The following is a 57,671-nucleotide window of genomic DNA, read 5'->3' as shown; positions in this document are numbered from 1 at the left end:
ACACCATCACTCCCGCTCTCGACGACGCGCGCAACGTCCTCGAGCGGCTCTCAGCCCTCGGGATCTCGCTCGGCGACGTCACCGAGGCGCTCGAGACCGAAGGCCTCGAGAAGTTCGTCACCAGCTGGGAAGAGCTGCTCGCGACCGTGACCACCGGCCTCGACCGTGTGCACGGCACCGGAACGACCGACCAGTCCTGAGACAGGTGGTCGCTGCACGCCGGGTCTGCTGTAGAACGTCACTCAGACGTCCGGCACCCGGGTGCAGCGAGCCACGCTGAGACCCACGACAGCTCCCCGCAAGCGCCGCACAGCCTCCCCGCGCAACCGAGATTGGTGACCCACGTGAGACCCGCAAAGATCAGCGCAGAGTCGAACCCCCTCCGTGACCCGCGTGACCTCCGTCTCCCCCGCATCGCCGGCCCGTGCGGCCTCGTGATCTTCGGCGTCACGGGAGACCTCGCGCGCAAGAAGCTCATGCCCGCCGTCTACGACCTCGCCAACCGTGGGCTCCTGCCCCCAGGCTTCGCGCTCACGGGCTTCGCCCGTCGCGACTGGGAGGACCAGGACTTCGCGAAGGTCGTCCACGACGCCGTCAAGCAGTACGCACGCACGCCCTTCCGCGAGTCCGTCTGGAACCAGCTCGCCGAGGGCATCCGCTTCGTCCAGGGCAGCTTCGACGACGACGAGGCGTTCGAGCGCCTCAGCGAGACGGTCGCCGAGCTCGACGAGATCCGCGGCACCAAGGGCAACCACGCCTTCTACCTCTCCGTGCCGCCGAGCGCCTTCCCCGTCGTCTGCCGCCAGCTCGCCCGCTCCGGCCTGTCGGAGTCGACGGACGACGCCTGGCGCCGCGTCGTCATCGAGAAGCCCTTCGGCCACGACCTCGAGAGCGCACGCGAGCTCAACGACGTCGTCTCCGAGGTCTTCTCCCCCGAGGACGTCTTCCGCATCGACCACTACCTCGGCAAGGAGACGGTGCAGAACCTCCTGGCGCTGCGCTTCGCCAACCAGATGTACGAGCCCATCTGGAACGCCAACTACGTCGACCACGTGCAGATCACCATGGCCGAGGACATCGGTATCGGCGGTCGCGCCGGCTACTACGACGGCATCGGCGCGGCGCGCGACGTCATCCAGAACCACCTCCTCCAGCTCCTCGCCCTGACCGCCATGGAAGAGCCCGTCTCCTTCAGTGCGAACGACCTCATCGCCGAGAAGATCAAGGTCCTCTCGGCCATGCGCCTGCCGAAGGACCTCGGCAAGCACACCGCCCGCGGCCAGTACGAGGCCGGATGGCAGGGCGGCGAGGAGGTCGTCGGCTACCTCGAGGAAGACGGTACGGACCCCGCGTCCGCGACGGAGACCTACGCCGCGATCCGCGTGGACATCGACACCCGCCGATGGGCTGGCGTCCCGTTCTACCTGCGTGCCGGCAAGCGCCTCGGCCGCCGCGTCACCGAGATCGCCGTCGTCTTCAAGAAGGCGCCGCACCTGCCCTTCGAGTCGACCGCCACGTCCGAGCTCGGCAAGAACGCCATCGTCATCCGCGTCCAGCCGGACGAGGGCGTCACGCTGCGCCTCGGCGCCAAGGTGCCAGGGACCGCCATGGAGGTCCGCGACGTCACGATGGACTTCGGCTACGGCCACGCGTTCACCGAGTCGTCCCCCGAGGCCTACGAGCGACTCATCCTCGACGTCCTCCTCGGCGACCCGCCTCTCTTCCCCCGCCACGAGGAGGTCGAGCTCTCCTGGAAGATCCTCGACCCCATCACGGAGTTCTGGGCCAGCAAGGGCACCCCTGACCCGTACCGCTCGGGCACCTGGGGCCCCGAGTCCGCGAACTCGATGCTCGCCCGTGACGGCCGAGCCTGGCGACGTCCCTGAGCGCTCGACCGGCACCTGACTCATCCCTGACGGAGGACCGCACGTGATCATCGACATGCCAGGCACGACCGCCGGAGCCGTCGCCAAACGCCTCATCAAGATCCGCGAGGAGGGTGGCGCGATCGCCCTCGGTCGCGTCCTCACGCTCATCATCGTGGCGGAGGAGGACAACATCACCGAGGCGGTCGACGCCGCCAACGACGCGAGCCGCGAGCACCCGTGCCGCATCCTCGTCGTCGCCAACGCGAACGACCGCACGACCGACGCCCTCGACGCCGAGATCCGCGTCGGTGGCGACGCGGGTGCGAGCGAGGTCATCATCCTGCGTCCCTCGGGCGGCCTCGTCGGCCACCCGGACACGCTCGTCATGCCGCTGCTCCTCCCCGACGCACCGATCGTCGCGTGGTGGCCGCAGAACATGCCCGAGAGCCCGTCGACGGACCTCATCGGCGCGATGGCCAAGATCCGGATCACCGACTCGATGAACTGCACGTCACCGATCGACAACCTCCAGGTGCTGCGCACGAACCACGAGCCGGGCGACATCGACCTCGCGTGGACGCGCGTCACCGTGTGGCGCGGCCTCCTCGCCGCCGCCCTCGACCAGGCCCCCTTCGAGCCGGTCGTCTCCGCGGTCGTCGAGGGAGACGAGTCCCACCCGTCGGTGGACCTTCTCGCCGCCTGGCTGGCCCGCGGCCTCAAGTGCCCGGTCACCGTGCGCCGCAAGGGCCATGCGTACGCGATCACCCGCGTCGTCCTCACTCGCAAGTCGGGCGACATCGTCCTCGACCGGCCCGACGGACGCATCGCCACCCTCAGCCAACCCGGACAGCCGGACCACCGGATCGCCCTGCCGGTCCGCCAGCTGCGCGAGTGCCTGTCCGAAGAGCTCCGCCGGCTCGACCCCGACGAGGTCTACGGCGAGGTCCTCACCAAGGGGCTCACCCGCGTCGAGGCCGACGCATGACCGCCCCGCGGCTCGTCGTCGTCCACCCGACCCAGGGCGTCCTCGCCGAGGCCGTCGCCGCGCGACTGCTCACGCGGATCCTCGACATCCAGTCCGTGCGGTCCCCCGTCCACGTCGTCGTCACCGGCGGCACCATCGGTATCCGCACGCTCGCCGCCGTCGCAACCAACCCCGTGCGCGCGGCCGTCGACTGGACCCAGGTCCACGTGTGGTGGGGCGACGAGCGCTTCCTGCCCGACGGCGACCCCGACCGGAACGAGACCCAGGCACGCGACGCGCTCCTCGACTCCCTCGAGTCCTTGCCGCCCGCGAACATCCACGCGATGGCTCCCGCGGACGGCACGCGCACAGCGGAAGAGTCGGCGGAGCTCTACGCCGCCGAGCTCGCACGCTTCGCACCCGAGGGTGCCGCGTCGCCGACCTTCGACGTCACGCTCGTGGGCATGGGCCCCGACGCGCACGTCGCGTCGCTCTTCCCCGGCCACCCGGCCCTGGACGTCACCGGACGCGCGACGACCGCGGTCCACGACTCCCCCAAGCCGCCGTCCGACCGCGTGTCGCTGACCTTCGAGGCGCTGCAGGGCTCGGCCGAGGTGTGGGTCGTGGCGTCGGGAGAGGACAAGGCGCCCGCGGTCGCAGCGGCGCTCGGTGGCGCTCCACTCTCCGAGGCGCCCATCGGTGGCGCCACCGGGCGCCTGCTCACGGCGTGGCTGGTCGACGTCGACGCAGCCTCCGGGATCGCCTGACAGGCTGAGAGGCACCGCTCTCACCCTGCTGGGTTGGAGCGTGGTGGGTGGAGCCTGGTGTGGGTGGAGAGAGCGCTCTCAGCGCAGCGGACGACCGCCGCGCCGCGCACGGAGCGAGGCGAGAGCCTCGTCGAGGAGCGCCTCGCCGTCGGCCTCGCTGCGACGCTCCTTCACGTACGCGAGGTGCGTCTTGTACGGTGCGTTGCGCACCGCCGCGGGAGGATTCTCGGGGTCCTGCCCCGCCGGGAGACCGCAACGCGTGCACTCCCAGAGCTCGGGGGCCTCGACGCGCGCCTCGATCGAGAAGCTGGGGCGCGTCTCGTGCTGGTTGGCGCAGAAGTACGCGACGAAGAACCGAGGAGCGGTGTCACCTCGCTCGGCCTCGCCCATGGGTCCGGCACCGACACGCGATCCACGGATCGCACTACCACCAGCCACTGCAGCTCCTCCGAGAGAAGTTCGAGATCACCCGAGTGCTACAGGGCGACCTTCTGGATGAGGCCGAGGAGGACGACCGACGTGAACCACACGAGCGCGAACCCGACTGTGATGCGGTTGAGGTTGCGCTCAGCGACGCCCGAGCTCCCGACGCTGCTGGAGACCCCGCCTCCGAACATGTCGGAGAGGCCTCCGCCCTTGCCCTTGTGCATGAGGATCAAGAGGATCATGAAGGCGCTCGTCAGGACAAGGATGACCTCGAGGGCCACACGGAGAATCTCCACAGTCGCGTTCATTCCTCTGACTCGAGAGGGACACCGCGCTTGCTGCGGATCCCGGGATGTGCGGCGCCGACGGCACCGAGGTCAAGAATAGGCCAGATCACAGCTGCCGAGCCACCAGGCCCGCCGGTCGCTCTCGCGACGGACGGGCCTGCTGACTCGAACCTGACCCGGGAGAGCTCAGGCCGAGGCGTGCGCCTGGTACCGAGCGATCTTCGCGAACTCCTCGGCGTCGAGGCTCGCTCCGCCGACGAGAGCGCCGTCGACGTCCGTCTCCTTCATGAGCTCGGCGATCGAGCCAGACTTCACCGAGCCGCCGTAGAGCACGCGGACCGCGTCGGCAACCTCGGTCGAGTAGCGCTCGGCCAGGCGGGCACGGATCGCGCCGGCGACCTCCTGGGCGTCCTGCGGCGTCGCGACCTCACCCGTACCGATGGCCCAGACGGGCTCGTACGCGATGACGACCTTCGCAGCGTCCTCGGCCGAGAGGCCCTCGAGCGCGCCGTCGACCTGTGCGAGGGTGTGGGACACCTGGTTGCCCGCCTTGCGGACCTCGAGTGCCTCACCGACGCAGATGATCGGGACGAGCCCGTGCGCGAGAGCAGCCTTGGACTTCGCGTTGACGAGAGCGTCGTCCTCCGCGTGGTACTGGCGGCGCTCGGAGTGACCGATCGCCACATACTTCACGCCGAGCTTCGCGAGGAACACGGGCGAGATCTCGCCCGTGTACGCGCCCGAGACGTGCTGCGAGACGTCCTGCGCGCCGTAGCTCAGCTCGAGCTTGTCGGCGTCGACGAGGGTCTGGACGCTGCGCAGGTCGGTGAACGGTGCGAGCACGGTGACCTCGACGGCCGAGAAGTCGTGCTTGCCGTCCTTGAGTGCCCAGGCGAGCTTCTGCACCAGGTGGATGGCTTCCTGGTGGTCCTGGTTCATCTTCCAGTTGCCGGCGATGAGCGGTGTGCGGGTGGTGGCCACGGTTGATCTACCTTCTTCAGAGAGGACGGGGTCGGTCACGCGTCGAGGACGGCGATGCCGGGGAGGGACTTGCCCTCGAGGTACTCGAGGCTCGCGCCGCCACCGGTCGAGATGTGGCTGAAGCCCGCCTCGTCGAAGCCGAGGATGCGCACGGCCGCGGCCGAGTCGCCGCCACCGACGATGGTGAAGGCTCCGTTGGACGCGGTCGCGTCGACGAGGGCCTGCGCGACGGCACGGGTGCCTGCGGAGAACGCCTCGAACTCGAACACTCCGGCAGGGCCGTTCCAGACCGCGGTCTTGGCGTCGACGATCTTCGAGGCGAAGAGTGCCTGCGAGGCGGGACCGATGTCGAGCCCGATCTTGCCGTCGGGGATCGCGTCGGCCGGGACGACCGTCGCGGGCGAGTCCGCCTTGAACTCGTCGGCGACGACGATGTCCGTCGGGAGGACGATCTCGACGCCGGCCGCCTCGGCCTGCGCGAGGTAGCCCTTGACCACGTCGATCTGGTCGGCCTCGAGGAGCGAGTTGCCGACCGAGTAGCCCTTGGCAGCGAGGAACGTGAAGACCATGCCGCCACCGATGAGGAGGCGGTCGGCCTTCGTGATGAGGTTGGCGATGACGCCGAGCTTGTCGGAGACCTTCGACCCACCGAGCACGACGACGTACGGGCGGGCGGGGTCCTCCGTCGCCTTCTTGAGGGACTCGACCTCCTTGAGCACGAGCGCGCCGACGGCCGAGGGGAGCTTGAGGGCCACGTCGTAGACGGAGGCCTGCTTGCGGTGCACGACGCCGAAGCCGTCCGACACGAACGCGTCGGCGAGCGAGGCGAGGTCGTCGGCGAGCGAGGCACGCTCGGCGTCGTCCTTCGAGGTCTCACGCGGGTCGAAGCGGATGTTCTCGAGGAGGGCGACCTCGCCGTCGCCGAGCGCGGCGACCGTGGCCTTCGCGGACTCTCCGACGGTGTCCTGCGCGAGGGTGACCGGGGCGCCGAGGAGCTCACCGAGGCGTGCCGCGACCGGAGCGAGGGAGTACTTGGCCTCAGGAGCACCCTTGGGGCGACCGAGGTGGGCGGCCACGACGACGCGCGCGCCGGCAGCGACGAGCGACGTCAGCGTCGGCAGGGCCGCGCGGATGCGGCCGTCGTCGGTGATGGTCGTGCCGTCGAGCGGCACGTTGAAGTCTGAACGGACGAGTACGCGCTTTCCGCGCAGGTCGCCGAGGTCCTCGATCGTCTTCATGGGTTCTCCAAGCTCAGGGGGCGGACATGCAGACGTCCGCGTGAGTGACGTGTGCCGGACGGCTCATCACTCACGCGGACGTCATCTACTTCGGGGTGACCCGGGTACTTCGCAGCGCGAAGGTCAGAGCTTCTCGCCGACGAGGACCGTGAGGTCCACGAGACGGTTGGAGTAGCCCCACTCGTTGTCGTACCAGGAGACGACCTTGACCTGGTCGCCGATCACCTTGGTGAGGCCGGCGTCGAAGATGCTCGACGCAGGGTCCGTCACGATGTCGGACGACACCAGCGGGTCCTCGGTGTAGACGAGGATGCCCTTGAGGGGGCCCTCGGCTGCAGCCTTGATCGCGGCGTTGACGGACTCGACCGTGACCGGCTTGGCAGCCGTGAAGGTGAGGTCCGTGGCCGAGCCTGTGGGCACGGGCACGCGGAGCGCGTAGCCGTCGAGCTTGCCCTTGAGCTGCGGGAGGACGAGCGCCACGGCCTTGGCCGCACCGGTCGAGGTCGGGACGATGTTGACCGCGGCGGCGCGGGCACGACGGAGGTCCTTGTGGGGACCGTCCTGGAGGTTCTGGTCGCCCGTGTACGCGTGGATCGTCGTCATGAGGCCACGCTCGATGCCGAACGCCTCGTCGAGGACCTTGGCCATCGGCGCGAGGCAGTTCGTGGTGCACGACGCGTTGGAGATGATGTGCATCGTCGCGGGGTCGTAGTCGCCCTCGTTGACACCGATGACGAACGTGCCGTCCTCGTTGCTCGCGGGAGCGGAGATGATGACCTTCTTGGCACCGGCGTCGATGTGCGCCTTCGCCTTGGTCGCGTCCGTGAAGAAGCCGGTCGACTCGATGACGATGTCGGCACCCAGGGCACCCCAGGGGAGGTCCGCCGGGTTGCGCTCTGCGAGAGCCTTGATCTTCTTGCCGTTGACGGTGATCGACTCTTCGTCGAAGCTCACGTCAGCTGCGAGACGACCCAGAACGGAGTCGTACTTCAGCAGGTGCGCGAGGGTCTTGTTGTCCGTGAGGTCGTTGACACCGACGATCTCGATGTCTGCACCGGACGCAAGAATTGCGCGGAAGAAGTTACGTCCAATACGACCGAAGCCGTTGATTCCGACGCGGATGGTCACTATGCCCTCCTCAGGGCGCGCCGGACAGTACCGACGCACACGGTTGTTGACGAACGTTCACGTACGTCGACGTACGTTGGTGTGATGGTGCCCGATCGAACCTGCCGGTCGCTGCAAGAATTCTGCGACGGACCGTCGGTCGATCTGACGTCTTGAGCCTATACCCCGACGGGAGTTCGTGCGGGGACCATCGTCCCCGTGAGACAAGTTCTCGTCTCCACGTGGTCACGAGTACGTGTGCTGTTCACCCAGAACACCCCACCGTCGTGGCACAGTCACCCCTCAGGATGCTAGAGATCGAGCAGATCCGGGCTGAGTCCGGCCTCGGTGTCCGGGATCCCGAGCTCCTCCGCGCGCTTGTCGGCGGTCGCGAGCAGACGGCGGATGCGTCCGGCCACGGCGTCCTTCGTCAACGGCGGGTCGGCCAGCTGCCCGAGCTCCTCGAGCGAGGACTGCTTGTGCGCGAGCCGCAGCTCGCCGGCCTGGCGCAGGTGGTCCGGGAGATCGGGCCCGAGGATCTCGAACGCCCGCTCCACGCGTGCACCCGCCGCCACCGCGGCCCGGGCCGAGCGGCGCAGGTTCGCGTCGTCGAAGTTCGCGAGGCGGTTGGCGGTGCCCCGGACCTCACGACGCAGCCTGCGCTCTTCCCAGACGACGACGGCGTCGTGGGCGCCCAGGCGCGTGAGGAGAGCGCCGATCGCCTCGCCGTCACGGATGACGACGCGGTCGATGCCGCGGACCTCACGGGTCTTCGCCGCGATGCCGAGCCGGCGCGCAGCACCGACGAGCGCGAGCGCCGCCTCGGGCCCGGGGCACGTGACCTCCAGCGCGGACGAGCGACCCGGCTCCGTGAGCGAGCCGTGCGCGAGGAAGGCCCCGCGCCACGCGGCCTCGGCCTCGCCCGTGCCCGCGGAGACCACCTGCGGAGGGAGCCCACGGACCGGACGGCCCCGGTTGTCGAGCAGACCCGTCTGGCGTGCGAGCGACTCGCCGTCCTTGACCACGCGAATGACGTACCGGCTCCCCCGCCGGATGCCGCTCGCGGAGACGACGATGATCTCGGACGTGTGCCCGTAGACCTCAGCGATCGCCTGCCGCAGCCTCCGCGCCGCGATCGCCGTGTCCAGCTCTGCCTCGATGACGATCCGACCCGAGATGATGTGCAGACCTCCCGCGAACCGGAGCATCGCGGACACCTCGGCCTTGCGATAGGACGTCTTGTCGATCTTCAAGCGAGCAAGCTCGTCTTTCACCTGTGCCGTCAGCGCCATGGGGCAATCCTGCCATCCCTGACGGGTGGCTCTCACCCATCAGCGGGAAATCGTGCCGACGTCCCCGAGGAACTTGTCGAACACGTCCCGGTACGCCGCGGCCAGACGCAGGGCGTCGTGCCGCGGCGTCCCGTCCCCTCGGCCGACCTGGCGCATGAGCAGCGTGGCCCCCATGTGCTCGGCCTCCTTGATGAGGAGATCCGGGTCCTCGACCGCGGACGGGTCCGCGACGACGGCGTCGATCCTCAGGTCCGGTGCATGCCGGTAGAGCGCCCGGAGGTGCTCGATCGTCGTCATCCCGAGAGTCTCGTCGGTGTCGCGCGAGAGATTGAGCGTCAGGCAGCGCCGACCACGCGTCTCGTGGAGCGCCCTCGCGAGGTCGGGGACGAGGAGGTGCGGCATCACCGAGGAGAACCACGAGCCGGGACCGAGCACGATCCAGTCGGCCGCCATGATCGCGTCGACCGCCTCGGGGCACGCCGGCGGGTCGGACGGGGTCAGGCGGATGTTCTCGACCCGCCCGGCCGTCGACGCGACCTGAGACTGGCCGACCACCGTGACGACATCTCCCCCGATCGCCACCTCCGCCTCGAGCGAGAGCGGCACCGACGCCATCGGCAGGACCCGCCCCCGGGCGCCGAGCAGCTTGCCCACCCAGTCGAGCCCGCCGACGGGGTCGTCGAGAAGCTCCCACAGGGCGACGATGAGGAGGTTCCCCACCGCGTGCTGGTTGAGGTCGCCTGTCGACGTGAAGCGGTGCTGCAGGAGGTCACGCCACGTCCGACCCCACTCGGAGTCGTCGCAGAGGGCCGCGAGCGCCATCCGCAGATCACCGGGCGGCAGGACGCCCAGCTCCTCGCGCAGCCGGCCTGACGACCCCCCGTCGTCGGCGACGGTGACGATCGCGGTGAGGCGGTCGGTCATGAGCCGCAGCGCCGAGAGACTCGCCGAGAGACCGTGCCCTCCACCGAGCGCGACGACCGTCGGGCTTCCGATCGGATACACCGACATCCCCCTACTCTTTGCCGAGGTCGCGTGCCGTGACGGCGACCCTGTGCCCGATCTCGCGAAGCTTGCGGGCGATCTCCTCGCTCACCGCGACGGAGCGGTGCTTCCCACCGGTGCACCCGATGGCGATCGTCACGTAGCGCTTCTCCTCGTTGAGGTACCCGGCCAGGACCGGCTCGAGGGCGTGGACGTAGCGATCGATGAACTCCTGCGCACCGGGGCGGGCGAGGACGAAGTCACGCACGGGCTCGTCCCGACCGGTGAGGTGCCGGAGCTCGGTGATCCAGTAGGGGTTGGACAGGAACCGCATGTCGACGACGTGGTCGGCGTCGAGCGGGATGCCGTACTTGAACCCGAAGGAGACGACGTTGATCCGGAGCGTCTCGTGGTTGCCCTCGGCCACACCCTCGCGGACCTCGCGGGCGAGGTCGTGGACGTTGAGCTCGGACGTGTCGACGAAGATGTCGGACCGCTCGCGGATCGCTCGCAGGAGCTGGCGCTCGACACCGATGCCGTCGAGGATGCGGCCGTCACCCTGGAGGGGGTGGGGACGCCGGACCTGCTCGAAGCGCCGGACGAGAGCCTCGTCGGAGGCGTCGAGGAAGAGGATGCGGTACTCGATGCCGCGCTTGCGGAACCGGGCGAGCACGTCGTTGAGGTCGTTGAAGAACTCTCGTCCACGGACGTCGACGACCGCGCCGACCCGGGTGATCGCGGAGCCGGCACGCGTCATCATGTCGACGAGCGGGACGAGCATCTTGGGCGGCAGGTTGTCGACGACATACCAGTCGAGGTCCTCGAGGACCATGGCCGCCCGTGACCTGCCGGCGCCGGACATGCCGGTGATGATGAGGACCTCGCTCGAGCCGGGCTCCGGTGCGGGTGTCGCCGCTTCGACCTCGGGGATCCCCTGGGGGACTGTCATGGGTGCTGGTTCCTGGCTCATGCGACCAGCATGCCAGGTGGCTCAGCGGTCGGCGGGTTCCGCCACGGGCGCCGCGGTGACAACCTCGCCGGCAGGCGGCCGGAGAGCCGCGACGACGGCCTCGGCGGTCCGCTGCCCCATGCCCGGCACGGTGGCGATCTCTTCCGCGGTCGCCGCCCGCAACCGCTTGAGCGACCCGAAGTGCCGCAGCAGCGCGGTGGTGCGCGCAGGACCGAGCCCGGGGACGTCGTCGAGGACCGAGACGGTCATGCCCTTGCTGCGCTTCTTGCGGTGCGCGCTGATCGCGAACCGGTGTGCCTCGTCACGCACCCGCTGGAGCAGGTAGAGACCTTCGGACGAACGGTTGAGGATGACGGGGTACGGGTCGTTCGGCACCCAGACCTCCTCGAGCCTCTTCGCCAGCCCGCACAGCGCGACGTCGTCGATCCCGAGGTCGGCCAGAGCACGTGCGGCCGCGGCGACCTGCGGTGGCCCTCCGTCGACGACCACGAGGTTGGGCGGGTACGCGAACCGTTTCCCACGCGTGTCCTTCTCGCTCTCGTCGATGTCCGGACCGACCTCTCCGCCGACCGACTCCAGCTCGAGGTCGCTCGTGGCGGAGCGGTCGCTGAGGTAGCGCTTGAAGCGACGCGTGATGACCTCGTACATGGCGGCCGTGTCGTCGCGTGCGCCGTCGCCGTCCGGGCCCCGGACGAGGAAGGTGCGGTACTCGCTCTTGCGCGCGAGCCCGTCCTCGAAGACGACCATCGACGCGGCCTGGTACGTCCCCTGCGTCGTGGAGATGTCGTAGCACTCGATGCGCAGAGGCGCCGTCTCGAGCGCGAGGGCCTCTTGGAGCTCACGCAGCGCCTGGCTGCGCGTCGTGAGGTCGCCCGCCCGGCGCGTGCGGTGCAGCGCGAGCGCGTGCTCCGCGTTCTTGCGCACGGTCTCCGCCAGCTCACGCTTGTCTCCGCGCTGCGGGATCCGGACGTCCACCTTCGCGCCGCGCAGCCCCGTGAGCCATGTCGCGACCTGCTCGGGCTGCGCCGGGAGGACGGGGACGAGCACCTCGCGCGGGACGAGCCCGCTGTCCCGGGCAGCCCCGGGATCACCGCCGGCCGTCTCGTCCGCGGTGCCGTAGACCTGCTGGAGGAGGTGCTCGACGAGGTCGGCGTCCGTGACGTCCTCGACCTTCTCGACGATCCAGCCGCGCTGGCCCCTGATCCTGCCGCCACGGACGTGGAACACCTGCACGGCTGCCTCGAGCTCGTCACCGACCATCGCGAAGATGTCGGCATCGGTGCCGTCCTGAAGGACCACCGCGTTCTTCTCCATCGCGCGCTCGAGGGCGTGGATGTCGTCGCGGAGCCGGGCCGCGAGCTCGTACTCCATGTTCTGGGCGGCCATCGACATGCGGTCGTTGAGCCGGCGCATGAACTTGCCGGTATCCCCCGCCATGAAGGCGCAGAAATCCTCCGCGAGGGCGCGGTGGGCGTCCTTGGTGATCCGCTCGACGCACGGCGCCGAGCACTTGTCGATGTACCCGAGCAGGCACGGCCGACCGGACTGCTGCGCGCGCTTGTAGACGCCCGCGGAGCACGTGCGGATCGGGAAGACGCGCAGGAGCAGGTCGAGCGTCTCGCGGATCGCCCACGCGTGCGCGAACGGACCGTAGTAGCGCGTCCCTGGCCGCTTCGCACCACGCATGACCTGGGCACGCGGCACGCTCTCCCCCATCGTCACGGCGAGGAACGGGTACGACTTGTCGTCCCGGTACTTGACGTTGAACCGCGGGTCGAACTCCTTGATCCACGAGTACTCGAGCGCGAGCGCCTCGACCTCCGTGCCGACGACCGTCCACTCGACCGACGCGGCCGTCGTCACCATCGTCTGGGTCCGCTGGTGCAGACCCGCGATGTCCTGGAAGTAGCTGGAGAGCCTCGCCCGGAGGTTCTTCGCCTTGCCCACGTAGATGACCCGGCCGTGCTCGTCCCGGAACCGGTACACGCCCGGGGTCGTCGGGATCTCTCCCGGAGCGGGGCGGTAGGTAGCAGGATCGGCCATGCTCACGAGCCTAGTTCAGACACCTGACACCCTTGCTCCGGACCGGCACGAGCACCGCACGCGGCTGTGACGGGTGTCACTGTGTGCGAGTTCCGACTACGGTGACGGCATGGGAGCCTTTCACGCGTACTCAGCCGCCATCACCTGGACCGGAGCCGGCGAGACGGGTACGTCGAGCTACACGGCCTACTCGCGAGACCACACCGTCGCTGTCGACGGCAAGCCCGACATCCTCGGCAGCGCCGACCCGGCCTTCCGGGGCGACCCGTCACGGCACAACCCGGAAGAGCTGTTCGTGGCGTCCCTCGCGCAGTGCCACCTGCTGTGGTTCCTCCACATGGCGGCGCAGGCCGACGTGGTCGTGGTCGAGTACACCGACCACGCGATCGGGACCATGCGCGTGGAAGCCGCCGGCGCGGGACAGTTCACCGAGGTCGAGCTCCGACCGCGGGCCGTCCTCGCGCCAGGAACTCCGGGCGACCACGCAGAGATCGTCGCCGAGCTGCACGCACGGGCGCACGACCACTGCTTCATCGCACGCTCCGTGAACTTCCCGGTCCGCGTCAGCCCGATCGTCGTCGCGCACGCACCGGCGTCCTAGGTCGCGAGCTTCGCCCGTGACCGCGGCGTCTTCTTCTTCGCGACGGCCTTGACCGGACTCGAGGCCGGGGCCTTCGCGAGGGCCGCGACCCGCGCGGTCGGGTGCGCCTGGAGAGCCTCCGCGAGGAAGCGGCCGGTGTGGCTGGCCGGAACGCTCGCGACGTGCTCGGGCGTGCCCTCGGCGACGACGAGCCCACCTCCGGAGCCACCCTCCGGACCCATGTCGATGACCCAGTCGGCGTTCTTGATGACGTCGAGGTTGTGCTCGATGACGAGCACGGAGTTGCCCTTGTCGACGAGGGACTGGAGCACAGCGAGAAGCTTGCGGATGTCCTCGAAGTGCAGACCCGTGGTCGGCTCGTCGAGCACGTAGATCGTCCGGCCGGTCGAGCGCTTCTGGAGCTCGCTGGCCAGCTTGACGCGCTGCGCCTCGCCCCCGGACAGGGTCGGCGCGGACTGGCCGAGACGGACATACCCGAGCCCGACGTCCACGAGCGTCTTGAGGTGCCGCGAGATTCCTGGGACCGCCGCGAAGAACTCCGCGGCCTCCTCGATCGGCATGTCGAGCACGTCCGCGACCGTCTTGCCCTTGAAGTGGACCTCGAGCGTCTCGCGGTTGTACCGGGCACCGTGGCAGACCTCGCAGGGCACGTAGACGTCCGGGAGGAAGTTCATCTCGATCTTGATGGTGCCGTCGCCGGAGCACGCCTCGCAGCGCCCGCCCTTGACGTTGAAGGAGAACCGGCCCGGGAGGTACCCGCGAACCTTCGCCTCGGTGGTCTCCGCGAAGAGCTTGCGTACGTGGTCCCAGACGCCGGTGTACGTCGCGGGGTTCGAGCGGGGCGTCCGACCGATCGGTCCCTGGTCGACGTGCACGACCTTGTCGAGGTGCTCGAGGCCCACGACCCGCTTGTGCCGACCGGCGACCTGACGGGCGCCGTTGAGCTCGTTCGCCAGGACCGTGTAGAGGATGGAGTTGACGAGCGTCGACTTCCCCGAGCCCGACACTCCTGTGACGGCGGTGAGGACACCGAGCGGGAAGGACACGTCGATCCCGGTGAGGTTGTGCTCCCGCGCGCCGACGACCTTCACTGCTCGGCTCGGGTCGGTCGCGCGTCGTTCGAGCGGCATGGGGATCGACCGCCGCCCGGAGAGGTATGCGCCGGTCACCGACTCGGGAGCCGTGAGCAGTCCCGCGTAGTCACCGGAGTGCACCACCCGTCCGCCGTGCTCGCCGGCGCCGGGTCCGATGTCGACCACCCAGTCCGCGGCGCGGATCGTGTCCTCGTCGTGCTCGACGACGATGAGCGTGTTCCCGAGGTCGCGCAGACGGGTCAGCGTGTCGATGAGCCGACGGTTGTCCCGCTGGTGCAGACCGATGCTCGGCTCGTCGAGGACGTAGAGCACGCCCACGAGACCGGAACCGATCTGCGTCGCGAGGCGGATGCGCTGGGCCTCACCACCCGAGAGGGTACCGGCAGGGCGCATGAGAGACAGGTAGTCGAGACCCACGTCGAGGAGAAACCCGAGACGGTCCTGGATCTCCTTGAGCACCTGGGTCGCGATCGCTCGCTCCCGCACGCCGAGCTCGAGCTGGTCGAGGAAGTCACGGCACTCGCGCAGCGGCAGGGCACACACGTCGGCGATCGACCGTCCACCGACGCGGACGGCGAGGACCTCGGGCTTGAGGCGCGTGCCGTCGCAGACGGGGCACGGGACCTCGCGCATGTACGCCTCGTACTTCTCCTTCGACCAGTCCGACTCCGTCTCGGCGTGCCGGCGGTGCAGGAACGTGATCGCACCCTCGAAGCCGGTGGAGTACTGACGCTCGCGACCCCAGCGGTTCTTGTACTTGACCTGGACCTCGTGGTCCTGGCCGTGCAGCACGGCGTTGCGGGCGCGCTCGGGCAAAGCACGCCACGGCGTGTCCATCGAGAAGCCGAGATCCTTCGCGAGCGCACCGAGCACGCGAGCGAAGTACTCGGACGATCCCTGGTTCCACGGAGCGATAGCACCCTCGGCCAGGGTCTTGTCCTCGTCCGGGACGATGAGCTCGGGGTCGACCTCGAGGCGCACGCCGATCCCGGTGCACTCGGGGCAGGCGCCGTAGGGGGCGTTGAACGAGAACGTGCGGGGCTCGATCTCGTCGAGGCTGAGCACGTGGTCGTTCGGGCAGGCACGGTGCTCGGAGAACTTGCGCTCCCGGTCCGGGTCGTCCGCCTCCGCGTCGACCATCTCGACGACGACGAGGCCGCTGGCCAGCCCGAGGGCTGTCTCGACCGAGTCGGTGAGCCGGCGCTGCACCCCGTCGCGCGCGACGAGGCGGTCGATGACGACCTCGATCGTGTGCTTGAGCTTCTTCTCGAGCGTCGGAGGCTCGGTGAGCTGCACGACCTCGCCGTCGACCCGGGCGCGGGCGAAGCCCTTGGCCTGGAGCTCCTTGAAGAGGTCGGTGTACTCGCCCTTGCGACCGCGCACCACCGGTGCGAGCACCTGGTAGCGGGTCCCCTCGGGGAGCTCGAGCAGCCGGTCGACGATCTGCTGCGGTGTCTGGGCCGTCACGCGCTCGCCGCACTGCGGGCAGTGCTGTGTTCCGGCGCGAGCGAAGAGCAGGCGGAGGTAGTCGTACACCTCGGTGATCGTGCCGACCGTCGACCGCGGGTTGCGGTTGGTCGACTTCTGATCGATCGACACCGCGGGCGACAGACCCTCGATGAAGTCGACGTCCGGTTTGTCCATCTGGCCGAGGAACTGCCGCGCGTACGCGGACAGGGACTCGACGTAGCGCCGCTGGCCCTCGGCGAAGATGGTGTCGAAGGCCAACGAGGACTTGCCGGAACCGGAGAGACCGGTGAAGACGATCAGCTTGTCCCTCGGAAGATCGAGGTCGACGTTGCGGAGGTTGTGCTCACGGGCACCTTGGACGACGAGGCGGTCACTCACCTGACCATCGTACGGGGAACCGGCCGGATGCGCACACCTGTTCGAACGCGACTCTCCCGCCGTGCCACCCGGGCGCGCAGACAGCACAATCGTCAGATGAACATGGCCATGCCCGACGCCCCCGCGCGGACGACCACCGCTCCGCTCCCCGTCACCTCGACCACCCAGCCCACAGACGGACCGACACCGATCGCCGAGTACGCCGTGCTCGGCGACGGCCAGTCGTGCGCCCTCGTCAGCCGCCGTGGATCGGTCGACTGGCTCTGCCTCCCCCACTTCGACTCCCCTGCCTGCTTCGCGGCCCTGCTCGGCACGCCGGAGAACGGCCGATGGCTGCTCACCGTTCCCGACGCCGAGACGGTCGAGCGCCGGTACCTCGGTGACTCGTTCGTCCTCGAGACGACCTACACGAGCCCCACGGGTGTCGCACGGATCACCGACGCGATGCCGGTCGGGGACGGGCGGGCTGACCTCGTCCGCCGCGTCGAGGTGCTCTCCGGCACCGTGACGGTCGAGCACGAGTGGATCGTCCGCTTCGGGTACGGCGCGATCGTGCCCTGGGTGCACCGTGTCGACGGACCGGACGGGACGGACGGGGAGACCACCTCGATCCGCGCCACCGCCGGACCCGACTCGCTCCTCCTGCGCGGCGACCGCCTCCCGGTCGCGAGCGACCACCGCCACCGTGACATGATCACCGCGGCCGCTGGCGAGGTCATCACTCTCTCCTGCACCTGGAGCCCGTCCTGGTGCCCGGCGCCGTCACGGCTCTCGGTGTCGGAACGGATCGCGGACACCCTCGCCCTCTGGGAGGAGTGGTCTGGTCGCTGTGCCTACAGCGGCCGCTACCGCGACGCGCTCGTGCGCTCCCTCCTCGTCCTGCGCCTGCTCACCAGCTCGACGACCGGCGGGATCGTCGCAGCCGCGACGACGTCCCTCCCCGAGGACTTCGGCGGCGAGCGCAACTGGGACTACCGCTTCTGCTGGCTGCGTGACGCAGCGATGGCGCTCGAGGCGCTCGTCGAGTCGGGCTACGCGGAGGAGAGCGCCGCGTGGCGGGCCTGGCTCCTGCGGGCGGTCGCCGGCAGCCCGGAGGACCTGCAGATCATGTACAGCGTGGACGGCAGCCGCGACCTTCCCGAGCGAGAGCTCGACCACCTTCCCGGCTACGCGGGCTCCCGACCGGTGCGGGTCGGCAACGGCGCGGTCGACCAGATGCAGAACGACGTGCTCGGCGAGGTCATGTGTGCGCTCGACATGGCCCGGGAAGCCGGGCTTCCACAGGACGACGACAGCTGGGCGCTCCAGCGAGCGCTCGTCGAGGAGCTCGTCACGCACTGGGACCAGCCCGACCGCGGGATCTGGGAGGTACGGGGCCCCCAACGGGACTTCGTCCACTCGCGCGTCATGAGCTGGGCAGCGCTCGACCGGGCCGTCCGCGCGATCGAGGTGCACGGACGCACCGGCCCGGTCGACCACTGGCGCACTGTCAGGGACACCATCCGCGACGAGGTGCTCGCGAAAGGGTGGAGCTCGGAGCTCGGCTCGTTCGTGCAGTACTACGGCGCCGAGCACACCGACGCCTCCTTGCTGCAGATGGCGCAGGTCGGCTTCATCGACCCGCAGGACGAGCGCTTCGTCAGCACCGTCCGCACCATCCAGCGCACCCTCGGCGGAGAAGGTGGGTTCATCCACCGGTACTCGACGGAGGAGTCGGACGACGGACTCTCCGGTCACGAGGCCCCCTTCCTCGTCTGCACCTTCTGGATGGTCGACGCGCTCGCACGGATGGGCGAGATCGAGGAGGCGACCGCCCTCATGGACACGACGGTCGCCTCCGCCAACGACGTGGGCCTCATGGCGGAGCAGTACGACCCCCGCTTCGAGCGCATGGCCGGCAACTTCCCGCAGGCGTTCTCGCACCTGGGGCTCGTCCGCGCGGTCCACAGCATCGACCGCGCGGTCCTGGCCCGTGCTGCGGCCCAGGACGGGCGATGAGCGCGACCTACACCGGAGACGTCGTCCCCGGAGGACCGAGCGAGGTGCGCACCCTCGACCGTGTCGAGATCCGCAAGGTGTGCGTCGGGCCCATGGGCAACAACGCCTACCTCCTCACGTGCCGCGACACCGGTCACCAGCTGCTCGTCGACGCAGCCGCCGACTCCGACCGGCTCGTCGAGCTCGTCCGAGAGGGGTCTGGCTCCGCACGGCTCGACATCGTCGTGACGACCCACAGCCACGCGGACCACCACGGTGCCCTCGAGGACATGGTCGGGGTGACCGGGGCACTCACCGCCGCCGGGGTGGACGACGTCCCACAGATCCCCGTCCCGACGCGGCGACCGCTGCGCGACGGGGACACGATCGCCGTCGGCCACGTCACCCTCGACGTCGTCGCGCTCCGCGGCCATACCCCGGGCTCGGTCGCCCTCGTCCACACGGAACCGGCCGACGCACGCGCCGACGGCGCGGTCCCGGGCAGGGCGCACGTCTTCACCGGAGACTCGCTCTTCCCCGGCGGGGTCGGGAACACCCGCGGTGACCGCGACCGGTTCGTCCAGCTCGTCACCGACGTCTCCGTGCGACTCTTCGACCGCTACCGCGACGACACGTGGGTGTACCCCGGCCACGGTGCGGACACGACCCTCGGCGCCGAGCGTCCGCACCTCGAGGAGTGGCGAGAGCGAGGATGGTGACCTTCGCTTGCGGCCTAGCCCGCTAGCGCGCGCCGGGAAGGACGCTCGGCTCGATCCTCTGCTCGACCGCGCTCGTCCCGTCCGGTGCACGCGTGACGAGGTACGCCCCCTTGCCGCGCTGCTCGGTCACCGCCTCGACCATCGTCGTGCCGCGGTAGACAAGACCCACGCCGTCGTCCGTGCAGTACGCGGCCGGGAGGGACCCGTCACCGACGAGGGCGTGCATGAGCGGGCGGCGGCCCGGCTCCGAGTCGTAGTGCACGCCGTTCGCGTACGGCAGGAGGGCGAGACCGTCGTGCACCGCCCGGAGCTCCGGTCCGAACGAGTCGGTGGTCCCTCCTGCGTGCCAGCAGATGGACCCGGCGCTGACACCTGCGAGGACGACCCCCGACTCCCAGACGGTCCGCATGATGCTGTCGAGGCCGTGGACCCGCCACACGGCGAGCAGGTTGGCGACGGATCCCCCACCGACCCAGACGACGTCCTGCGCCAGCAGGTGCGCCTCGATGTCCGCGACGTTGGGCATCGAGAAGAGGTTGAGGTGTGTGGCGCTGAACCCTGCCTCCCGTGCGGCCTCGTCGATCTCGGCCCGGAACCACGACTGGTCACCGCCCGCGGTGCCGACGTGGCAGACCCTCGGCGTGCCGTCGGTGCCCGCGAGGTCGGCCGCGTGGTGGACGAGGGGCGCGAAGGAGATCCGTGAGCGCACGCCCGCGGCGTAGCCGCCCGAGGTCGCGAGGATGGTCGGTTCAGACATGCGGTCGACCGTAGTGCTTCAATGGCGCCATGACGACTTTTGCCGTGACCTACGTGTACGACGACCGCGCCGACGTCCGCGACGTGCATCGCCCGGCGCACCGCGCATTCCTCACCGGACTGCACGCTGCGGGCGTCCTGCGCGCGTCCGGTCCGGTGTCCGACGACGGCATGCAGGGCGCTCTGCTCGTCCTCGACGCCCCGTCGGCGGAGGCTGCCGGCGCAATCCTCGACTCGGACCCGTTCGCGACCGAAGGGCTCGTCGCCGCGCGGGCTGTGGCGGAGTGGACCGTCGTCATCGGCGCTGTCGGCTGACGACGCTCTGTCGGCTGCCGACCGGGAGCGACCGGAGCCAGTCCCGGGGCCCGACGACGGAGCAGCGGAACGCTGCGACGTCGGCCGCGGCGGCGAGGTGCTCCGGCAGCAGCGCGTCGTGTGCCAGGGCGTCTGACCCGGTCGGGCCGGTCGTGCGGCTCGACGCCCAGGAGCGAGCCGCGTAGTACGCGAACGCCCCGTGGAACGCGTCGCCTGCGCCGAGGGTGTCGACGACCTGCACGGTGGGCACAGGGACGTGGCCTGACTCCCCGCCGGTCCACCACTCGAACGGAGCGGCACCGTGGGTCACCACCTGCTGCACGTGGGCCAGTGCGGACCAGGGGGCCCTGACGCCGGGGCGGTCCGGCTCGGTGCCGTCGTGCCAGCGGAAGTCGTCCGACGCGATGATCGTGCGCGCTGCGGGAAGGAGCTGCGCCATGACGGGTCGCCACCGTCCGGCGTCGACGACGATCGGCGCTCCGATGCGCTGTGCTGCGTGCGCGAGCGCTTCCGCCAGTGCGGGGTGGTGGCCGTCGAGGAGCACGAGGTCCGCGTCCGCGACGAGGTCGCTCGTCTCAGCGTCCAGCTCGGGGCCCGCCGGGACGCTGCGACCCGCTCCGTCCATCGAGAGGACCGACCGGTCCCCCGTCGTCGGGTCGACCCGGATGGCCGAGACACCGAGCTCGACCGCCGACCCCGGTGTGACGTCGACGACCTCCACACCGTGACTCTCGAGGTCGTCGCGGGCGATCCGTGCGACAGCGCCGGTGCCGAGGGCCGTCACGAGGCGTGCATGGCCACCCAGCGCGGCGAAGACGACTGCGGCGTTCGCGGCAGGTCCGCCGGCCGAGACGTCCTGGCGTGAGGCGGTCGCCTTCTCGTTGCGGCGCGGGGCGCGCTCCGACCGGTGCACCACGTCGAGGGTGGTCAGTCCGCCGAAAATGCCGACCGGGACGGTTCTGGGCCCACGTGCCGGGACGTCCTCCGCAGAGCCCCTCATTGGACGCAGAACTCGTTCCCCTCGGGATCGTTCATGACGATGCAGAACTCCTCGGTCGTCTCGTCCCCGAGCTCGTCGAAGACGGTGGCTCCCAGCTCGGTGAGGGACCGTGCTCGTGTGCGGCACGTCTCGACGATCTTGTCCTTGGGGCCGAGCTTGCCCGCGTTGATGTCGAGGTGCACGCGGTTCTTCGCAGTCTTCCCCTCGGGGACCTTCTGGAAGTACAGGCGTGGCCCTCGCCCGGCCGGGTCGACGGCCGCGAACCACTCCACCTGCTCCGACAGCGGCGTGCCGTGCGCCTCCTCGTAGGCGCTCCACGTCGGGTAGTCGTCCGGTGGCGCCTGTGGGACGTAGTCGAGCGCGGCACACCAGAACCGCCCGAGCCTCTCGGGGGCGTTCGCGTCGAAGGTGACCTGCACCTGGATGCTCATCGTCCGTTCCTCGTCATGCTGTCGCCGCCTGCATCTGTCGGAGCTCCTTCTTCAGTCCGGAGATCTCGTCACGGAGCCGGGCCGCGAGCTCGAACTGGAGCTCTGCGGCAGCACCGTGCATCTGGTCGCTCAGCTCCTGGATGAGTGTGAGGAGCTCGTCTCCGGCGAGGCCCGCAAGCTTGTTCGGCCCGGACGCACCGGCCTTCGGGCCACCCGGGACGGGTGCCTTCGCCTTGCCCGCGTTGCGGTACCCGCCCTTGAGAAGCTCCTGGGTGTCGATGTCCTCGCGGGCGAGCATGTCCGTGACGTCGCTGATCTTCTTGCGCAGCGGCGTCGGGTCGATCCCGTGCTCGAGGTTGTACGCGACCTGCTTCTCGCGCCGCCGGTCGGTCTCCTCGAGGGCCAGTGCCATCGCCGCCGTGATCTTGTCGGCGTACATGTGCACCTCGCCCGAGACGTTGCGGGCCGCACGGCCGATCGTCTGGATGAGCGAGGTGGCCGAGCGCAGGAAGCCCTCCTTGTCGGCGTCGAGGATCGCGACGAGCGAGACCTCCGGGAGGTCGAGCCCCTCGCGCAGGAGGTTGATGCCGACGAGGACGTCGTACTCGCCGAGCCGCAGCTCACGCAAGAGCTCGACACGACGCAACGTGTCCACCTCGGAGTGGAGATAGCGCACCCGGACGTCCTTGTCGAGGAAGTAGTCGGTGAGGTCCTCGGCCATCTTCTTCGTCAGCGTGGTGACGAGCACGCGCTCGTCACGGTCGGCGCGCAGCCGGATCTCCTCGAGGAGATCGTCGATCTGCCCCGTGGTCGGCTTGATGATGACCTGCGGGTCGACGAGGCCGGTAGGACGGATGATCTGCTCGACGAACCCGTCGGACATCGACATCTCGTACTTGCCGGGCGTCGCAGACAGATAGACGGTCTGTCCGATGCGCTCGACGAACTCCTCCCACCGCAGCGGACGGTTGTCCATCGCGCTCGGCAGGCGGAACCCGTGGTCGACGAGGTTGCGCTTGCGCGACATGTCGCCCTCGAACATCGCGCCGATCTGCGGCACGGTGACGTGGGACTCGTCGATGACGAGGAGGAAGTCGTCCGGGAAGTAGTCGAGCAACGTGTGCGGGGCGGTACCGGGCGCTCGCCCGTCGATGTGGCGCGAATAGTTCTCGATGCCCGAGCACGACCCGATCTGCCGCATCATCTCGATGTCGTACGTGGTGCGCATGCGCAACCGCTGAGCCTCGAGCAGCTTTCCCTGGCGCTCGAACTCGGCGAGGCGCGCCTCGAGCTCGGTCTCGATGGAGCCGATCGCGCGCTCCATGCGCTCCGGACCTGCGACGTAGTGGGTCGCCGGGAAGAGGTTAATGGACTGCTCGGCACGCACGACGTCACCGGTGAGCGGGTGCAGTGTCTGGATCGCCTCGATCTCGTCGCCGAAGAACTCGATCCGGATCGCCAGCTCCTCGTACACGGGGATGATCTCGACGGTGTCCCCACGCACGCGGAACGTCCCGCGCGTGAACGCCATGTCGTTGCGGGTGTATTGCATCGCGACGAACTGCCGGAGGAGGTCGTCGCGCTCGACGACGTCGCCGACGTCGAGCCGGACCATCCGGTCCACGTACTCCTGCGGCGTGCCGAGACCGTAGATGCACGACACCGAGGCGACGACGACGACGTCCCGCCGGGTGAGGAGGTTGCTCGTCGCGGAGTGCCTCAAGCGCTCGACCTCGTCGTTGATCGACGAGTCCTTCTCGATGAAGGTGTCGGTCTGCGCGATGTACGCCTCGGGCTGGTAGTAGTCGTAGTACGACACGAAGTACTCGACGGCGTTGTTCGGCAGGAGCTCGCGGAACTCCGTGGCGAGCTGCGCCGCGAGCGTCTTGTTCGGCGCCATGACGAGGGTCGGCCGCTGGAGCTTCTCGATGAGCCAGGCCGTCGTGGCCGACTTCCCGGTACCGGTGGCACCGAGGAGGACGACGTCCTTCTCCCCGCCCTGGATCCGTCCCGTGAGCTCTGCGATCGCGGTCGGCTGGTCACCCGAGGGCGTGTAGTCCGAGATCACCTCGAACGGTGCAACGGAACGCTGGAGGTCGGTGACAGGTCGCATGGATCAACCGTACGTCGAGGGGCTGACATTGCTCGCGCGATCGGAGGCGACCGCGCGCTCAGACGACCTCTTCGGCGACCTCGTCCTGAAGACGCGCCCAGAGTGCGTCGACAGCCGCCCGGAGCTCGTCCTCGGACCTCGCACCCGACACCACCACGTCAGCCGCCGCGCGACGCACGTCGTCGCTCGCCTGGGCGGCGACCCGCTGACGTGCCTCCGGCAGGGACAGCCCCCGACCTTCGACGAGCCGCCGGATCCGGAGGTCGGCCGGAGCGTCGACGACCACGAGGATGTGGAACGCGTCCTCCTGCCCCGTCTCGACGAGGAGAGGGATGTCGTGGACGACCACGGCGCCAGGGTCGGCGGCGCCGGCTGCAGCCTCGCGCTCGACCGACAGGCGGTGGATCTCCGGGTGGACGAGCTCGTTGAGCCGAGCCCGGGCCTCGTGGTTGCCGAAGACGATGTGACCGAGAGCGGCCCGGTCCAGCTCGCCGTCCGGGTCGAGCACACCGTCGCCGAACTCCTCGACGACCCGTTCGAGCCCGATCGTGCCCGGCGCGACGGCCTCTCGTGCGAGCAGGTCGTGATCGATGACGACAGCACCGAGCTCGGCGAGGCGTCGGGCGGCGACCGACTTGCCGGCCGCGATGCCTCCTGTCAGTCCGATGCGTAACATCACCCCATCCTGCCGTCCGCCCCGGGAGGCGGCAAGGTGGACGACGACGAGAGGCGCACGGAGACCGTCAGGGACCCGTGTCCTCGGCAGGGTCGTCCGCGACGATACGCAGGAGCCGGAGCAGCTCCGACCGGTCTGCGCTGGACAGCCCTCGCAGCAGGAGGTCGGCCCGTTCACCGCGGTGCTGACCGATCTGCTCGAGGAGCGCGTGCCCTGCGTCGGTCAGCTCTACGCGCGTCGAACGGCGGTCGGCAGGATCCGGGAGGCGTCGGACGAACCCCGCGGCCTGGGCGTGATCGACCTTCGACGTCACCGAGCGTGGCACGACGTCGAGGGCGCTCGCGACGTCGCACAGGCGTTGCGGTCCGTCGGCTCGCGCCAGGACGCGCAGCAGCCGGAACTGGCCCGGTGTCGTACCCGTGGGCTCCAGCTCGAGCTGCGCGTCTCGCCGCACCCGGCGGAGCGCAGCGTGCACGAGCGCGAGGAACTCGCTGCCCGCAGTCTCCTGCTGCACGGTCGCGTCCGCGCCTGTCGTCCCGCTCGTCATGAAGCAGAGCCTAACTCACTAAGTAGGTCGCGAGCCGTCCACGGACTGCCGCGACACTCGGGACGTCCAGCGCACCTGGTCGCTCCCCCGGGTCACCCCGGTCGCCCGACGTCGATAGTGAGTTAGACTCAGCAAGTTATCGGTGGACCACCACGCCACCACGCGAACGCCCTGGAGGTCGCCTGTGTCCATGTCCCAGAGTCCCGGAGGCGGCGGACCAGGCGGGGGGCTGCGCTCGTTCCGGCAGGACGCCAGCGTCAAGGACCACGTCCTCGCGGACGGCACCGTCAAGCGCATCCTCCGCTTCGCGCGGCCCTACCGCCGCCAGCTCGGCTGGTTCCTCGTGCTCATCGGCATCGACGCGGCCATCGGCGCCGCGACCCCCCTCGTCCTCAAGGCGATCATCGACGACGGCATCGCCCGTGACCGACGCGACGTCGTCATGTGGCTCTCGCTCCTCGTCGCAGTCCTCGCCCTCGCGTCCGGCGGCCTCGCGCTCGGTCAGCGCTGGTTCTCCTCACGCATCGGCGAAGGACTCATCCTCGACCTGCGGACCGCCGTCTTCGACCACGTCCAGGCCATGCCGCTCGCCTTCTTCAGCCGCACCAAGACCGGCGCCCTCGTCCAACGTCTCAACGGCGACGTCCTCGGCGCACAACAAGCCTTCACGTCCACGCTGTCGAACGTGTTCAGCAACAGCCTCACGGTGGTCTTCGTCCTGGCGGCCATGCTCACGATGTCCTGGCAGCTCACGCTGCTCTCGCTCGTGCTCCTCCCCGCGTTCGTCTTCCCGGCCCGGTGGATCGGCCCCCGGCTGGCGAAGATCACGCGCGAGAGCTACGCGATCAACGCCGACACCGCCCAGATCATGAACGAGCGCTTCAACGTCGCCGGAGCTCACCTCGCGAAGACCTACGGCCGACCCGCCGACGAGTCCCGCATCTACGCTGCCGCCGCGACACGCGTCCGAGACATCGGCATGAAGCAAGCCATGTACTCGACCGTCTTCCGCGTCGGGCTGACGACGGTCGCCGCGGTCGCGGTCGCGGTCGTCTACGGCGCCGGCGGGCTCATGGCGATCTCGGGATCCCTGACCGTCGGCGTCGTCGTCGCCCTGGCCGCCTATCTCGGACGGCTCTACGGACCACTCACGGCGCTCTCGAACGTCCAGGTCGACGTCATGACTGCCCTCGTGAGCTTCGAGCGCGTCCTCGAGGTGCTCGACCTCCCACCCACCGTCACCGACCGGCCCGACGCCGAGGACCTCCGCGACGCGGTCGCCACGAACGGCGCGAGCGTCGAGCTCGAGCACGTGACGTTCCGCTACCCGACGGCCGCCGAGATCTCCCTCGCGTCCCTCGAGTCGGTCGCCACGCTCACCAACGATCCTGCGACGGACACGCTGCGCGACGTGAGCCTCACCCTCGCTGCGGGCGAGATGCTCGCCGTCGTCGGCCCCTCCGGCGCGGGGAAGACCACCCTCTCCCAGCTGGTGACACGCATGTACGACGCCACGGGCGGGACCGTCCGGATCGCCGGGCAGGACGTGCGGGACGTCTCGCTGGAGTCGCTGCGGGCAACGATCGGAACGGTCCCCCAGGACTCGCACATGTACCACGACACGATCGCCAACAACCTGCGCTACGCCCGACCGGACGCCACCGACGCGCAGATCGAGGACGCGTTGCGCGCCGCACACGTCTGGGACCTCGTCGCTGCTCTCCCCTCAGGGATCGACACCGTCGTCGGCGATCGCGGGTACCGGCTCTCGGGGGGCGAGCGTCAGCGCCTCGCCATCGCGCGGCTCCTCCTCAAGGCGCCCGCGGTCGTCGTGCTCGACGAGGCGACCGCGCACCTCGACTCCGAGTCCGAGGCAGCGGTCCAGCGCGCTCTCGCCGCTGCGCTCCAGGGACGGACCTCGATCGTCATCGCGCACCGCCTGTCGACGATCCGCCACGCCGACCGGATCGTCGTCCTCGACGCCGGTGAGGTCGTCGCGCTCGGAACGCACACCGAGCTGCTCGCAGCCGGTGGCCTGTACGCCGAGCTCTACCGGAAGCAGTTCGCGCAGGACGACACCGTCCCGGCCGCAGCGCTCGACGCCTGACACCCGAGCGCATGACGAAGGGCCGGTCACCTCCGCGGAGGTGACCGGCCCTTCGTGTGCGATCTGTCAGAGCCTACGGCTCCTCGTGATCAGTTGCCCGTGAGCTTCTCACGCAGCGCGGCGAGCGCCTCGTCGGAAGCCAGCGTGCCGCCACCGGACGTCGTCTCGACGGCCGGGGCCGAGGAGTAGGACGACGACGACGAGGAGGACGACGAGCTGGAGGAGCTCGAGCCGGAGTCAGAGTCTCCGGACTCCGCAGCGTCCGCGTCGGCCTTGACAGCCTCGGCGACCTGCTTGCGGTGAGCCTCCCAGCGCTCGTGCGCCTTCGCGTACTGGGACTCCCAGACCTCGCGCTGTGCCTCGAAGCCTTCGAGCCACTCCTGCGTCTCGGAGTCGAAGCCCTCGGGGTACTTGTAGTTCCCCGCCTCGTCGTACTCCGCCGTCATGCCGTACAGAGCGGGATCGAAGTCGTCGCTCTCCGGGTCGACGCCCTCGTTGGCCTGCTTGAGGGACAACGAGATCCGGCGACGCTCGAGGTCGATGTCGATGACCTTGACGAAGACGTCGTCGCCGACGTTGACGACCTGCTCGGGCAGCTCGACGTGGCGCACGGCCAGCTCCGAGATGTGCACGAGACCCTCGATGCCGTCCTCCACGCGGACGAACGCACCGAACGGGACGAGCTTGGTGACCTTACCCGGCACGACCTGACCAATGGCGTGCGTCCGGGCGAAGGTCTGCCAGGGGTCTTCCTGCGTGGCCTTGAGCGAGAGCGACACGCGCTCCCGGTCGAAGTCGACGTCGAGGACCTCGACGGTGACTTCCTGACCCACCTCGACGACCTCGCCCGGGTGATCGATGTGCTTCCAGGAGAGCTCCGAGACGTGGACGAGACCGTCGACCCCACCGAGGTCGACGAACGCACCGAAGTTGACGATCGAGGACACGACACCGGGGCGGACCTGGCCCTTCTGCAGCGTCTGCAGGAAGGTGGAGCGCACCTCGGACTGCGTCTGCTCGAGCCAGGCACGGCGGGACAGGACCACGTTGTTGCGGTTCTTGTCGAGCTCGATGATCTTCGCCTCGATCTCCTTGCCGACGTACGGCTGGAGGTCGCGGACGCGACGCATCTCGACGAGCGAGGCGGGGAGGAAGCCACGGAGACCGATGTCGAGGATGAGTCCACCCTTGACGACCTCGATGACGGTTCCGGTGACGACGCCGTCCTCTTCCTTGATCTTCTCGATCGTGCCCCAGGCGCGCTCGTACTGTGCGCGCTTCTTGGACAGGATCAGACGGCCTTCCTTGTCCTCCTTCTGGAGAACGAGCGCCTCGACGGCGTCGCCGACCTTGACGACCTCACCGGGGTCCACGTCGTGCTTGATGGACAGCTCACGGGAGGGGATGACGCCCTCGGTCTTGTAACCGATGTCGAGGAGGACCTCGTCGCGGTCGACCTTGACGATGATGCCTTCGACAATGTCACCGTCGTTGAAGTACTTGATGGTGGCGTCGATGGCGGCGAGGAAGTCCTCTGCAGAGCCGATGTCGTTGATGGCGACCTGCGGGGCGGACTTCGCGGGGGTAGAGATGGTCATTGAGTCAGGTGCTCCGATGCGGACAGGAAGTAGTGACGGATAGGGATGATGCTCGGTGGTGACGACTCGGCGCCCAGCAGTCCGGGATCGGTGGATCCGTCCTGCCTCGCGCAGTGCCCTCGCCTGCACAGCCAGCCGCCCTCGAGGAGATCCTCCTCGAGCGCACGGCCGTAGTGCACCGCCAGATACCCTACCGGCGGTTCACTATCGAGGTCAAAAGGTGTGGCGCGGGATCAGGCGAGCACCCGCGCGACCCGGAGGAGGTCCGCCGGGACGTGCTTGACCTTGCCGGCGATCTCCTCGAGCGGGACGAGGACGACCTCGTCGTCACGCAGAGCGGTCATGACGTTCGTCTCCCCGCGGGAGACGGCGTCGACGGCGGCGACGCCGAAGCGGCTGCCGAGGATCCGGTCGGTCGGCGTCGGCGTCCCGCCGCGCTGGACGTGACCGAGGATGGTCAGGCGCGTGTCGAAGCCTGTCCGGGTGGCGATCTCGTTCGCCACCCGCTCGCCGATCGCGCCGGCGATGATCTCGCCGAACTGGCCGAGCTGCGCCTCGTACTGCATCGAGCTGCCCTCGCGTGGCAGCGCACCTTCGGCGACGACGACGATGGAGAAGTTCGCGTGCGCGCGGTGGCGGTGCTTGAGGAACTTCGTGATCCGGTCCATGTCGAAGGGCTCCTCGGGTGCGAGCACGATCTCGGCTCCGCCCGCGATCCCTGCGTTCACGGCGATCCAGCCCGCGTGGCGACCCATGACCTCGACGACCATGACGCGGTTGTGGCTCTCCGCGGTCGTGTGGATCCGGTCGATGGCTTCGGTCGCGATGTTCACCGCGGTGTGGAAGCCGATCGACAGGTCGGTGCCCGCGACGTCGTTGTCGATCGTCTTCGGGATGGCGACGATCTTGATGCCCTCCGCCGCGACCTTGCTGGCCGCGTTGAGGGTGCCGTCGCCACCGATGCAGATAAGCGCCTCGATCCGCTCTGCCTCGAGGGTCGACATGACCGCGTCCATGCCGCCGTCCGCCGAGTGCGGGTGGTAGCGAGCCGTGCCGAGCATCGTCCCGCCCTGCGGCAGCACGTTCCGGATGTTCTCGCGCGACATCGGCATGACGTCGCCGTCGACGACGCCCTTCCAGCCGTTGCGGAACCCGATGATCGTGTGCCCGTACTCGCCCAGTCCTTGCTTGACCACCGCACGGATCGCGGCGTTCAGTCCGGGGCAGTCGCCGCCGCCGGTGAGCAGACCGATTCGCATTCGAGCTCCCTCAAGAAGTGTGTCGTGGGCCAGCAGACCCGGTGACTGCACTGCGAGCGACCGGGCTGGCGGTACAACCCTACCCACGTCAGGAGCGCCCACTGCGTCATAGGTCCCATCTCGGGATGGCGTCGACGTCCTCGCCGCACCACTGCAGCCGGGACGCGCCCCACGAGGACGAGATGGAGGAGACTGTCCTGGTGACAGACTCGCAGCGCGCCGGCTACCAAGCGGTCCCGGACCACCTCGGCGGGAGGGCAGGGCGGGCGTGGTGGGATGCCAACGCCGCCGACTACCTCGACGACCACGGCACCTTCCTCGGAGACAGCGACTTCTGCTGGTGCCCCGAAGGCCTGCGCGAGTCCGAGGCCCATCTCCTCGGCCCCGAGGCCGATCTCGCCGGACGGAGGATCGTCGAGATCGGCAGCGGCGCCGCCCAGTGCGCCCGATGGCTGGTCGGTCGTGGTGCCCGCGTCGTGGCCACGGACGTCTCGGCCGGCATGCTCGCCGCCAGCCGACGGATCGACCTCCGCACCGGCGCACACGTCCCGACCGCCCAGGCGGACGCTCGCGCCCTGCCGTTCGCGCCCGGCTCGTTCGACGTGGCCTTCACCTCCTACGGGGCGATCCCCTTCGTGCCCGACGCCGCAGCGGTCCATCGGGAGGCCTTCCGTGTGCTGCGGCCGGGCGGACGGTGGGTCTTCTCCGTCACGCACCCGGTGCGTTGGGCCTTCCCCGACGATCCGTCCGCACGCGGGCTCACAGCCACGCGCTCCTATTTCGACCGTCTCCCGTACGTCGAGCGCGACGATCGCGGGACGGTCACGTACGCCGAGTACCACCGGACGCTCGGCGACCACGTCCGCGAGGTGAGCGCCGCGGGCTTCGCCCTCACCGATCTCGTCGAGCCCGAGTGGCCGGACACGAACGACGAGACGTGGGGCGGGTGGAGCCGAACGCGCGGCGAGCGGCTGCCGGGCACCGCGATCTTCGTCGCCGAGAAGCCTGGCAGGCCATGAGTGATTGACAGCACCTGGCGCGTCAACATATGTTGACGAGACGATCACCATCACGACTCGTCGAGGCAAGGCTTCCCATGATCACCACGAGCATCGGTCATCCCGAGGACGGCGACCCGGTCAGCGCGCTCCTCGCCGCACGGCGGCGCCGACACGACACCGCCGCACGAGAAGAGGTCGCTGTGCTCAGAGCGCGCACGCACGGCCTCGCGTGGTCCGACATCGCCAGCCTCCTCGGCGAGAAGCGCCGCACGATCCGCTCGCGCTACGGCGGCTCACGGCTCTCCCGCTAGACCCGGAGCGCTCCGAGGACCACAGGTCACGGCTCGTCGGCGCCCGCTCGCTCCGTGGCCGTCAGTGCCCGGCGTCGTGCCAGCTCGTGCCGACGCCGACCGAGACGTCCAGCGGGACCGAGAGGTCTGCTGCACCGGCCATCTGCTCGCGGACGAGTGCCTCGAGCACGTCACGCTCTCCCGGCCCGACCTCGAGGACCAGCTCGTCGTGCACCTGGAGCAGGAGACGCGACCGCAGCCCTCGTGCGGCGATCTCGCTCTCGACCCCGAGCATCGCGACCTTGATGATGTCCGCAGCGCTGCCCTGGATCGGCGCGTTGAGCGCCATCCGCTCCGCCATGTCGCGGCGCTGGCGGTTGTCGCTCGTGAGATCGGGCAGATAGCGCCGACGGCCCATGATCGTCGCCGTGTAGCCCGTGCTGCGTGCCTCCGCGACGACTCCCGTGAGGTAGGTCCGGACGCCACCGAACCGTGAGAAGTAGTCGTCCATGAGGGTCGCGGCCTCGCTCACCTCGATGTTCAGCTGCTTCGAGAGGCCGAAGGAGGACAACCCGTAGGCCAGTCCGTAGGACATCGCCTTGATCTTCGACCGCATGGCCGGGGTGACGTCGCTCGTCGGGACACCGAACACTCTCGACCCGACGTAGCTGTGCAGGTCCTCGCCCGTCCGGAAGGCCTCGATGAGCCCCTCGTCCCCGGAGAGGTGGGCCATGATCCGCATCTCGATCTGGCTGTAGTCGGCGGTGAGCAGCGTCTCGTAGCCGTCACCGACGACGAACGCCCGGCGGATCCGCCGGCCCGCCTCCGTGCGGATCGGGATGTTCTGCAGGTTCGGCTCGGTCGAGCTGAGCCGGCCCGTCGCCGCGATCGTCTGCTGGAACGTCGTATGGATGCGACCGTCCTCGGCGACGGACTTCAGCAGGCCCTCGACCGTCTGTCGGAGCCGTGTGGCGTCGCGGTGCGCCAGCAGGTGCTCGAGGAACGGGTGCTGGGTCTTGACGAAGAGGTCGGCGAGCGCCGCGGCGTCGGTCGTGTAGCCCGTCTTGATCTTCTTCGTCTTGGGCATCGCCAGCTGGTCGAAGAGGACCTCCTGGAGCTGCTTGGGCGAGCCGAGGTTGACCTCGCGGCCGATGACCGCGAACGCTTCGGCCGCGGCCCCGGACACGACCTCGCCGAAGTGGCGCTCGAGCTCGCGGAGGTAGTCGACGTCGATCGCGACACCTCGCCGCTCCATCTGCGCGAGCACCGCGCCGAGCGGCAGCTCGAGGTCGGAGAGGAGCTCCGACGCCCCGCGGTCGCGCAGGTCGCCCGCGAGGACCTCCGCGAGCTCGACGAGCGCTGCGGCGCGCACAGCGAGGCGCTGCGCCTCCCCGTTGCCGTCCAGCGAGAGGTCGAACGCGCCCTGGTCCCCCGCGTCGGGTTCCTCGACCCGCAGCTCGCGGTGCAGGTGCCGGATCGTCAGCTCACCCAGGTCGTACGTCCGCTGGTCCGGGTGGCAGAGATAGGACGCGAGCTCGGTGTCGAACACGACCCCCTCGAGCTCGTAGTCCCGCGCCGCGAGCGCATGCCAGGCGCCCTTGGCACCGTGGAGGACCTTGGACGCTGCAGGGTCCTGCAGCCATGCCCGCAGCGCGTCGTCGTCAGGTGCCGGCAGATCGGCGAGGTCGAGGACCGCGGCATCTCCCGCGTCGTCGGCGATCGCCACCATCCAGGCGTCGCCGCCCGTCGGGGTGTGCTTGCCGGCGACCTCGAGACCGAGCGACCGGCCGGCGTGGGCGGACAACCATGCGGCCAGACCGTCGGAGGCGAGGTTCGCGACGGTGACCTCGAAGCTCGGCGCACCGGCTGCGTCGCCGTCGTCGTCCGCCGGCATCATCGCGAACAGCCGCTCGCGGAGCGCCCGGAACTCCAGCGCGTCGAACACGCGGTGCATGTCCTCGCGGTCCCACGGCTGCGCCCGCAGGTCGTCAGGGCCGAAGGGCAGCTCGACGTCGAGCAGGAGGTGGTTGAGGACGCGGTTGACCCTGACCTGGTCGAGGTGTGCGCGCAGCGACTCCCCTGCCTTGCCCTTGACCTCGTCCGCGTGGTCGAGGATCTGCTCCAGGCCACCGAACTGGTTGATCCACTTCGCCGCCGTCTTCGGGCCCACCCCGGGGATCCCGGGGATGTTGTCGCTCGTCTCACCGACGAGCGCGGCAAGATCCGGGTACTGGCCGGGCACCACCCCGTACTTCGCCACGACCGTCTCAGGCGTCATCCGCGCGAGCTCCGACACACCCTTGACCGGGTACAGGACGGTGACGTTCTCGTTGACGAACTGCAGAGAGTCACGGTCCCCGGAGCACACGAGAACCTCCATCCCGAGGCCGTCGGCCTGCGAGGAGAGGGTCGCGAGGATGTCGTCCGCCTCGAACCGGTCCTTCTCGAGGTGCGGTATCCGCATCGACTCGAGGACCTCCTTGATGAGCGGCACCTGTCCCTTGAAGGGCTCCGGGGTCGCGTCTCGCGTCCCCTTGTACTGCGGGAACTGCTCGGTACGGAACGTCGTGCTCCCGGCGTCGAACGCCACGGCGACGTGCGTCGGCTTCTCGTCGCGGATGAGGTTGGCGAGCATCGAGATGAAGCCGTGGACGGCATTCGTGTGCTGCCCGGTGGAGGTCGAGAACTTGTCCACGGGCAGGGCGAAGAACGCTCTGTAGGCCATCGAGTGGCCATCGATCAGCAGGAGTCTGGGTCGCGCAGTGTCGGTCACGTCTGCCAACCTATCCTCCATGACAGACATGGACATCACCGAGGCGCTCGCCGCCTCGTCGGCGGGCACGCTCATCGAACGGATGGGCATCACGCTCCTCACCGCCACGCCCGAGCGGGTCGTCGGGACGATGCCCGTGCACGGCAACACGCAGCCCGCCGGGCTCCTCCACGGTGGCGCGAGCGTCGTCCTCGCAGAGACTCTGGGGTCGTTCGCCGCTCAGCTCCACGCGGGCGAGGGGCGGTCCGTCGTCGGGATCGAGGTCAACGCGACCCACCACCACGGCCCGCGGGACGGGATCGTCACCGGCGTGGCCACACCCGTCCACCGGGGGCGGACGACCGCAAGCTACGAGATCGTCATCGAGACGGAGACGGGCCGGCGCGTGTGCACCGCCCGGCTAACCTGCCTGGTGCTCGTGCCCCAGTGAGGACGGTGACTCCGGAGCCCGAGGCGGCGTCTGCTCGTTGAGAGCGAGCCCTGCCTGGAAGGCCCGGAGGTCGACCGGCCCGCTGTTCGTCTCGATGCGCGCCTTGCGGCGACGAGCGATGAGGTCTTCGATGCCGCGCACCTGCCGGCGGCTCCCGCCGCTCTCGGCAGCGAGCTTGCGCTGGAGAACCGCGGTGGGAACCGTGCGGTGGCCGGCGGCGGGCGCGAAGCCGAGACGGGCGAGGAACCGCTGCACCCCGCGCGACCCGGGGAGCGGCACCGAGTAGACGTCCAGGGCACCGACCGAGTCAGCCAGGTCGCCCGCGGCCGTGAGCAGCGCGTGCCCCACCCCGCGGCGCCGGAAGTGCTCCGCGACGTAGAGCGCCTCGATGTACACCGAGCGCTCGTCGCTGAAGAGGTTCGGCTCGAGGACACGGACGAGGAGGAAGCCCACCGGCTCCTCCTCGTGGACCGCGACCCTGATGGCGCCACCTGGCACCGCCGTGAGCGCGGCGAGCTGGCGCACGAGCCGCTCCTCGTCCGCAGCGCAGAGCTGGGCGCCCGTCGCAGACTCGTGGCGTGCGGCGACAGCCAGCCTCGCGAGAAGAGGCAGGTCCGACGGAACGGCGGGTCGTACGTCAACCAACGCTCGCACAGGAGATCCCTTCATCGTTCAGCCCGGACACCCGACCCGTCACCGGACCGGCCCGCCCGCACGCTCTCGCGACGGACAGTTCAACATGACATCAAATCGTCAACAGACGTGTTGCGCAAGACCTTCCGGCAGCGTCAGCCGACCTGCTCGATCACAGCGTCCGCGACCTCACGCATCGTGAGCCTGCGGTCCATCGACGTCTTCTGGATCCACCGGAACGAGTCCGGCTCGCTCAGCCCCATCTTCGTCATGAGGAGGCCCTTCGCACGGTCGACACGCTTGCGCGTCTCGAAGCGCTCCGCCAGGTCCGCGACCTCGGCCTCGAGCGCGCTGATCTGCGAGTAGCGCGAGATGGCGATCTCGACCGCAGGCAGGAGGTCTGCCGGGCTGAACGGCTTCACGACGTACGCCATCGCGCCGGCGTCGCGGGCGCGCTCGACGAGCTCGGTCTGCGAGAAGGCCGTGAGGAGCACGACCGGCGCGGCATGCGCCTTGCCGATCCGCTCGGCGGCAGAGATCCCGTCGAGCTCGGGCATCTTGACGTCCATGACGACGACGTCCGGACGCAGCTCGAGCACGAGACGGACGGCGGTCTCGCCGTCACCGGCCTCGCCGACGACCTCGTACCCGGCCTCTCGGAGCGTCTCGACGACATCCATGCGGATGAGCGCCTCGTCCTCCGCGACGACCGCGGTGCGAGCCCGCGGCCCGCGCTCGGGCGGCGCCTCCTCCTCGGCACGCACCTCCGCGCTCTCCGGGTCGAGGAGAGGAGGGAGGTCGAGCGGGGGAACCGTACCTGGGGTCGAGTCGTTGTCCGTCACACCGCACATCGTAGTGCGTGCCGCCCCCGGAGGCCGCACCGACCAGCCGCGACGAGTCGACCGGTGCGCAGTCGCGCTCCCGCGTGTGGTTTCATTATCGGGCACACATGCGGCGTTACCAGCCCCGGTAGCCCAACCGGCAGAGGCGTTCGGCTCAAACCCGATCCAGTGTGGGTTCGAATCCCACCCGGGGCACTTCATCTCGAGATCTCTCGGCTCCTCGCGGGCGGTTCAGCAGACACGTACCCGAACCGTGTGCCGACCGCGTGCAGCTCGTGCGCCCACGACCGGCCCACCGTGACCGCACGACGCTGAGACGAGGATCACGATCACCGCCACGCCGACGTGGCGCCTGCGAGACTCCCGACCGCCACCGTCTGACGTCCGCGACCAGCGCTGCCCAGCGAGCTCGGAGCACGGCGCGCCGTTCGCCCGGGCATCAGGTCGTTGACGACTCCCTGGGCAGCGCGCCAGCCTGCCCGCACGGTGCCGGCCTGGTCACGGCACCGGTACGGCCAGCACTCGGACCACGAGCGCGCCGGCGCAGAAGCCGATGATGGTCGCGAGCACGCGCAGCGTGTCCCAGCGTGTGCCGCGAGGGATCGCAGCCGCTGCGAGCATGAGCCCGATCGAGACCAGTGCCACGCTCGTCGCCGCGGCACCGAACCGGGGGTTGAGGAGTGCCGCGACGGCCCCGGCAACCAGGGCGGGGAACGCCGCCCATGTTCCTGGCGCGTAGCGCCGCACCGATGCCTCCCCTCTCGTCGGGATCGTGACGATCAGGTACCCGCCAACACTCAGGAGGACCGCGCCGAAGACGAAGCTGTTCATGGACTGTCCGTTCTACGCCGTCGTGGCGCATGTCGTTGTGCTCGTACGGACTAGAGGTGCGGTGCCGCGGCCGGACGAAGACCGCTCACCTCGCGCGTCGGTGTCGACCCGGCCGTCGGATCCGGTGCACTCTGGGACATGTCGGGGCGACTGCCGCGCCTCACGACGTCTCACCCGCAGCATGGCGTGAGGATCGGCCGCGCACGCCCCTAGACTCGCCGGATGAGACAGCGGCTGGACGTGCGGATGCTTGCTCGACGTGTCGTCGGCGGCGCACCGAATCTCCAGACCGGCCTCCGATCGCGACCCGAGGGGCTGGACTCCTCCGCCGTGCGCGGCGTCCTCGAGCTCGGCCTCCGGATCGGCGAGTCGATGCTCGCCCTCGGCGCCTCCGCGGTCGACGTCACGCGGGCGATCCGCACGGTCATCCGGGCCTTCGGGCTCCACGGAACCCAGGTGGACCTGACCTTCACCTCGATCACCGTCTCCTACGACCGCGGTGGCGACGAGCTGCCCGTGACGATGATGCGGATCGTCCGGGACCGGATCCCGGACTACGGTCGGCTGCAGCAGGTCGTCGAGCTCGCTCAGGACGTCGCGGCGACCCAGGTCGCCCCGGAGGACGCCGCGACACACCTCGAGGACGCACACGACCGGCTCGACCACGTCGTCACCGCGCCGCAGACCTACCAGCGCTGGGTCATCACGGTCGCGCTGTCCGCGATGGCCGGGGCCGTCGCCGTCCTGCTCGGCGGGTCCGTCGCCGTCACGGTCGTCGCCGCGGCGACGACCGCCGCGATCGACCGCGTCGTGTGGGCGCTCGGCCGACGTGGCCTCCCCCCGTTCTTCCTCCAGGTGGCCGGCGCCGGGGTGGCCGCGCTCGTCGCCGTCGGGCTCTACCTGGCGGTGCCGCACCTCCCGATCGAACCGTCGCTCCTTCCGCCCTCGCTCGTCGTCGCGTCCGGCATCGTCGTCCTGCTCGCAGGCCTGTCCCTCGTCGGCGCCGCCGAGGACGCGATCTCAGGATTCCCGGTCACTGCGGCCGCCCGGTCGTTCGAGGTCGTCGTGCTGACCCTCGGCATCGTCGTGGGGATCACCGGCGTGCTCGACCTCGCCCGTCGCCTCGGCGTCCCCCTCGTCCTGTTCGACCCTCCGGCGACGACGGCCCCCCTCGTCCTGCGTGCGGTCGCCGCATCCGTCGTCGCACTCGGCTGGGCCGTGGCGTCCTACGCCCGGCCACGCGCCGCGTTCGTCGCCGCCGGGATCGGCGGGCTGTCCTGGACCGTGCTGACGGTCGTGCAGGAGCTCGGAGCAGGCCCGGCGGTCGCGTCAGCGATGGCGGCGCTCGTCGTCGGCCTCCTGTCAGAGTGGGCGTCACCGCGCCTCAAGGTGCAGCCGATCGTCACGTCCGTGTGCGGGATCGTCCCGCTCCTGCCCGGGCTCGCGATCTACCGCGGGCTGTTCGACATCGTCTCCAACACCTCGACCGGGATCCTTCCAGGGTTCTCGGAGCTGTTCGGCGCGATGATGATCGGCCTCGGCATCGCAGGCGGCGTCACTCTCGGGGAGTTCCTCGGAGCGCCGCTGCGCCTCGGGACGAAGGGTGGTGGGCGCACCCGGAGCGGCGCCATGCGCGGCGTCACGCAGCGAAACCTGCGCCAGCTGCGCCGCCGGCCCGCCGCCACCAGATAGAGCGACCGACCGGGCCGACCTCACCACCGCGAGAGCCGGCACGCCCTCTCACGACGCGGGTCTCCGCAGGCGCTTGTCCGCAGCGACGACAACGCTGGTCGCCAGAGCGACAGCCACGATCCGCAGCCACACGTCCGCGCCGATCGGTGCCGTGCCGAACACCGCGTTCATGGCCGGCAGGTACGTGAGCGCGACCTGTCCGGCAGCCTGGACGAGCACACCGACGACGAGCCAGCGGTTGGTGAAGAGCCCGATGTGCCACGCCGAGTGCACCATGGAACGGCAGCTGAACAGGTAGAAGGCCTCGACCACGACGAAGAGGTTCAGCGCCGCCGTCCGGGCCTCCGCCAGGTCCGCTCCCGCCGCGAGCTCGCGCTCGAACAGCCACCATGCCCCACCGACGAGCATCGTCGACACGAGCAGCACCCGCACCATCAGGGCACGGGTCAGCAGGGACTGGTCCGGCTCGCGCGGGGGCCGGGTCATGATTCCTTCCTCCTTCGGCTCGAAGGCCAGCGTCAGTCCCAGCGCGACGGCAGTCGTCATGTTGATCCACAGGATCTGGGTGGGCAGGATCGGGAGTGCGGCACCGACAGCGATCGCCACGAGGATCACCAACCCTTCGCCGATGTTCGTCGGCAGCGTCCAGGTGATGAACTTGGTGAGGTTGTCGAAGACCCCGCGTCCCTCCTCGACCGCCGCCTCGATGGTGGCGAAGTCGTCATCGACGAGCACCATGTCCGCGGCGTCCTTCGCGACCTCCGTGCCGCCCCGTCCCATCGCGACGCCGATGTCGGCCTGCCGGAGGGCCGGGGCGTCGTTCACGCCGTCGCCCGTCATCGCGACGACGTGACCTCGGGACTCCAACGCCTCGACCAGCCTGAGCTTCTGCTCTGGGGACATCCTCGCGAAGACGACTGCCCGGTCGACCGCGTCCGCGAGATCGTCGGCCGGCAGCGCGGCCACGTCCGTACCGGTCAGCACCAGTCCGTCGAGGGGCCCGTCGCTGTCGAGCAGGCCGATGCTCTGCGCGATCGCGGTGGCGGTGGCCGCGTGGTCCCCCGTGATCATCTTGACCGAGATGCCCGCGGTGCGGCACGCGGCCACGGCCGCCGCCGCAGCCGGGCGCGGAGGATCCAGCATGCCCTGCATCCCCGTGAGGACCAGGGGGCCCATCGAGCTCTCGGAGAGGTCGTCAGGGCCGTCCGCGGGGCGCATCGCCGTGGCGAGCACGCGCAGGCCCAGGCCGGCCAGGTCCTCTGCGGCGCGGTGCACGGCGTCGCGGTCCACCGGGCGGTGCCGACCGGCAGCGTCCATCTCGTCTGCGCACAGGGCGAGCACCCGCTCGACGCCACCCTTGACGAGCAGCACGTGGCGCACTCTGTCGAGGTCCGAGGTGTCCCGGTGCACGGTGGCCATGTACTGGCGTCCGGAGTCGAACGGCAGGGTCCCGACCCGGGAGAGCATCTCTCCCGCGCGGTCCGCCCCCGCTCCGGCCTTGGCCGCGACCACGAGCATCGCTCCCTCGGTCGGGTCGCCGGCAACCTGCCAACGTCCGTCGTGGTCGACCAGCGCGGCGTCGTTGCAGGCCGCGCCGACGAGCAGGGACCAGCGCAGCGCCTGGTCGGCACTCGTCGAGGCCGGCCCTCCGCCGTCGGTGCGGTGCAACGAACCGTCCGGTGCATCACCGGGGCCGGTGACCTCGTAGCGCGCGTCTGGCGTCCAGACCGTCCGGACGGTCATCCGGTTCTCGGTGAGGGTCCCGGTCTTGTCCGAGCAGATGACCGTCGCGCTGCCCAGCGTCTCGACGGTGGGCAGCCGACGGATGACCGCCCGCCGCCGCGCCATCCGCGCCACGCCGATCGCGAGCGTGACGGTGACCGCCGCAGGCAACCCTTCGGGGATCGCACCCACCGCCAGCGCGACCGCGGCAGTGAACGTCTCGACGGGGTCCTGCCCACGCGCGAGACCGGTGGCGAAGGTCGCTGCGGCGAGCGCGAGGATCGCGATCGTCAACGTGATGCTGAAGCGAGCGAGCTTGCGGGTGAGCGGCGTAGCGAGGCTCTCTGCCGCGCCCACCAGACGGTGGATCTCGCCGAGCTCCGTCTCCGGCCCCGTCGCGACCACGACGCCGGCACCGCTACCCGTCGTGACCAGGGTCCCGGAATAGCCCATGTTCAGCCGGTCCGCGACCGGTGCCGACTCCGGCACCACCACCTCGTCCTTGCCGACCGGGAAGGGTTCTCCGGTGAGCGCCGACTCGTCGATATGGAGGCGCACGGACCTCGTGAGCCGGACGTCGGCGGGTACCTTGTCCCCCGCCTCGAGCAGGACCAGGTCACCAGGGACGAGCTCCTCCGACGGCACCGTCCGTGTCCGGCCGTCGCGGACCACCCGTGCGTGGGTGCGCACCATCGACCGCAGCCCGTCCAGCGCCGACTCTGCCCGGCCCTCCTGCACCAGGCCGACGATCGCGTTGACGACGACGACGCCCAGGATCACCCCCGAGTCGACGTACTCGCGAAGCCACGCCGTGATGGCCGCCGCGGCCAGGAGGACGTAGATGAGCGGGTGGTGTATCTGACGCAGGACCCGTCGCAGAAAGCTCGTGCGGGCACCTGCAGGAAGGACGTTCGGCCCGAACCGGTCCAGCCGCTCTGCCGCGTCGTCACCGCTCAGACCGTGGTGCGGGTCGCTGCCGAGGAGCAGCACCACCTCGTGGGCCGGCAGGCCGTGGTGGGCCGCCGTCTCCGACGACCCCACCATGATCAGAGGGCCGTCGTACCGACGGCGGGGCTGCTCGCCCCGACGATCAGCACGGGCGCAGGCGCCGTGCGCACCAGATCCTCGGCGACGCTGCCCAGGATGCGCACGGACAGACCCCGTCCGCGGCGACCTACTGCGATGAGGTGCACGTCGTTCTGCTCGGCGCACTGCACGAGCGCTCGGGCAGGGGGCCCGGCAAGCACCTCGCACACGACATCGCGCTCACCAGCCATCCGGCGGGCAGCTGCCAGACGCTCCTGAGCGAACCCCTGCTTGCCGCGCCAGTCCAGGTCCGCCGCGTCGTAGTCCACCACCGCCGCCAGCACGAGCCGGCTGGCCTCACGCGGCAAGAGGTCGAGCACCGCCTCCAGAGCCGCCTGCGACTCCGGTGAGCCGTCGACCCCGACCAGGGCCCGTCGACCCGCAGAGGCCGCCTCGCGATCGTCGGCGACGAGTACGCGAGGTGTCCGCTCGACGCGCTCCGAGGCGATGACGGCCAGTACCGGACCGAGGACCACTGCGCTCAGGAGCCACAGCGGGTCTCGGTGCCCCTGCCGGGCCATCCACAGCATCGTCGCCAGGCCCGCACCGACCCAGAGCCCCACCACGAGGATCGCGAACTGTGCTCCTGTCATGCTGCGACCCTTCCACGGGACGTTCGCGCATCGCCAGTGCCGAACGACCCTATCCGGCCAGGTCAACCGGATTTCCGAACATACGTACGAAGTGCGAGGATGTCCGTCGATGCCGGTCAGGGAGGATTCCTACCAGCGTCGTCCCCGTTGCACCACGACGACTGCACGGCTCACGCCGCTGCCGTCCCTGCACACCTGGAGATCCTCATGATGGGCGCGCACCACGCCGCGACCGGGGCGGCCGCCTGGGTCGCCGTCGCCGGCACCGGACCGCTCATGCTCGGCCTCTACCCGGTCTCGGACTCTGGCCTCCTCGTCGGGACGGTCGTCTGCGCCGGCGCCGCACTCCTCCCGGACGCGGACCACCACTCGGGCACCATCAGCAACTCGTTGCCTCCGCTGTCGAAGGCGGTCACGAGGATGATCGCGCGTGCGTCCGGTGGCCACCGCCACGGGACCCACGGCCTCCTCGCGATCGGTGCCGGGTCCGGGCTCGCCACCCTCGTCGGGCTCGTGGGCCTGCAGACGGAGACCTACGGGCGCGTCGCTCTCGGGGCCGGCGTCCTCTCGCTCTTGCTCGTCGCCTATGCGGCGAAGGCCCTGCGCATCACCGAGGACGGGACATGGTTGCGCTCGTGGATCCTCGCGCTGGCCCTCGCGACCTTCGTGACGCTCTACGCACCGAACGAGTGGGAGTGGCTACCTGTCGCCGTCGGCCTGGGTATCGCGGCGCACATCGCCGGGGACATGCTCACGACGGGCGGCGTCCCGCTCCTGTGGCCGTGGAAGCCACGTCCGCCACGCTGGTGGTCGCGCACGAACATCCTCAACGACGTGTGGCAGCCGAGCGGCTGGATGGGGCTGCCCATCCTCGGCAACACCGGTTCCGCGAGGGAGTGGGCCTTCGCGATCCCCGTCAGCGCCTACGCCACGTACGGCTTCATCGTGGGAGTCGTCGGGATCATCCGCTCGTTCACCACCGAGACGGTCGTCACGGACATCGTCGGAAACCTGTGGCTTCTCCTCTGACCACTCTCCGGAGGCGATGCGGTGGACGAGGATCGAGTTCGTCGTGCCGGACACGCCGACCGGTGCACCCGAGACGACGACGACGAGGTCGCCGACCTCGACAAGACCGTTGGCGCGCAGGGTGGTGTCGACCTGGCGGACCATCGCGTCCGTGCTCTCGACCGACGGCACCTCGTACGTCTGGGTGCCCCAGGTGAGGGACAGCACGTTGCGGACCGCGGTGCGCGGCGTGAACGCGACGAGCGGGAGCGCCGAGCGCAGACGGGACATCCGCTTCGCGGAGTCACCCGACTGCGTGAACGTCACGAGGAACTTGACGCCGAGGATCTCACCGATCTCAGCAGCGGCGCGGGTGATCGCTCCACCGCGCGTGTGCGGCGTCGAGCCGAGAGGCGCGATGCGCTCACGACCGAGTTCCTCGGTGCTCTCGATGATGCGGGCCATGGTCCGGACGGCCTCGATGGGGTAGTCCCCCACACTGGTCTCGCCGGAGAGCATGACGGCGTCCGCACCGTCGAGGACGGCGTTGGCGCAGTCGGACGCCTCGGCGCGCGTCGGGCGCGGTGCGGTGATCATGGACTCGAGCACCTGCGTGGCGACGATGACGGGCTTCGCGCTGCGGCGAGCCATCTCGACGGCGCGCTTCTGCACGAGGGGAACCTGCTCGAGGGGAAGCTCGACGCCGAGGTCGCCACGGGCGACCATGATGCCGTCGAACGCGTCGATGATCTCAGCGAGGTTCTCGACAGCCTGCGGCTTCTCGATCTTCGCGATGACGGGGAGGATGCGTCCCTCCTCCTCCATGATGCGACGCACGTCGTTGTAGTCGACCGCGCTGCGCACGAAGGACAGCGCGATGATGTCGGCGCCGATCCGGACGGCCCAGCGGAGGTCCGCCTCGTCCTTGTCGGACATGGCGGGGACGGAGACGGCAACACCCGGGAGGTTGAGGCCCTTGTTGTTCGAGACCGGGCCACCGACCTCGACGCGGGTGACGACCCGGGGGCCCTCGACCGCGGTGATGCGGACGAGCACGCGGCCGTCGTCGATGAGGATGGGGTCTCCGACGCGGGCGTCGTTCGGCAGACCCTTGTGGGTCGTGGAGCACAGCTCCTTGGTGCCGACGACGTCTTCCGTCGTGATGGTGAAGGTGTCTCCGACGTTGAGCCACTGCTTCTCGTCGTCGGCGAACCGGCCGAGACGGATCTTCGGGCCCTGAAGGTCGACGAGGACCGCGACGGAACGGCCAGAGGCCTCCGCGGCGGCGCGGACGTTGTGGTAGACGGCCTCGTGCTCGGCCACCTCACCGTGGCTGCGGTTGATCCGCGCGACGTCCATACCGGCGTCGACGAGGTTCTGAACCTGCTCGGGGGAGGCCGTGACGGGCCCAAGGGTGCATACGATCTTTGCTCTGCGCATAGCTCCAGCCTAGTTGCTTGTGTCGATAGTGCTGTCGGGACGTAGGTCTTGGTCGGGCGTGAATCACGTGCTGGGCCGGTCTCGACCTCGAGGAAGACTCAGGGACGCAGTGCCACCGTCGTCGCCCTGACGGGTGCCGGAAGCTCTGTCCCGCCTTGCAGGTAGGCGTCGACGGTCGCTGCCGTCGCCCTTCCCTCGGCGATCGCCCAGACGATGAGCGACTGTCCACGCCCCGCGTCTCCGGCGACGAACACCCCAGGGAGCGCCGACGAGAAGTCGTCCTCCCGGGCGATGAGCCCCCGTGCCGTGACGGGCACGCCGGTCTGCTCGGCGATCGTCGTCGTCTCGGGACCCGTGAAGCCCATCGCGATGAGGACGAGGTCTGCGGGGATGACCCGCTCCGTCCCTGCGAGGGGCACGCGGCGACCGTCCGGGAGGTACTCGGTCGTGGCGACGGTGAGGGACCGGACGTTGCCGTCCTCGTCGCCGAGGAACTCGACCGTCGACGCGAGGTAGTCCCGCTCGCCACCCTCGGCGTGCGAGCTCGACACCTCGAAGAGCAGCGGGTCGGTGGGCCACGGCTGCCCGGCGGGTCGCTCGAGCGGCGGCTTCTTCCCGATCGCGAGGGTCGTCACCGAGGCAGCCTGCTGACGCAGCGAGGTCCCGATGCAGTCCGACCCCGTGTCACCACCACCGATGACGATGACGTGCTTGCCTGTCGCGAGGATCTGGTTCTCGACCTCCTTGCCCGCCACGACCGCGTTGGCCTGGTGGAGGAAGTCCATGGCGAAGTGCACGCCAGCGAGGTCGTTCCCGGGGATGGGCAGAGACCGCGGGACCGTCGCTCCCGTCGCGACGACGACCGCGTCGAACCGTGCTCGCAGCTCGTCCCACGTGATGTCCGCACCGATGTCGACGCCCGGGCGGAACCGGGTGCCCTCGGCGACCATCTGGGCGAGACGACGCTCGACGTGGACCTTCTCGAGCTTGAAGTCCGGGATCCCGTAGCGCAGGAGCCCACCGATCTCGTCGTCCCGCTCGTACACGGCGACGGTGTGGCCGGCACGCGTGAGCTGCTGCGCGGCCGCGAGCCCGGCAGGACCGGACCCGACGACCGCGACCGTCTTGCCGGTGAGCCGCTGCGGCACCTGCGGCGTGACGTACCCGCGGGCGAACGCCTCGTCGATGATCGAGACCTCGACGTTCTTGATCGTCACCGCCGGCTGGTTGATGCCGAGGACGCAGCTCGACTCGCACGGCGCCGGGCAGACCCGACCGGTGAACTCCGGGAAGTTGTTCGTCGCGTGCAGGCGCTCGATCGCGTCCTCCCACTGGTCCCGTCGGACGAGATCGTTCCAGTCCGGGATGAGGTTCCCGAGCGGGCAGCCCTGGTGGCAGAACGGGATGCCGCAGTCCATGCAGCGCCCGGCCTGCACCCGGACGAGCGCCGAGTCCTCGACGCGGTGCTCGTGCACCTCGCGCCAGTCCATGAGGCGGACGGGGACAGGACGGTAGGCCGGGAGCTCGCGCTCCCGGACCTTCAGGAATCCGCGCGGGTCAGCCACGGGCCACCTCCAAGATCTCCTCCCACGCACCTGGCGCGGACAGGTCCGTGCCCTGCGCCTCGGCCGTGGCCAGGACTGCACGGACGCGTGCGTACTGTGCGGGCAGGATCCGGGTGAATCGTGCCAGTGCTGCGGGCAGGTCGGCGAGGAGCTGGGCCGCGACGGGCGAGTCCGTCTCCTCATGATGACGACGGATGAGCGCCGCGACGATCTCGGCGTCCTCGTCGTCGAGCGGTGTGAGCGTGAGCTCGCCCGTCGTCGCCGCGGCGACGTTGAGCGCCTCGAGCCGGAGGTCGAGCACGTACGCCGTCCCGCCGGACATCCCGGCACCGAAGTTCCTGCCCGTCCCGCCGAGGACCACGACGGCCCCACCCGTCATGTACTCGCAGCCGTGGTCGCCCACGCCTTCGACGACGAGGGTCGCACCGGAGTTGCGCACCCCGAACCGCTCGCCGACCTGGCCGCTGAGGAAGATCTCCCCCGACGTCGCGCCGTAGCCGATGACGTTCCCGGCGATGACGTTCGCCGACCCGGTGAGGACGGCAGACCGGTCGGGTCGCACGACGATCCGACCACCCGACAGGCCCTTGCCGACGTAGTCGTTCGCGTCACCGAAGAGCCGCAGCGTGATCCCGCGCGGCAGGAAGGCACCGAGGGACTGACCGGCAGATCCGGTGAGCGTCACGTCGATCGTGTCGTCGGGCAGGCCGGCCCCGGCGTACCGCTTGGTCACCTCGTGGCCGAGCATCGTACCGACCGTGCGGTTGACGTTGCGCACCGGCATGGCGAGGCGCACCGGCTCTCCGTTCTCCAGTGCAGCCTGGGAGAGGGCGATGAGCTGGTTGTCGAGCGCCTTGTCGAGCGCGTGGTCCTGGGTGGTCGTGTTGCGCAGCGACGATCCCTCGACCGGTTGCGGCACCGCGAGCACGGGACCGAGGTCGAGGCCCTGCGCCTTCCAGTGGTCGATGGCCCGCCGCGTGGAGAGCGCCTCGACGTGACCGACGGCCTCCTCGAGCGTCCGGAACCCGAGGGTCGCGAGGTGCTCGCGCACCTCCTCGGCGATGAACTCGAAGAAGTTCACGACGAACTCCGGCTTCCCCGTGAACCGCGCACGGAGCTCGGGGTTCTGCGTCGCGACGCCGACCGGGCACGTGTCGAGGTGGCAGACGCGCATCATGATGCAGCCGGAGACGACCATCGGAGCCGTCGCGAAGCCGAACTCCTCGGCGCCGAGGAGCGCACCGATGATGACGTCACGGCCGGTCTTCATCTGACCGTCGACCTGCACGACGATGCGGTCGCGCAGGTTGTTGAGGACGAGCGTCTGCTGGGTCTCGGCGAGGCCGATCTCCCAGGGCGTTCCGGCGTGCTTGAGGGAGGTGAGCGGGCTCGCGCCCGTCCCGCCGTCGTGCCCCGAGATGAGGACGACGTCGGCGTGCGCCTTCGAGACACCCGTCGCGACGGTGCCCACACCGAACTCCGAGACGAGCTTCACGTGGATCCGAGCCACCGGGTTGGCGTTCTTCACGTCGTGGATGAGCTGCGCGAGATCTTCGATCGAGTAGATGTCGTGGTGCGGCGGGGGCGAGATGAGACCGACGCCGGGTGTCGAGTGCCGGGTCTTGGCGACCCACGGGTACACCTTCGGTCCGGGCAGCTGACCTCCCTCGCCGGGCTTGGCGCCCTGGGCGAGCTTGATCTGGATGTCGTCGGCGTTCGTCAGGTACTCCGACGTGACACCGAAGCGCCCTGACGCGACCTGCTTGACCTTGCTGCGCCGCTCGGGGTCGTGGAGCCGGTCGGAGTCCTCTCCGCCCTCACCCGTGTTGGAGCGTCCGCCGAGACGGTTCATCGCGATCGCCAGGGTCTCGTGCGCCTCGGCCGAGATGGACCCGTAGGACATCGCACCCGTGTTGAAGCGCTTGACGATCTCGGAGACCGGCTCGACCTCGTCGAGAGGGATCGGCTGACGGTCAGGAGCGAACTCGAGGAGACCGCGCAGCGTCATGAGTCGTTCGGACTGGTTGTCGACGCGCTCGGTGTACTGGCGGAACACGTCGAACTGACGGGTGCGCGTGGAGTGCTGGAGGCGGAAGACCGTCTCCGGGTCGAAGAGGTGCTCCTCTCCGTCCCGGCGCCACTGGTACTCGCCGCCCACGGCGAGGCGCTGGTGGGCCTGGAAGTTCCCCGACGCCGGGTACGCCTCGGCGTGGCGCGCCGCGACCTCGGCCGCGATGACGTCGAGCCCGATGCCGCCGAGCCGGCTCGTGGTCCCGGTGAAGTAGTCACCGATGAGCTCGTGCGAGAGCCCGAGCGCCTCGAAGACCTGGGCGCCGCGGTAGGAGGACATGGTCGAGATGCCCATCTTGCTCATGACCTTGAGCACGCCCTTGCCGAGCGCCTTGATGAGGTTGGCCACAGCCTTGTCGGGGCCCACGCTGAGGAACCCCGACGTCGCGAGGTCCTCGACGGTCTCCATCGCGAGGTACGGGTTGACCGCGGCAGCGCCGTACCCGATGAGGAGCGCGACGTGGTGCACCTCGCGCACGTCACCGGCCTCGACGATGAGCGAGACCTGGGTGCGCGTGTGCTTGCGGAGCAGGTGGTGGTGGACGGCGCTGAGGAGGAGGAGCGACGGGATGGGAGCGAGGTCCTGGTAGGAGTCGCGGTCGGAGAGCACGACGAAGCTCATGCCGTCGGCGACGGCCTCGTCGACCTCGTCGAAGATCTCGTCGAGGCGGGCCCGCAGGCTCGCTCCCCCACCGTCGACCCGGTAGAGACCCCGGATCGTGATCGCCTTGAAGACGCCGTCGAGCTTCGGCGCCTTGTGCACGTTGATGATCTTCGCCAGCTCGTCGTTGTCGATGACGGGGAAGTCGAGGATGAGCTTGCGCGCGTGGTCGGGGATGTCGGAGAGCAGGTTCGGCTCGGGGCCGATCGCTCCACCGATGGCGGTCACGAGCTCTTCGCGGATCGCGTCGAGCGGCGGGTTCGTCACCTGGGCGAACATCTGCGTGAAGTAGTCGAACAGCAGCCGGGGGCGCGCCGAGAGCACGGCGACGGGCGTGTCCGTGCCCATGGCACCGAGCGGCTCGCCACCCGTGTCGGCCATCGGTGTGAGGAGGATCTTGAGCTCTTCCTCCGTGTAGCCGAAGGCGCGCTGACGCCGCTGCACCGAGGCAGGGCTGTGCACCACGTGCTCACGGTCGGGGAGCTCGTTGAGGTAGACCGAGTTCTCCTCGACCCACTGCTCGTAGGGGCGCTGGGCGGCGAGCTGGGACTTGACCTCGTCGTCGGAGACGATGCGACCGCGCGCCGTGTCGACGAGGAACATGCGGCCCGGCTCGAGGCGGCCCTTCTTGACGATCGTGGCAGGGTCGAGGTCGAGCACGCCGGCCTCGCTCGCGAGCACGACGAGGCCGTCCTCGGTCACCCAGTAGCGGCCGGGGCGGAGCCCGTTGCGGTCGAGGACGGCACCGATGAGCGTCCCGTCCGTGAAGTTCAGGCAGGCCGGGCCGTCCCACGCCTCCATGAGGTTCGCGTGGTACTGGTAGAACGCTCGCCTCTCGGGCGTCATCTCTGCGTGGTTCTCCCACGCTTCCGGGACCATCATGAGGACGGCGTGCGGCAGCGACCGTCCACCGAGGTGGAGGAGCTCGAGCACCTCGTCGAACGTCGCGGAGTCGCTCGCACCGTCGCTGCACACGGGCAGGAGGCCGGAGAGGTCGCCGAGGTTCTCGCTCTGGAGCTTGCCCTGACGAGCAGCCATCCAGTTGCGGTTGCCACGGACCGTGTTGATCTCGCCGTTGTGCGCGATGAGACGGAACGGCTGTGCGAGCGGCCACGAGGGGAACGTGTTCGTCGAGAAGCGGGAGTGGACGAGCGCGAGCTCGCTCGCATAGCGCGGGTCGGACAGGTCCGGGAAGAACGGCTCGAGCTGAGCCGTGGTGAGCATGCCCTTGTACGTGAGCGTGCGAGCAGACAGCGAGGCGAAGAAGAGCCCGAGCTCGTTCTCGGCGCGCTTGCGGAGCCGGAACGTCCGGCGGTCGAGGTCGATACCGGAGAGCTCGCGGGCGGGGTCAGCCACGACGAGCTGCCGGAACGTGGGCATCGACGCACGAGCGCTCGGCCCGACGAGGTCCACCGTGACGGGGACGTCGCGCCAGGCGAGGACGTCGAGCTTCTCCTCGGCGGCGATCGCCTCGACGGCGCGTGCGACCTCGTCCGCCTCGGCGGGATCCTGCGGGAGGAACGCCATGCCGATCGCGTACGAGCCGGACGGCGGCAGGTCCGCGGACACGACGTCGCGGACGAAGGCGTCGGGGATCTGCGTGAGGATCCCGGCGCCGTCACCGCTGTTCTCCTCGGCACCGACCGCACCGCGGTGGTCGAGGTTGAGCAGGGCGGTGAGCCCGGCGTCGACGATGTCGCGGCCCGGCGTGCCACGCAGGGTCGCGACGAAGGCGACACCGCACGCATCATGCTCTGCGCGCGGGTCGTACAGCCCCTGGGCGACCGGCGCTTTCGCGGTCGCTGGGCTGGTCGCGCTGTGCAGCGGCGGAGTCATCGGCACCGTCCTCACGGGAAGACCGGCACAGAACCGGGCTTGACTGAACATCGGGAGTTGTGCGGGACGCCATCGGCCCGGAGAGCAAGACGATACGCTCCGGCAGGTGCCGTGGTATCGGGACAGGTGGTCATGTCACGTCTAGTACTCGTGACGAGCTCACGGTGGTGGCTGACGAGGTCACTTCGGTTCGGGACCAGGACTACTGACGTCCGTCGCTGTGGACGGGGGTTCGAGCAGAACGGACTCGTCGCGCCCGGGGTGGCGGCGCCCGACAACAATAAACGCTATCAAGGCACCGACCCCGACGATGATGGATGTCCAGACGTTGAGCCGCAGGCCCAGCACCATCTCCGCCTCGTCGATGCGCAGCGCCTCGATCCAGAGGCGACCGGATGTGTAGAGCACCACGTACAACCAGAATACGCGACCGTGCCCGAGCCGGAAGCGCCTGTCCAGATACATGAGCAGGAACGCCGCAGCGATGTTCCAGAGCATCTCGTAGAGGAACGTCGGGTGGAAGAGGGTGCCCTCCGCGTAGCCGGGCGGGAGGTGTGCCGCATCGATCTCGAGACCCCAGGGCAGAGTGGTCGGAGCGCCGAAGAGCTCCTGGTTGAACCAGTTGCCGAGCCGGCCGATCGCCTGCGCGAGCAGCAGCCCGGGAGCCAGCGCGTCGGCGAAGGCGCCGAAGCGCACCCCGACACGCCGACAGCCGATGTAGGCACCGACGGCGCCGAGGGCGACAGCACCCCAGATCCCGAGGCCTCCCTCCCAGATGGCGAAGGCCTTGGCCGGGTCGCCGCCCTCCCCGAAGTAGGCGTCCGGGGACGAGAAGACGTGGTAGATGCGTCCGCCGACGATCCCGAACGGGACCGCCCAGAAGGCGATCTCGTAGACCTCCTCGGGGTCACCACCCCGTGCCTTCCAGCGCCGGCCCGTGAGCCAGGCGGCCACGAAGATGCCTGCGAGGATGGCGAACGCGTACGCCCGCAACGGGACCGGTCCGAGGTACCAGGTCCCCTGGCTCGGGCTCGGGATCGAGGCGAGGACCACCTCGTGCACCCTGGGGGCGATCACGCTGTCTGTCCTGGGGTCGTCCCTGCGGCACGCGCACGGTGGACACCTGCGGCAAGACCGGCAGCGACCTCCTGCATGGCGGCGAGCCGCTCAGCGAAGGGACCGGGTGCCAGCAGCGGCCGGACGAAGGCGGACCCGACGATGACACCGTCGGCGTAGCGACCGACCTCTGCGGCCTGCTCCGGCTGGGAGACGCCGAGGCCGACGCACACGCGCTCGGCACCCGCGGCACGGGTGTCCTCGACGAGCTGCTCGGCGCGCAGCCCGACGGTCGCGCGCTCACCGGTCACGCCCATGGTCGACGCCGCGTAGACGAACCCGCGCGACGCGCTGGACGTCGACGCGAGCCGTGCCGGCGTCGAGCTCGGCGCGACGAGGAAGACCTTGTCGAGGTCCCGGGCGTCAGCGGCGGCGATCCACTCCCCTGCCTCTTCGGGGACGAGGTCGGGCGTGATGAGTCCGGCCCCACCGGCGGCGGCGAGGTCACGCGCGAACGCGTCCACCCCGTACCGCAGGACCGGGTTGAAGTACGTCATCGCGAGGATCGGTGCACCACGACCGGCGACGGCCTCCACCAGGCGGAACACGTCGCGCACACGGGTGCCTCCGGCCAGGGCGACGTCGACCGCCTCCTGGATGATGGCGCCGTCCATGACGGGGTCGCTGTACGGGATGCCGAGCTCGATGATGTCGGCACCGGCGTCGATGAGGCCGAGGACGGCGGCCACCGACTCGTCGAACGTCGGGAAGCCGACCGGGAGGTAGCCGATGAGGGCTCCGCGTCCGTCGGCCTTGAGGCGGTCGATGGTCTGTGCGGTCGCGCTCACGACTCGCCTCCCTCGGTCAGCTGGGCGTCGGCGTCGACGAGCTCGAACCACTTCGCAGCGGTTGCCACGTCCTTGTCGCCACGGCCGGAGAGGTTGACGAGGATGAGCTCGTCCGTCCGCCCTGCGTCGCGGGCGGCGATGCCGAGCTTCATCGCGCCGGCGAGGGCGTGGGCCGACTCGATCGCGGGGATGATGCCTTCGGTGCGGCAGAGGAGCCGCAGCGCCTCCATCGCCTCGGCGTCGGTGATCGGGACGTACTCGGCCCGGCCGATGCTCGACAGGTAGGAGTGCTGCGGACCGACGCCCGGGTAGTCGAGCCCTGCCGAGATGGAGTGGCTCTCTCGCGTCTGTCCGTCCTCGTCCTGGAGGAGGAAGGTGCGCGCGCCGTGCAGCACACCCGGCGCTCCTCCGGTGATGCTCGACGCGTGGCGGTCGGTGTCGGCACCGTCTCCGCCTGCTTCGAGACCGACGAGCCGGACTCCGGCGTCGTCGAGGAAGGCGTCGAAGATCCCGATCGCGTTCGATCCACCACCGACGCACGCGGCAACGACGTCCGGCAGGCGACCGGTGAGGTCGAGCACCTGCTGGCGCGCCTCCACACCGATGATCCGCTGGAAGTCGCGCACCATCGCCGGGAACGGGTGCGGGCCGGCCGCCGTGCCGAACACGTAGTTCGTGGTCTCGACGTTCGTCACCCAGTCGCGCAACGCCTCGTTGATCGCGTCCTTGAGAGTCCGCGAACCGGCCGTGACGGGCACGACCTCCGCTCCGAGCAGACGCATCCGGGCGACGTTGAGCGACTGCCGCTCCGTGTCCTCCTCGCCCATGTACACGACGCACTCGAGATCGAAGAGGGCTGCGGCGGTCGCTGTGGCCACACCGTGCTGGCCGGCACCGGTCTCGGCGATGACGCGCTTCTTGCCGAGGCGCTTGGTGAGCATCGCCTGGCCGAGGACGTTGTTGATCTTGTGCGAACCCGTGTGGTTGAGGTCCTCGCGCTTGAGGAGGATGCGGGCGCCGCCGGCGTGCTCGGCGAACCTCGCGACCTCCGTGATGATGCTCGGTCGCCCTGTGTACGAGCGGTGGAGCTCGAGGAGCTGCGCAGCGAAGGCGGGATCGGCGACGGCTGCGCGGTACTCCGCGTCCAGCTCGTCGAGAGCGGCGATGAGGGCCTCGGGGACGTAGCGTCCACCGAACTCTCCGAAGTAGGGGCCTTGCAGGTTCTGCAGCGATTCAGACAACGGTCTGGTCTCCTTGAGTGCATGTGCGGCCGGGCGCCTTCACGGCGGCGGCGGGGCACCGGGCGTCCGACGCGCCGGGTGGGAAGAACGTGCGAGGGCCTCGTCAGCCGTCAGTCAGTGGCGCACGGCGCGCAAGGACGGGTGGGATCCCGCGGCGACGAGGTCCGCGACCGAGGAGCGCGGCGACTCCCCGGTGACCAGGGCCTCTCCGACGAGCACCGCGTGGGCGCCGGACCGCGCGTAGTCCATGACGTCGTGCGGGCCGCGCACGCCTGACTCAGCGATCTTCACCGTGCCTGCCGGGATGGCCGGCGAAAGAGCGGCGAACGTCGAGCGGTCCACCTCGAGCGTCTTGAGGTTGCGCGCGTTGACACCCATGAGCCGCGCACCGGCGTCGACGGCGCGCGCGACCTCCTCCAGCGTGTGCACCTCGACGAGAGCGGTCATGCCCAACGAGTGGACACGGTCGACGAGCGACTCGAGGACCGTCTGCTCGAGGCCCGCCACGATGAGGAGCACGAGGTCCGCACCGTAGGCACGGGCCTCCCACACCTGGTAGGGCGAGACGACGAAGTCCTTGCGGAGGATGGGGATGTCGACCGCCGCGCGCACAGCCTTGAGGTCGGCGAGGCTCCCGCCGAAGCGCCGCTGCTCCGTGAGGACGGAGATCACGGACGCGCCGCCCTTCTCGTACTCGCGTGCGAGCGCGGCCGGGTCGGTGATCGGGGCGAGCGCACCCTTGCTGGGGCTCGAGCGCTTCACCTCCGCGATGACCGCGACGGCGTCCTCGCCGCTGAGACGGCTCACGCACTCCAGCGCGTTCGGCTGGCGGAGCGCCTTCTCCTTGAGCGCTGCGAGCGGCGTCGCCGCCTCGCGCACAGCGAGATCCTCTCGAACACCGACGATGATGTCATCGAGTACCGTCATGACGCCTCTTTCCCCGAACGCTGTGGTGCTCCGAACCCGAGCCTGCCCCGAGGCCGGACGCCAGGTGTCCAGCCTGCCTCTGGGAGCAGCTACGAGCCATCGTAGGGCCGCGCCCCGCGTGGTCGGTCCAGCCGCGCTGCCGTGAGACAGACGTGGGTGGACTGGTGGGCGCGATCAGTGCGCGTTCGCGTCCGAGGTGCCCAGCGCGCCCTGACCGTAGCCGGCGACGGACAAGAGCTTTCCGCCGACGAGGCCCACGAGGACGACCGCCGCTCCGACCCAGACCAACCAGAGCATGGCGATGCACATCGCCACCCCCACGATGGTCGATCCGAGGACCACGACGATCGTCGTGAACCATGCGGCGCGGGTGTGCCCGTGGTTGGCGGGCGGTGCGGACGGTGGCAGATAGGAGATCTCTGTCTGCGCGGAGGTGTCAGCCATGGGTGCTGCCTTTCATCAAATGTGGTCCCAGACTACCGAACACCGTGAGCGAAGCTCGCCTCATGTGGGGTCCGTCCCTCGACTGAGCGCGTCCCACGCCTCCTGCTCGTCGTCCGGCGGGCCTGCCTCCTGCTGGGGTGCCTCGAACCGCCGCGTCTGGCGCGTCCACTCCACGGGAGCGAGGGCAGCCCAGGCTGCCGCAGCGACGACCGCGACCGCGAGCACCACCGTGAGGTACGGGAAGATCGAGACGTCGACGACCTCGGGCGGTGCGACGACACCGGTCGCCTCGGCGACCGCGGTCCGCGCCGCAGCCGACGGGGAGAGGAGCACGGCCAGCGCCGAGCCGCCGACGACGACGCCGGCGACCGCGACCACGACGAGCGCGAACCACCGACCGACCCGACCGACGATGCCGAGGGCGAGCGCTGCCGCGACCACGACGAGCGCGGCGGCGCTCACTCCCGGAGCCGCACTCGTGCCCGTGACCGTGACGTCCACGCGGTCGGCGAGCGCCGTCGTGCCGGAGCTTCGCAGCCAGACAGGGGCCGCGCTCGCGAGGCTCGCAGCGCCGAGGGTGAGCAGGAGGAGGACGACACGCCGCCGCCCTGGTCGCGTGCCGCTCGTCGAGGCACCGTCCGCCGTCATGGACGCGCCGCCAGGCGGCTCGCGACCTGGACGGCACGGACCGCGGCTGCGGCCTTGTTCCGGGACTCCTCGTACTCGAGCGCGGGGACGGAGTCCGCGACGATCCCACCACCGGCCTGGACGCTCGCGCGGCCCCCGCGGATGAGGGCTGTCCGGATAGCGATCGCCATGTCCATGGTCCCGTCGAACGCGAAGTAGCCGACCGTCCCGCCGTAGATCCCGCGGGACGCGGGCTCGAGCTCGTCGATGAGCGCGATCGCCCGTGGCTTGGGCGCGCCCGAGAGCGTGCCCGCGGGGAACGCCGCGCAGAACACCTCGAGCGCGGTGGCGCTCGGTCGCAACCGCCCGACGACGGTCGAGCAGATGTGCATGATGTGGCTGAAGCGCTTGATCGCCATGAACTCCACGACCTCGACGCTCGCGGGCTCGCACACCTTGACGAGGTCGTTCCGCGAGAGATCGACGAGCATGATGTGCTCCGAGATCTCTTTCGGGTCGGCGAGGAGCTCGACACCGAGCGCGACGTCCTCCTCGGGGGTGGCACCACGCGGACGGGATCCCGCGATGGGGAAGGTCACGACGCGGCGGTCGGTCACCTTGACGAGGGTCTCGGGGCTCGAGCCGACGACGGCGAAGTCCGCGCCGGCGGCGTCGACGAGCTGGAAGTAGTACATGTACGGGCTCGGGTTGATCGTCCGCAGCACGCGGTAGACGTCGAGCGCCGACGCGGGACAGTCGAGGTCGAGCCGCTGCGAGATGACGACCTGGAAGACCTCGCCGTCGACGATGGCCTCCTTGCCGCGACGCACGGCCTCCTCGAACTCCTCGCGCGTGGAGCGGAACTCGAGCTCGGGCTCGGGGGTGTCGGCCAGGACCCGCCGCACATCGGCACCGCCGACGGAGGCTCCCGCGACGAGGCTCGCCTCCATGGCGTCGAGCCGCCGCACGGCATCGGCGTGCGCCTCGTCCATGCGCTCGTCGGAGTCGTCGAAGTTGATGGCGTTCGCGACGAGCCACACGCTGCCGTCCACGTGGTCGACGATCGCGAGGTCGCTCGCGAGGCACAGCGTCATCTCCGGGACGCCGAGCTCGTCGGGTGCCGTGGCCGGGAGGGTCGGTTCCCAGTGGCGGACGACGTCCCACCCGAGCGCACCGACGAGCCCGCCGGTGAGCGGCGGGAGCCCGTCGATCGCGTCGGTGTGCAGGACCCGCAGCGTCGCCTCGAGCACCTCGAGGGGGTCCCCGGACGTCGGGACGCCTGCCGGGACGTCGCCGTGCCACACGGCGCGGTCACCGTCGACGGTGAGGGTCGCTCGCGAGGCGACCCCGATGAACGAGTAGCGGGACCAGCCGCCGTGGATCTCGGCCGACTCCATGATGAACGTGCCCGGCCGACCGGCCGCGAGCGTGCGGTAGAGGCCGACGGGGGTCACGTCGTCGGCGAGGAGCCGACGGACGACGGGGATGACACGGCGATCACGCGCGAGGGTGCGGAAGTCCTCCAGCACGGGCCACGTCTCGCCCCATGCCAGCGTGTGCGGGCTCGGTCCGTCCGTCGGCGCCTCGTGCTGTGCGGGCGTGGCTTCGTGGCGTGCGGGCGTGGCGGTCACGACGCGTCCTCCTCGTCGTCTCGCGTCTCCGCGGACGCGGCGTCTGGTCGGTCTGTCCCGTCGACGGCTCCGAGGTCGCCGCCGGTGAGGAAGCAGGTGCGCTCCCCCGTGTGGCACGCGGCACCGACCTGGTCGACCTCGACGAGCAGGGCGTCGCCGTCGCAGTCGAGCGAGACGCGCTTGACCCACTGCACGTGCCCGGAGGTGTCTCCCTTGCGCCAGTACTCCTGGCGCGAGCGCGAGAAGAACGTCACGCGTCCGGTCGAGAGCGTCCGCGCGAGGGCTTCGTCGTCCATCCAGCCGAGCATGAGGACCTCACGTGTGTCGTGCTGCTGCACGATCGCGGCGACGAGACCGGCGTGGTCACGCGAGAGCCGCTCGGCGACGGCCGGCGAGAGGGAGCTCGACGGCACGGGACGGGGGTCGGCGGTCGTGGGAGTGGGGGTCGTAGGCACC

The 57,671-nt window shown here is 69.9% G+C and carries 48 protein-coding genes, 1 tRNA gene and 1 pseudogene (1 of these 50 only partly in view); 15 read left to right on the top strand and 35 right to left on the bottom strand.

Annotation, left to right across the window (positions count from 1 at the left end; genetic code table 11):
- The 4 genes from tal to pgl all read left to right on the top strand — a co-directional run.
- On the top strand, positions 1-200 hold the final stretch of the coding sequence (gene tal, locus ABKW26_RS04470; RefSeq protein ID WP_348591230.1) for a transaldolase. It extends 964 nt beyond the left edge of the window; only the last 200 of its 1,164 coding nucleotides appear in the window; the start codon falls outside the window, past its left edge; it ends in the stop codon at positions 198-200.
- Between the two features lie 144 nt (positions 201-344).
- Entirely contained in the window at positions 345-1,886 is a 1,542-nt protein-coding gene (zwf, locus tag ABKW26_RS04465) for a glucose-6-phosphate dehydrogenase (RefSeq protein ID WP_348591229.1), read from the top strand.
- 43 nt (positions 1,887-1,929) lie between these two features.
- A complete protein-coding gene (locus ABKW26_RS04460; protein ID WP_348591228.1) occupies positions 1,930-2,853 on the top strand; it encodes a glucose-6-phosphate dehydrogenase assembly protein OpcA in 924 nt (307 codons plus the stop codon).
- Positions 2,850-3,599 (top strand): 6-phosphogluconolactonase, encoded by a 750-nt coding sequence (gene pgl / locus ABKW26_RS04455; protein ID WP_348591227.1) that lies wholly within the window; start codon positions 2,850-2,852, stop codon positions 3,597-3,599. The genes ABKW26_RS04460 and pgl overlap by 4 nt, the downstream gene beginning before the upstream one ends.
- A 78-nt stretch (positions 3,600-3,677) precedes the next feature.
- Here pgl and ABKW26_RS04450 read toward each other — a convergent pair whose 3' ends face one another.
- The 9 genes from ABKW26_RS04450 to uvrC form a co-directional block, all read right to left on the bottom strand.
- Positions 3,678-4,037, bottom strand: a complete 360-nt coding sequence (locus tag ABKW26_RS04450; protein ID WP_348591226.1) for an RNA polymerase-binding protein RbpA — start codon at positions 4,035-4,037, stop codon at positions 3,678-3,680.
- 38 nt (positions 4,038-4,075) lie between these two features.
- The gene (secG, locus tag ABKW26_RS04445) at positions 4,076-4,321 is read right to left on the bottom strand and encodes a preprotein translocase subunit SecG (protein WP_348591264.1); all 246 of its coding nucleotides are present in this window, start codon (positions 4,319-4,321) and stop codon (positions 4,076-4,078) included.
- Positions 4,322-4,498: 177 nt separating this feature from the next.
- Positions 4,499-5,293 carry a triose-phosphate isomerase gene (gene tpiA / locus ABKW26_RS04440; RefSeq protein ID WP_348591225.1) on the bottom strand — a complete coding sequence of 265 codons (795 nt, stop codon included), beginning with the start codon at positions 5,291-5,293 and terminating at the stop codon, positions 4,499-4,501.
- Positions 5,294-5,328: 35 nt separating this feature from the next.
- Positions 5,329-6,531: a phosphoglycerate kinase gene (locus ABKW26_RS04435; RefSeq protein WP_348591224.1), complete on the bottom strand. Its 1,203-nt coding sequence runs from the start codon at positions 6,529-6,531 to the stop codon at positions 5,329-5,331.
- 123 nt (positions 6,532-6,654) lie between these two features.
- Positions 6,655-7,659 (bottom strand): type I glyceraldehyde-3-phosphate dehydrogenase, encoded by a 1,005-nt coding sequence (gene gap, locus ABKW26_RS04430; protein WP_348591223.1) that lies wholly within the window; start codon positions 7,657-7,659, stop codon positions 6,655-6,657.
- A 290-nt stretch (positions 7,660-7,949) separates the two neighbouring features.
- On the bottom strand, positions 7,950-8,930 hold the full coding sequence (gene whiA, locus ABKW26_RS04425; RefSeq protein ID WP_348591222.1) for a DNA-binding protein WhiA: 981 nt from the start codon (positions 8,928-8,930) through the stop codon (positions 7,950-7,952).
- Positions 8,931-8,969: 39 nt separating this feature from the next.
- On the bottom strand, positions 8,970-9,941 hold the full coding sequence (gene yvcK, locus ABKW26_RS04420) for a uridine diphosphate-N-acetylglucosamine-binding protein YvcK (RefSeq protein ID WP_348591221.1): 972 nt from the start codon (positions 9,939-9,941) through the stop codon (positions 8,970-8,972).
- A gap of 4 nt (positions 9,942-9,945) precedes the next feature.
- On the bottom strand, positions 9,946-10,884 hold the full coding sequence (gene rapZ / locus ABKW26_RS04415; protein WP_348591220.1) for an RNase adapter RapZ: 939 nt from the start codon (positions 10,882-10,884) through the stop codon (positions 9,946-9,948).
- A 21-nt stretch (positions 10,885-10,905) separates the two neighbouring features.
- Positions 10,906-12,927: an excinuclease ABC subunit UvrC gene (gene uvrC, locus ABKW26_RS04410; RefSeq protein ID WP_348591219.1), complete on the bottom strand. Its 2,022-nt coding sequence runs from the start codon at positions 12,925-12,927 to the stop codon at positions 10,906-10,908.
- Between the two features lie 109 nt (positions 12,928-13,036).
- On the opposite strand from uvrC, the gene ABKW26_RS04405 reads away from it, so the two are divergent.
- Positions 13,037-13,528, top strand: coding sequence for an OsmC family protein (locus ABKW26_RS04405; protein WP_348591218.1), 492 nt, complete (start codon positions 13,037-13,039; stop codon positions 13,526-13,528).
- Here ABKW26_RS04405 and uvrA read toward each other — a convergent pair.
- Positions 13,525-16,470, bottom strand: coding sequence for an excinuclease ABC subunit UvrA (gene uvrA / locus ABKW26_RS04400; protein WP_348591217.1), 2,946 nt, complete (start codon positions 16,468-16,470; stop codon positions 13,525-13,527). The genes ABKW26_RS04405 and uvrA overlap by 4 nt on opposite strands.
- 102 nt (positions 16,471-16,572) lie before the next feature.
- On the opposite strand from uvrA, the gene ABKW26_RS04395 reads away from it, so the two are divergent.
- Together ABKW26_RS04395 and ABKW26_RS04390 are read left to right on the top strand one after the other, a co-directional pair.
- Entirely contained in the window at positions 16,573-18,468 is a 1,896-nt protein-coding gene (locus ABKW26_RS04395; RefSeq protein WP_348591263.1) for a glycoside hydrolase family 15 protein, read from the top strand.
- Entirely contained in the window at positions 18,465-19,166 is a 702-nt protein-coding gene (locus tag ABKW26_RS04390) for an MBL fold metallo-hydrolase (RefSeq protein ID WP_348591216.1), read from the top strand. Before ABKW26_RS04395 ends, ABKW26_RS04390 begins: the two co-directional genes overlap by 4 nt.
- 22 nt (positions 19,167-19,188) lie before the next feature.
- Here ABKW26_RS04390 and ABKW26_RS04385 read toward each other — a convergent pair whose 3' ends face one another.
- Positions 19,189-19,923 carry a peptidase E gene (locus tag ABKW26_RS04385; RefSeq protein WP_348591215.1) on the bottom strand — a complete coding sequence of 245 codons (735 nt, stop codon included), beginning with the start codon at positions 19,921-19,923 and terminating at the stop codon, positions 19,189-19,191.
- A gap of 29 nt (positions 19,924-19,952) precedes the next feature.
- Between ABKW26_RS04385 and ABKW26_RS04380 the strand changes: the two genes are divergently transcribed.
- The gene (locus ABKW26_RS04380) at positions 19,953-20,237 is read left to right on the top strand and encodes a YciI family protein (RefSeq protein WP_348591214.1); all 285 of its coding nucleotides are present in this window, start codon (positions 19,953-19,955) and stop codon (positions 20,235-20,237) included.
- On the opposite strand, the gene ABKW26_RS04375 is transcribed toward ABKW26_RS04380, so the two are convergent.
- The 5 genes from ABKW26_RS04375 to ABKW26_RS04355 all read right to left on the bottom strand — a co-directional run bounded on the left by ABKW26_RS04375 (position 20,218) and on the right by ABKW26_RS04355 (position 25,004).
- Complete coding sequence (locus ABKW26_RS04375; protein WP_348591213.1) at positions 20,218-21,237, bottom strand: PfkB family carbohydrate kinase; 1,020 nt, start codon at positions 21,235-21,237, stop codon at positions 20,218-20,220. The two genes, ABKW26_RS04380 and ABKW26_RS04375, sit on opposite strands and share 20 nt — an antisense overlap.
- Positions 21,234-21,668, bottom strand: a complete 435-nt coding sequence (locus ABKW26_RS04370; protein WP_348591212.1) for a VOC family protein — start codon at positions 21,666-21,668, stop codon at positions 21,234-21,236. The genes ABKW26_RS04375 and ABKW26_RS04370 overlap by 4 nt, the downstream gene beginning before the upstream one ends.
- Before the next feature lie 13 nt (positions 21,669-21,681).
- Positions 21,682-23,781: an excinuclease ABC subunit UvrB gene (uvrB, locus tag ABKW26_RS04365; RefSeq protein WP_348591211.1), complete on the bottom strand. Its 2,100-nt coding sequence runs from the start codon at positions 23,779-23,781 to the stop codon at positions 21,682-21,684.
- Between the two features lie 58 nt (positions 23,782-23,839).
- Positions 23,840-24,457, bottom strand: a complete 618-nt coding sequence (gene coaE / locus ABKW26_RS04360; RefSeq protein WP_348591210.1) for a dephospho-CoA kinase — start codon at positions 24,455-24,457, stop codon at positions 23,840-23,842.
- Between the two features lie 67 nt (positions 24,458-24,524).
- On the bottom strand, positions 24,525-25,004 hold the full coding sequence (locus ABKW26_RS04355) for a MarR family transcriptional regulator (RefSeq protein WP_348591209.1): 480 nt from the start codon (positions 25,002-25,004) through the stop codon (positions 24,525-24,527).
- 190 nt (positions 25,005-25,194) lie between these two features.
- Between ABKW26_RS04355 and ABKW26_RS04350 the strand changes: the two genes are divergently transcribed.
- Complete coding sequence (locus tag ABKW26_RS04350; protein ID WP_348591208.1) at positions 25,195-27,111, top strand: ABC transporter ATP-binding protein; 1,917 nt, start codon at positions 25,195-25,197, stop codon at positions 27,109-27,111.
- 89 nt (positions 27,112-27,200) lie between these two features.
- On the opposite strand, the gene rpsA is transcribed toward ABKW26_RS04350, so the two are convergent.
- Together rpsA and ABKW26_RS04340 are read right to left on the bottom strand one after the other, a co-directional pair.
- Positions 27,201-28,709, bottom strand: a complete 1,509-nt coding sequence (gene rpsA / locus ABKW26_RS04345; RefSeq protein WP_348591207.1) for a 30S ribosomal protein S1 — start codon at positions 28,707-28,709, stop codon at positions 27,201-27,203.
- Between the two features lie 233 nt (positions 28,710-28,942).
- Complete coding sequence (locus ABKW26_RS04340; protein WP_348591206.1) at positions 28,943-29,968, bottom strand: ATP-dependent 6-phosphofructokinase; 1,026 nt, start codon at positions 29,966-29,968, stop codon at positions 28,943-28,945.
- Positions 29,969-30,150: 182 nt separating this feature from the next.
- Between ABKW26_RS04340 and ABKW26_RS04335 the strand changes: the two genes are divergently transcribed.
- Both ABKW26_RS04335 and ABKW26_RS04330 read left to right on the top strand, forming a co-directional pair.
- Positions 30,151-30,987 (top strand): class I SAM-dependent methyltransferase, encoded by an 837-nt coding sequence (locus ABKW26_RS04335; RefSeq protein ID WP_348591262.1) that lies wholly within the window; start codon positions 30,151-30,153, stop codon positions 30,985-30,987.
- 77 nt (positions 30,988-31,064) lie between these two features.
- Positions 31,065-31,280, top strand: coding sequence for a hypothetical protein (locus tag ABKW26_RS04330; protein ID WP_348591205.1), 216 nt, complete (start codon positions 31,065-31,067; stop codon positions 31,278-31,280).
- A gap of 61 nt (positions 31,281-31,341) precedes the next feature.
- On the opposite strand, the gene polA is transcribed toward ABKW26_RS04330, so the two are convergent.
- Positions 31,342-34,053 carry a DNA polymerase I gene (gene polA, locus ABKW26_RS04325; protein ID WP_348591261.1) on the bottom strand — a complete coding sequence of 904 codons (2,712 nt, stop codon included), beginning with the start codon at positions 34,051-34,053 and terminating at the stop codon, positions 31,342-31,344.
- Between polA and ABKW26_RS04320 the strand changes: the two genes are divergently transcribed.
- A complete protein-coding gene (locus ABKW26_RS04320) occupies positions 34,052-34,462 on the top strand; it encodes a hotdog fold thioesterase (protein WP_348591204.1) in 411 nt (136 codons plus the stop codon). The two genes, polA and ABKW26_RS04320, sit on opposite strands and share 2 nt — an antisense overlap.
- Here the strand turns inward: ABKW26_RS04320 and ABKW26_RS04315 are convergent.
- Together ABKW26_RS04315 and ABKW26_RS04310 are read right to left on the bottom strand one after the other, a co-directional pair.
- Entirely contained in the window at positions 34,433-35,116 is a 684-nt protein-coding gene (locus ABKW26_RS04315) for a GNAT family N-acetyltransferase (protein ID WP_348591203.1), read from the bottom strand. The genes ABKW26_RS04320 and ABKW26_RS04315 overlap by 30 nt on opposite strands.
- 134 nt (positions 35,117-35,250) lie before the next feature.
- Positions 35,251-35,946 carry a response regulator gene (locus tag ABKW26_RS04310; protein ID WP_348591202.1) on the bottom strand — a complete coding sequence of 232 codons (696 nt, stop codon included), beginning with the start codon at positions 35,944-35,946 and terminating at the stop codon, positions 35,251-35,253.
- A 112-nt stretch (positions 35,947-36,058) separates the two neighbouring features.
- On the opposite strand from ABKW26_RS04310, the gene ABKW26_RS04305 reads away from it, so the two are divergent.
- A tRNA-Leu gene (locus ABKW26_RS04305) sits at positions 36,059-36,132 on the top strand.
- Between the two features lie 303 nt (positions 36,133-36,435).
- On the opposite strand, the gene ABKW26_RS04300 is transcribed toward ABKW26_RS04305, so the two are convergent.
- Positions 36,436-36,768 carry a hypothetical protein gene (locus ABKW26_RS04300; protein ID WP_348591201.1) on the bottom strand — a complete coding sequence of 111 codons (333 nt, stop codon included), beginning with the start codon at positions 36,766-36,768 and terminating at the stop codon, positions 36,436-36,438.
- A gap of 222 nt (positions 36,769-36,990) precedes the next feature.
- Between ABKW26_RS04300 and ABKW26_RS04295 the strand changes: the two genes are divergently transcribed.
- A complete protein-coding gene (locus tag ABKW26_RS04295) occupies positions 36,991-38,460 on the top strand; it encodes a threonine/serine exporter family protein (protein WP_348591200.1) in 1,470 nt (489 codons plus the stop codon).
- A 48-nt stretch (positions 38,461-38,508) separates the two neighbouring features.
- Here the strand turns inward: ABKW26_RS04295 and ABKW26_RS04290 are convergent, their stop codons facing one another.
- Together ABKW26_RS04290 and ABKW26_RS04285 are read right to left on the bottom strand one after the other, a co-directional pair.
- Positions 38,509-41,226 (bottom strand): HAD-IC family P-type ATPase, encoded by a 2,718-nt coding sequence (locus tag ABKW26_RS04290; protein WP_348591199.1) that lies wholly within the window; start codon positions 41,224-41,226, stop codon positions 38,509-38,511.
- A 2-nt stretch (positions 41,227-41,228) separates the two neighbouring features.
- Positions 41,229-41,861, bottom strand: coding sequence for a universal stress protein (locus tag ABKW26_RS04285; protein WP_348591198.1), 633 nt, complete (start codon positions 41,859-41,861; stop codon positions 41,229-41,231).
- A gap of 147 nt (positions 41,862-42,008) precedes the next feature.
- Between ABKW26_RS04285 and ABKW26_RS04280 the strand changes: the two genes are divergently transcribed.
- A complete protein-coding gene (locus ABKW26_RS04280; RefSeq protein ID WP_348591260.1) occupies positions 42,009-42,890 on the top strand; it encodes a metal-dependent hydrolase in 882 nt (293 codons plus the stop codon).
- A 15-nt stretch (positions 42,891-42,905) separates the two neighbouring features.
- On the opposite strand, the pseudogene pyk reads toward ABKW26_RS04280, so the two are convergent.
- From pyk to hisI, 11 genes and pseudogenes are all read right to left on the bottom strand, one after another.
- Positions 42,906-44,309, bottom strand: a pseudogene (gene pyk / locus ABKW26_RS04275) (pyruvate kinase); the annotation flags it as partial.
- Positions 44,310-44,407: 98 nt separating this feature from the next.
- A complete protein-coding gene (locus tag ABKW26_RS04270; RefSeq protein ID WP_348591197.1) occupies positions 44,408-45,874 on the bottom strand; it encodes a glutamate synthase subunit beta in 1,467 nt (488 codons plus the stop codon).
- The gene (gene gltB, locus ABKW26_RS04265; RefSeq protein WP_348591196.1) at positions 45,867-50,441 is read right to left on the bottom strand and encodes a glutamate synthase large subunit; all 4,575 of its coding nucleotides are present in this window, start codon (positions 50,439-50,441) and stop codon (positions 45,867-45,869) included. Before gltB ends, ABKW26_RS04270 begins: the two co-directional genes overlap by 8 nt.
- A 180-nt stretch (positions 50,442-50,621) precedes the next feature.
- The gene (gene lgt, locus ABKW26_RS04260) at positions 50,622-51,518 is read right to left on the bottom strand and encodes a prolipoprotein diacylglyceryl transferase (RefSeq protein WP_348591195.1); all 897 of its coding nucleotides are present in this window, start codon (positions 51,516-51,518) and stop codon (positions 50,622-50,624) included.
- Complete coding sequence (trpA, locus tag ABKW26_RS04255; RefSeq protein WP_348591194.1) at positions 51,515-52,345, bottom strand: tryptophan synthase subunit alpha; 831 nt, start codon at positions 52,343-52,345, stop codon at positions 51,515-51,517. The genes lgt and trpA overlap by 4 nt, the downstream gene beginning before the upstream one ends.
- A complete protein-coding gene (gene trpB, locus ABKW26_RS04250) occupies positions 52,342-53,586 on the bottom strand; it encodes a tryptophan synthase subunit beta (RefSeq protein WP_348591193.1) in 1,245 nt (414 codons plus the stop codon). The genes trpA and trpB overlap by 4 nt, the downstream gene beginning before the upstream one ends.
- Before the next feature lie 114 nt (positions 53,587-53,700).
- Entirely contained in the window at positions 53,701-54,513 is an 813-nt protein-coding gene (gene trpC / locus ABKW26_RS04245; RefSeq protein ID WP_348591192.1) for an indole-3-glycerol phosphate synthase TrpC, read from the bottom strand.
- Between the two features lie 174 nt (positions 54,514-54,687).
- On the bottom strand, positions 54,688-54,957 hold the full coding sequence (locus ABKW26_RS04240) for an HGxxPAAW family protein (protein WP_348591191.1): 270 nt from the start codon (positions 54,955-54,957) through the stop codon (positions 54,688-54,690).
- A gap of 60 nt (positions 54,958-55,017) precedes the next feature.
- Complete coding sequence (locus tag ABKW26_RS04235; protein ID WP_348591190.1) at positions 55,018-55,605, bottom strand: Trp biosynthesis-associated membrane protein; 588 nt, start codon at positions 55,603-55,605, stop codon at positions 55,018-55,020.
- Complete coding sequence (locus ABKW26_RS04230; protein WP_348591259.1) at positions 55,602-57,137, bottom strand: anthranilate synthase component I; 1,536 nt, start codon at positions 57,135-57,137, stop codon at positions 55,602-55,604. Before ABKW26_RS04230 ends, ABKW26_RS04235 begins: the two co-directional genes overlap by 4 nt.
- Positions 57,138-57,211: 74 nt before the next feature.
- A complete protein-coding gene (hisI, locus tag ABKW26_RS04225; RefSeq protein WP_348591258.1) occupies positions 57,212-57,628 on the bottom strand; it encodes a phosphoribosyl-AMP cyclohydrolase in 417 nt (138 codons plus the stop codon).
- Between the last annotated feature and the right edge of the window lie 43 nt (positions 57,629-57,671).

It is taken from the genome of Sanguibacter sp. 25GB23B1 (genome assembly GCF_040012415.1).
Taxonomy (GTDB): domain Bacteria; phylum Actinomycetota; class Actinomycetes; order Actinomycetales; family Cellulomonadaceae; genus Sanguibacter.
Note: the sequence above shows the minus strand (reverse complement) of the source record. Positions and strands in the feature narration are given on the sequence as shown.

Bases quoted from the DNA above. Each gene is read 5' to 3' on its own strand.
- pgl (WP_348591227.1), top strand. From the start codon at position 2,850: ATGACCGCCCCGCGGCTCGTCGTCGTCCACCCGACCCAGGGCGTCCTC.
- ABKW26_RS04435 (WP_348591224.1), bottom strand. From the start codon at position 6,531: ATGAAGACGATCGAGGACCTCGGCGACCTGCGCGGAAAGCGCGTACTC.
- whiA (WP_348591222.1), bottom strand. From the start codon at position 8,930: ATGGCGCTGACGGCACAGGTGAAAGACGAGCTTGCTCGCTTGAAGATC.
- yvcK (WP_348591221.1), bottom strand. From the start codon at position 9,941: ATGTCGGTGTATCCGATCGGAAGCCCGACGGTCGTCGCGCTCGGTGGA.
- rapZ (WP_348591220.1), bottom strand. From the start codon at position 10,884: ATGAGCCAGGAACCAGCACCCATGACAGTCCCCCAGGGGATCCCCGAG.
- uvrC (WP_348591219.1), bottom strand. From the start codon at position 12,927: ATGGCCGATCCTGCTACCTACCGCCCCGCTCCGGGAGAGATCCCGACG.
- ABKW26_RS04405 (WP_348591218.1), top strand. From the start codon at position 13,037: ATGGGAGCCTTTCACGCGTACTCAGCCGCCATCACCTGGACCGGAGCC.
- ABKW26_RS04395 (WP_348591263.1), top strand. From the start codon at position 16,573: ATGGCCATGCCCGACGCCCCCGCGCGGACGACCACCGCTCCGCTCCCC.
- ABKW26_RS04390 (WP_348591216.1), top strand. From the start codon at position 18,465: ATGAGCGCGACCTACACCGGAGACGTCGTCCCCGGAGGACCGAGCGAG.
- ABKW26_RS04385 (WP_348591215.1), bottom strand. From the start codon at position 19,923: ATGTCTGAACCGACCATCCTCGCGACCTCGGGCGGCTACGCCGCGGGC.
- ABKW26_RS04380 (WP_348591214.1), top strand. From the start codon at position 19,953: ATGACGACTTTTGCCGTGACCTACGTGTACGACGACCGCGCCGACGTC.
- ABKW26_RS04375 (WP_348591213.1), bottom strand. From the start codon at position 21,237: ATGAGGGGCTCTGCGGAGGACGTCCCGGCACGTGGGCCCAGAACCGTC.
- ABKW26_RS04370 (WP_348591212.1), bottom strand. From the start codon at position 21,668: ATGAGCATCCAGGTGCAGGTCACCTTCGACGCGAACGCCCCCGAGAGG.
- uvrB (WP_348591211.1), bottom strand. From the start codon at position 23,781: ATGCGACCTGTCACCGACCTCCAGCGTTCCGTTGCACCGTTCGAGGTG.
- coaE (WP_348591210.1), bottom strand. From the start codon at position 24,457: ATGTTACGCATCGGACTGACAGGAGGCATCGCGGCCGGCAAGTCGGTC.
- ABKW26_RS04355 (WP_348591209.1), bottom strand. From the start codon at position 25,004: ATGACGAGCGGGACGACAGGCGCGGACGCGACCGTGCAGCAGGAGACT.
- ABKW26_RS04350 (WP_348591208.1), top strand. From the start codon at position 25,195: ATGTCCCAGAGTCCCGGAGGCGGCGGACCAGGCGGGGGGCTGCGCTCG.
- rpsA (WP_348591207.1), bottom strand. From the start codon at position 28,709: ATGACCATCTCTACCCCCGCGAAGTCCGCCCCGCAGGTCGCCATCAAC.
- ABKW26_RS04340 (WP_348591206.1), bottom strand. From the start codon at position 29,968: ATGCGAATCGGTCTGCTCACCGGCGGCGGCGACTGCCCCGGACTGAAC.
- ABKW26_RS04335 (WP_348591262.1), top strand. From the start codon at position 30,151: ATGGAGGAGACTGTCCTGGTGACAGACTCGCAGCGCGCCGGCTACCAA.
- ABKW26_RS04330 (WP_348591205.1), top strand. From the start codon at position 31,065: ATGATCACCACGAGCATCGGTCATCCCGAGGACGGCGACCCGGTCAGC.
- ABKW26_RS04320 (WP_348591204.1), top strand. From the start codon at position 34,052: ATGACAGACATGGACATCACCGAGGCGCTCGCCGCCTCGTCGGCGGGC.
- polA (WP_348591261.1), bottom strand. From the start codon at position 34,053: ATGGAGGATAGGTTGGCAGACGTGACCGACACTGCGCGACCCAGACTC.
- ABKW26_RS04310 (WP_348591202.1), bottom strand. From the start codon at position 35,946: ATGTGCGGTGTGACGGACAACGACTCGACCCCAGGTACGGTTCCCCCG.
- ABKW26_RS04300 (WP_348591201.1), bottom strand. From the start codon at position 36,768: ATGAACAGCTTCGTCTTCGGCGCGGTCCTCCTGAGTGTTGGCGGGTAC.
- ABKW26_RS04295 (WP_348591200.1), top strand. From the start codon at position 36,991: ATGAGACAGCGGCTGGACGTGCGGATGCTTGCTCGACGTGTCGTCGGC.
- ABKW26_RS04290 (WP_348591199.1), bottom strand. From the start codon at position 41,226: ATGGTGGGGTCGTCGGAGACGGCGGCCCACCACGGCCTGCCGGCCCAC.
- ABKW26_RS04285 (WP_348591198.1), bottom strand. From the start codon at position 41,861: ATGACAGGAGCACAGTTCGCGATCCTCGTGGTGGGGCTCTGGGTCGGT.
- gltB (WP_348591196.1), bottom strand. From the start codon at position 50,441: ATGACTCCGCCGCTGCACAGCGCGACCAGCCCAGCGACCGCGAAAGCG.
- trpC (WP_348591192.1), bottom strand. From the start codon at position 54,513: ATGACGGTACTCGATGACATCATCGTCGGTGTTCGAGAGGATCTCGCT.
- ABKW26_RS04240 (WP_348591191.1), bottom strand. From the start codon at position 54,957: ATGGCTGACACCTCCGCGCAGACAGAGATCTCCTATCTGCCACCGTCC.
- ABKW26_RS04235 (WP_348591190.1), bottom strand. From the start codon at position 55,605: ATGACGGCGGACGGTGCCTCGACGAGCGGCACGCGACCAGGGCGGCGG.